The following is a 57,671-nucleotide window of genomic DNA, read 5'->3' as shown; positions in this document are numbered from 1 at the left end:
GTTGTGCCCACCACATAAATTATAATGGCTCAGTAGCTCAGCTGGTTAGAGTGCCGGCCTGTCACGCCGGAGGTCGTGGGTTCGATCCCCATCTGAGTCGCCAATTATATTTTATGTATTAAATATAGAATATTTAAAGTAATGGCCCCTTGGTCAAGTGGTTAAGACACCACCCTTTCACGGTGGTAACAGCAGTTCAAGTCTGCTAGGGGTCACCATTTATGTGGGCGCATAGCTCAGCTGGGAGAGCATCTGCCTTACAAGCAGAGGGTCACAGGTTCGAGCCCTGTTGTGCCCACCACATAGTATAATGGCTTAGTAGCTCAGCTGGTTAGAGTGCCGGCCTGTCACGCCGGAGGTCGTGGGTTCGATCCCCATCTAAGTCGCCAATTATGCTGGCATAGCTCAGCTGGTAGAGCAACTGACTTGTAATCAGTAGGTCGTGGGTTCGATGCCTACTGCCAGCACCAAAAATCACTTTATTCTAAAAAATGTTTTTTAGAATAAAGTGATTTTTTATATTTATTTAAAAATAAATATTGAAATAATTGAATTTATCATTTATAATTTAATAAAATATAGTCCCAATTATTAAAAATAAATCTATGATTGGAGGGAATAATTATTAAATTTTTAATTTAAATTTAATAAGACAATTATGAATAAAGAAATTGCAGTATTAGTAAATGACCATGGAGAAGTAACTTCATTTTTAGAACCTTCGGTAGTTAATATATATATAATGGAAAATAATCACTGGGAAATAAAAAATAGAATAGTTTTTCAGGTTGATGTTACAGCTGATATAAATTTAATTAGGCAAAGAATTAGCAAGATGGTTAAATTATTGGGAGAATGTAAGATCTTTGTAGCAACTGAAATTGTAGGAATACCTTATAATATTCTAGAAAGATTTGGTATTAATTCATGGGAAATAAATGGGAAACCTGACGAATTTTTAAATTATATAATTAAAAAGGAATCGGAAGAAGAGAAAAAATTAATAGAAGAGTCTTTTAAACATAAAAATGGTGATATGCAGTATATTGTTAAAAATGGTGAAGATGGGAAATATTTTATAGATTTTATTGAAATACAGAATAATAATCCTAATATTACCACCAAGAAGATATTGTTACCATTTTTTAAAGAAGTAGATTTTTTCGAATTAACTATTAGATGTAACCACATACCAGGATGGTTTCAAAGGGAACTTTATAAATTTAATCTAAGAGCAGATGTACAAAAAAATAATATGGATGAAATTGAAGTTATTGTAAAACATGAAAAATAAAATTTGAGGAGCAGGAAATAATTCTAAAATTTCTTGCCCTTTATATTTTGTTTTATTCGTATATCTTCACCGAAAAATTTGCATAAAGTAAAATTTCCCAGTAATCTTGAAGAAATTCTTTCAGAATACATCTTTAATATTTCTTCAAGATCACAATTTGTAGATATAAGTATTTTTTTCCCACTTAGTAGTCTCATATTTAGTATATTAAATAATTCAGTTTTGGAAAAATCGGTTATTTGTTCTGAACCGAGATCATCTATTATTAATAGATCACAGTTCAAAAGTAAATCTTTGAGATCTTTATTATTTGCAAATCGTATCTCCCTTAAATTTTGCATTAATATTTCTGCAGTTTTATATACAACTAAATAACCTATGTCTAGCAATTCTTTTGCTATGCAATTTGACATAAAGCTTTTTCCAGTTCCCGCAGTTCCATAAAAAAACAGATTTTCTTTTGAATTAGAAAAATTCTTAATAAAATTCCAGCATTTAGATGCAATATTTTCTATATTTTTTCTTGGGCTTATATGTTCACCTGAGCTTTTTTCAGAAGAAAACAATTCAGGATTATAATTTTCAAAGTTATTATTTTGCAGTATGTTTGTTAAATGAGAATTTTTATAGTACAGGTTTACTAATTTTTGATTGTAACAATTGCATTTTTGGGTACCTATAAAACCGGTATCCTTACACTTTGGGCATCTATAATGAATTTCAAGATAATCCATAGGATAATTGTTTGCAACCAATAGTTCTGATTTTTTTATTCTAAGTTCTGTAATTTTTTCTCTCATCTGATTTAAATATATTTTGTTCTCTTTTGAATTATTTACAAGCTGAATGGATAATTTGATTGAATATAAACCTATTTGCTTTTCTATATCTAAAATTTCAGGTAATTTTTTTTGTATTTCTTCTCTTCTATTGTTTAAAGATTTGTTTTCTTCATTTCGTATATTTTCATATATCTTCATAATAGCAGAATGATAGCCTTTAATCATTATTATCCCATCCTAATAATTTCTTTTCTAGATCTTTAAAATCATAATTTCTCTGTTTGAAGTTGTTAAAAGTACTATTTTTAGGAGTATTGGTAATATTACTCTGTGTATTTGAATAGTTCATTTTTTTAATTTTTTTTCTATCCTTTTTTTCTATATCCTCTAATGTTTTAATTTTTTCCTTATTCCAGCTACTTAATATTCCATCTATATATTTAAAATCAGCTTTATTGATTCTCTTAAAGCATATATCACAAGCCTTAAGTATAACTTCTACAGGAAAATTATATGTATTTAACCATTTAGTAAAAATTTCTTCCTGGGGTTTCATTATTTCGGCGTCTTTTATACCTAGATAATTAAGTATTTTACGAATATTTATCCATTTATCTTCATGTTTTTTAATAAAAGACTGCGCATCATTAATATTTTTGATTTTAGCATCAAACCAGGATATAGCAATTTTCTCAATATATCTGCTGTCAGATTTACCTTTTAATACACAATATTGGATTAGAAGTAGTATAATTTCAGGGGAAAAATTGAAATCTTTTAACCAACTTATATACATGGTAATTTCCTTTGAAGAAAGAGGTCTTCCCAATAATTTTTCTATATCATTAAGCATATCCTTGGTAGAGTTTCTATTTAGCTCTTCTACTATATCTATATTGTTAGACTTTTTATTATCAAATTCATTTAGATCTAGAAATTCTATACTGTAATTTCCCATTTTGTCTACAGGAATTATTTTAATTACGTTTTCTTCATCCCAATAATTCCAAGCATTTATTACATCTGTTTCTAAAAGGTGTAGTGCACTTGCTATAACTTCGGAACTTACCCCAACTTCACCACAATTACAATATTTTAGCCCTAGAAGATACACCTTTACAAATTCTCCACGGGCTTTTGGCATAAATTTATCTATGAAAATATTATTAACAGGAGTGTAATTTGAATCTTTACTGTTGAATATGAAAGTACTCATACATTAATACCTGCCTTTTATAGTTTTTATACTTTATGATATATCTTAATAATTAATTATATCAAAATATAAAAACTATAACAAATTATACTTGAACTAATTTTAATAGGTATTGAAAGTGTTTGACAGTTAATTTTTTTTAATATATACTTTGATTATCAAATTATTTGACAATCAAAAATTATGTTAAAAGGAGAGGATCAAATGGGATTACCTCCACTTATTATAGGAAATTTAAATGCTAATGTTCCAATTATACAGGGTGGCATGGGTGTTGGAATTTCAGGATATAGACTTTGTCAGGCTGTAGCAAATGAAGGTGGAATTGGAGTAATATCAGGAGTTCAGATAGGATATAGAGAACCAGATTTTGAGACAAATACGAAGGAAGCTAATATAAGAGCACTGAGGAAAGAGATAAGAAGAGCAAGAGAACTAAGCCCCAATGGTATAATTGGAGTGAATATAATGGTAGCTGTAAGTGATTATGATGAAATGGTGAGGACTTGTGTAGAGGAAAGTGCAGATATTGTAATATCAGGAGCAGGGATTCCTCTCAAATTGCCCATACTTGTAAAAGGAAGTAATATAAAAATAGCTCCTATTGTATCTTCTGGAAAAGCTGCATCAATTATTATCAGACACTGGATAAAGAAGTATTCAAGAATGCCCGATCTGGTAATTGTAGAGGGACCATTGGCCGGAGGACATCTTGGCTTTCATATGGAACAGCTAAAGTCGGGGAATGAAAACCTTGAGCAAATTGTGCTTGAGGTTATTAAAGTAGTGAAAGCATTTGAGAATAGCTATAATAGAAAAATTTCGGTGGTGGCAGCTGGAGGTATATACACGGGAGCGGATATTGCAAAGTTTTTAAAGTTGGGAGCATCAGGAGTTCAGATGGGGACACGTTTTGTAGCTACAGAAGAATGCGATGCAAGCATAGAATATAAAAAAATGTATATAAGTGCTAAAAAGAAAGATATAAAATTGATTAAAAGTCCTGTAGGCCTTCCTGGAAGAGCAGTGGAAAATAAATTTATAAAAATTGCTGAGCAGCATAGAATTGCTCCAGATAAGTGCTATAATTGTTTGAAGAAATGTAACCCTAAAGATACACCTTATTGTATATCTAGGGCTTTAATTAATGCTGTCGAAGGCAAGGTGGATGATGCACTTATTTTTGTAGGAAGCAATGCTTATAGAGTAAATAAAATAGTAAAAGTAAAAGATCTTATTGAGGAATTGGTCTGTAATGCAAGTAGGATATATAATGCCTGATTTTGAAATAGTATATTTGGAATAGTATATATAAATACTTAGGATATTTAAATCATATGCTTAGAAGGGTGATTTGGTGAATAGAGGTATAAATATTATAAATGAATTGTTAGTAGATATTTTTTATGACATATTACAGATAGAACAAAAGTCTCTTCGATATGCATCATTTAAAGATCTATCAATTTCAGAGATACATACTATAGCAGCTATAGGCATGTATAAACCTAGAAGAATGACGGAAGTTGCAGGTGATCTTGATATAACACTTGGAACTTTGACTACAGCTGTAAAACATCTTGTAAAAAAGGGGTATGTGGTTAGGGAGAGAAGTGAGGTAGATAGACGGATTGTGTACATAAGGCTTACAAAAAAAGGTAAACTTGCCTATAGAATCCACCAAAAATTCCATTCTGATATGGTTAAAGAATGTATACACGATTTAAGTGAAGAGGAGGAAAAAATCTTAACAAGATCGCTTGGGAAATTAAATGAATTTTTCAAGTCAAAATATGATATTGATGTTAAGGTAAAATAATCATAATTAATCTATATGTGAAGAAGGGGAAAAATGAATAGGGTAGAGATTATTGGTACAGGAAGTTATTTACCAGATAATATAATAACAAATGATGATTTAAGTGAAATTGTAGATACTAATAATGAATGGATAAAAAGTAGAACTGGTATAGAACAAAGAAGAATATCTAAAGGTGAAAATACATCTGACATAGCAACTAAAGCTGCTTTTAAAGCAATAGAAGATGCAAATATATCTGTGGATCAAATTGATTTTATAATAGTGGCTACGGCTACACCGGATAGTTTTTTACCATCGACAGCTTGCATAGTTCAAAAAAATATAAATGCAGTAAATGCAGCCTGTTTTGATGTATCAGCAGCTTGCTCCGGTTATATATATGCCATGGATATTGCAACCCAATTTATAAGATCTGGTAGGGCGGAAACTATTTTAATTATAGGTGCAGAAACTCTTTCAAAAATACTCGATTGGAAAGATAGAAGTACTTGTATTTTATTTGGTGATGGTGCATCAGCTGCTATATTAAAAAAGGGAAGAAGAGATAGTATACTTGCAATCAATACAGGAGCTGATGGACGATTGGGGCATTTTCTAACTTGTGCCGCAGTCCCAGTAGATAATCCGTATGTAGTGAATAAGCCACAGCTAATTAAATCTATAGTGAAAATGGATGGAAAAGAGATATTTAGGTTTGCGGTTAAGATTATGGAAAAGTCTTTAAATAAACTTCTTAGGGAGTCTGGAAGTTCTATAAATGAGATAGAATTCATAATACCGCACCAAGCAAATTACAGAATAATAGAGGCTGCCTCTAAAAGGTTAAATATACCATTAGATAAATTCTATGTAGACTTAGATAGATATGGGAATACATCTGCTGCTAGTATAGGAATAGCCTTTGACGAAGCAAGAAAAAATCGGCTGGTTAAGAGTGGCGATAGAATTGTACTTATAGGCTTCGGAGGGGGACTTACTTACGGTGGTATAGTTATTGAAATTTGATAGGAGGACAGAAATGGTATTTGAAAAGATACGAAATATAATTTCAGATCAGCTTGATATAGATAAAGAAAGTATAACTATGGATACTTCCTTTAAAGAATTGGGGATGGATTCACTGGAATTATTTCAGGTAATAATTGAAATAGAAGAAGAATTTGGAATTCAAATAGAAGATGCAGAATCGATAAGGACTGTAGGAGAAGCAGTAAATTTTGTAATAAAATTTAAAGAGGACAAAAATGGTTAATATAAAGGAGGTACTATATGATTGATTCTAAGTTTTGTAAGATGATAGAAATAAAATATCCTATTATACAGGGAGGAATGGCATGGATTGCAGATAGTTCACTTGCAGCAGCAGTATCGAATGCAGGAGGATTAGGAATAATTACAGGAAATGCCCCTCTTGATTGGGTAAGAGCTGAAATAAAAAAGGCAAAAGAACTCACGGATAAGCCTTTTGGAATAAATATAATGCTCCTTTCAGATACAGCTGATGAAGTGGCAAAAATGGCCTGTGAAGAAGGTGTTAAAGTAGTTACAACTGGAGCTGGAAATCCAGGTAAATATATAGATATGTGGAAGGAATATGATATAAAGGTAATACCTGTAGTGGCATCTGTAGCTCTGGCAAAAAGAGTTCAAAGATCAGGAGTTGATGCAGTTATTGCAGAAGGCTGTGAGTCAGGAGGACATGTAGGAGAGTTAACAACAATGGCATTGGTTCCACAGGTAGTGGATGCTGTAAGAATTCCAGTTATTGCAGCAGGAGGAATAGGAGATGGAAGAGGAATAGGAGCAGCTTTTATGCTTGGTGCTTCAGGAGCTCAGCTTGGTACTAGGTTTCTAGTTGCAAAAGAATGTACTGTAAGTCAGAATTATAAAGATAGAATTTTAAGGGCAAAGGATATAGATACACAGGTTACCGGTAGAGCTACAGGACATCCTGTGAGAGTAATTAGAAATAAACTCACTAGAAAACTTCAGCTTCTTGAAAAAAATTGTGCTCCAACTAGTGAATATGAAAAACTTGGCAAAGGGGCACTTTCGAGAGCTGCAAAGGAAGGTGATATAGAAAACGGATCGGTTATGGCAGGACAAATTGCTGGACTTGTAAATAAGGAGCAGAGTGCAAAAGAAATAATAGAAGAAATTTTTGCTGAATTTGAAAGCAATTTAGTTAAATTAGAAAATATATTTAAAGATTAATATAGGGAGGATATAATGGGGAAGATAGCATTTTTATTTTCAGGGCAAGGAGCTCAATATGTAGGTATGGGAAAAGAGCTTTATGATGACATAAAATCTGCAAGAAGGATATTTGAAATTGCAGATAAAGCTTTAGGTTTTTCTATAAGTAGTATTTGCTTTTCAGGACCTAAAGAGGATTTAGATAAAACTGAAAACACTCAACCGGCAATTTTAACTACAAGTATAGCTGCACTTAAAACTCTGGAGGATTATGGTATAAAACCTGACATTACAGCAGGCCTGAGCCTTGGAGAGTATTCTGCACTTGTTTTAGGTGGTGTATTGAAATTTGAGGATGCAGTTGTTCTAGTGAAGAAAAGAGGTAGATACATGCAGGAGGCAGTACCGGAAGGTAGAGGAGCTATGTCAGCTATTATGGGTTTAGATGTTGCTAAGGTTAAGGAGGTATGCAGACAATGTTCTAGTTCTGGAATTGTTGAAATAACAAATTTGAACTGTCCCGGGCAGGTGGTAATCTCAGGGGAGAAAAAATCGGTAAAAGAAGCTTCGAAATTGGCTTTGGAAAAGGGCGCAAGGAAAATTATAGAACTCTCTGTAAGTGGACCCTTCCATACATCTATGATGAAACCTGCTGCAGAAAAGCTTGAAAAACAATTGGCAAATATAACTATTTCTAATTTTAATATACCAATTATTACAAATGTGACAGGTGAGATAATAGAAGATATAATGGATGTTAAAAATTATCTAAAAAAGCAAGTAATGAGTACTGTTTATTTTGAGAAGACCATACGTAATATGATTAGTATGGGAGTGGATACTTTTATTGAAATAGGACCAGGTAGAGTATTAAGTGGTTTCGTAAGGAAAATTGATAGAAAGGTTAATACATTGAATGTTCAAGACATCAAATCTTTAAATTCAACTGTAGAAAAATTAAGGTTAAGATAGGAGTAAATCAAATGAAAGGTATAAAAGGAAAAGTTGCTGTAGTTACGGGGGCATCACGAGGTATAGGAAAGGCTATTGCACTTAAGCTTGCGGAAGAAGGAGCGGATATAGTATTAAATTATAGAAATGATTCAAATTCTTTAGATGAACTTGTAAAACAGATTGAGGAATTTGGGAGTAAGGTTATCACGGCTCGTGGAGATGTGAGTATATTTGATGATGCAAAAAAGATAGTTAAGGTAGCAGTTGAAAAATTTAAAACTGTGGATATACTTGTAAATAATGCAGGTATAACAAAAGACGGATTAATATTGAGAATGAAAGAAGAGGATTTTGATAGAGTAATAGAAGTCAATTTAAAAGGGGCATTCAACTGTATAAGGCATGTTAGCCCTATTATGGTAAAGAAAAGAAATGGAAAGATAATAAATATATCCTCTGTAGTTGGAATAGCAGGTAATGCCGGTCAGGTTAATTATTCTGCGGCAAAAGCAGGAATAATAGGTTTGACCAAATCCGCTGCGAAAGAACTTGCAGCTAGAGGTATAAATGTAAATGCCGTGGCTCCAGGATTTATAAAAACAAGTATGACAGAAGTGCTGTCAGATAAAGTTAAAGAAGGTATATTGTCAAGTATACCGCTCAATAGAATTGGAACTGCTGATGATGTAGCTGAAGTTGTAGCATTTTTAGCTTCTACAAGTTCAGATTATATTACAGGACAGGTAATAAATATAGATGGTGGAATGGTAATGTAATTTTAGTTGTTCAAAATTGGTTTAAGGTTGGTGAAATATATGAAGAATAGAGTTGTAATTACAGGACTTGGAGCAATTACACCTGTAGGAAATGATGCAGGTACTTTTTGGAATAATATAAAAAACGGGGTTTGTGGAATTGATTTTATTAAAGGTTTTGATACAGAAGGTTTCAAAGCAAAATTAGCAGCAGAAGTTAAAGACTTTGATCCAGCAGAAATTTTAGGAAGAAGAGAGGCTAGAAGATTAGATAGATTTTCTCAATTTGCTTTAGTTGCAGCTGATGAAGCTGTTAAGGACTCACAGCTTGAAATAGATTCCATGGATAAAACTAGAATTGGAGTTGTAGTCGGTTCAGGAATAGGTGGAATAGGAACTATAGAAAAAGAAAATGAAACACTTATAAGGAAAGGACCAAATAGAATTCATCCACTTTTTATACCTATGATTATAGGAAATATGGCGGCAGGAAATATAGCCATAAAATATGGTGCTAAAGGAATATGTACTACAGTGGTAACAGCCTGTGCTACAGGTACGAATTGCATTGGAGAAGCATATAGAATGATTCAAAATGGAATGGCAGATGTTATAATTGCAGGTGGAGCTGAAGCATCTATAACTCCTTTGTCTATAGCTGGATTTATATCTCTAACGGCACTTAGTAAAAGCAGTGATCCGCAAAGGGCATCCATTCCCTTTGATAAAGAAAGAAATGGTTTTGTTATGGGAGAAGGATCAGGAATTGTCATACTTGAGTCTTTGGAACATGCAAAAAAGAGAGAAGCAAAAATATATTCAGAAATAGTTGGATATGGTTCTACTTGTGATGCCTATCATATAACGGCTGTGGATCCTTCTGGAGAAGGAGCAGCATTGGCTATGGAAAGAGCGATTAAAGAGGCAGGAATAGATAAAAGAGAAATATCCTACATAAATGCACATGGAACAAGTACTGTATCCAACGATAAAGGGGAAACTCTTGCCATAAAGAGATTATTTGAGGATATCTCCAAAAATATACCTATAAGTTCAACAAAATCTATGACTGGACATTTGCTTGGAGCAGCAGGTGCCATTGAGGCAATAATATGTGTTAAGTCTCTTGAGGAAGATTTCATTCCACCTACTATTGGATATAGAGAAAAAGATGAAGAATGTGATCTGGATTATGTTCCCAATATAGGCAGAAAAGCAGATGTTGAATATGCAATGTCAAATTCTTTTGGGTTTGGTGGACATAATGCTGTAATTTTATTAAGAAAATGGAGTGAGTAGTATGGATTTTAAGGCAATTGAACAAATGATACATATTATGGACGATTCAAGCCTTGGATATTTGGAAGTTAAGTGGGATGAAATTTCAATAGTAATGAAAAAAAAAGGTGAGTCTGGAGTAGTCAAATCAAATACTATAGAAGAACCAAAATTAAAGAATAATTTAGTTGAGAATACAAATGAGGAGTTGAATTCAGCAGAAGATAGATGTAAGGTTGAAGATAGTGAAGAAACTGAAGAAGATGGAAATATACAAGAAATAAAAGCACCTATAGTGGGTACATTTTATAATAAATCGGCCCCTGATAAATCGGAGTATGTAAATATCGGGGATAAGGTAAAAAAAGGTGATATACTGTGTATAATAGAAGCTATGAAGATTATGAATGAAATACAAAGTGATGAAGATGGCGAAATTGTGGATATACTTGTAAAAAATGAAGAAATGGTAGAATACGGACAATGTTTGTTTAAAATAAAGCTAGATAGCTGAATATGCGCTTTTAATGATTTATATGATAAAACAAATAAATGGTAAAATTTATATTATATTGAAGTAGGCCTTTAGGAGGAAATTATGGAAAACACAGATTTCAATGTGAATTTAGGTATAGAAGAAATTAAAAAAATTATTCCTCATAGATATCCTTTTTTGCTTATAGACAGGGTAACTTATATGGAACCTGGAAAAAAGGTAATTGCTTATAAAAATGTAACAGCAAATGAATATTTTTTTCAGGGACATTTTCCGGGAAAGCCGGTAATGCCTGGAGTACTTATTATAGAAGCACTTGCCCAGGCAGGAGCTGTGGCTATATTGAACAAAGATGAATTTAAAAACAAAATAGCATTTTTTGGTGGTATAAATAAGGCGAAATTTAGACAGATGGTAATACCCGGAGATACATTAACTCTAGTTGTTGAAATAGTGAAAATAAAAGGACCTGCAGGTATAGGAAAAGCGATTGCCTATGTAAAAGATAAGAAGGTTGCTGAAGCAGAATTAATGTTTATGATAGGAAATAAAAACTAGAGTATTAGGAGTTGAATTTTAAAAGTGTTTAGTAAAATTTTGATTGCAAACAGGGGTGAAATAGCTGTAAGGATAATAAGGGCTTGTAGGGAATTGGGTATTCAAACTGTGGCTGTTTACTCAGAAGCTGATAGAGATGCCCTTCATGTTCAGATGGCAGATGAAGCAATTTGTATAGGTGCTGCTGCACCTAAAGATAGCTATTTAAATATCCAGAATATAATAAGTGCTACCGTTTTATCAGGAGCACAGGCAATTCACCCTGGATTTGGATTTCTATCTGAAAACAGTAAATTTGCTAGGATATGTGAAGAGTGTAATATTACATTCATAGGACCGAGTCCAGAGTGTATTGAGAATATGGGTAATAAGTCAAATGCAAGGGAAATAATGATGAAATCAGGTATACCTGTCATACCAGGTTCTGGTGGAGCTATTTTAAATGAAAAAGATCTTCTGGAAACAGCAAAAAATATTGGATATCCTGTTATGATAAAAGCTTCTGCAGGTGGTGGAGGAAGAGGTATAAGAATTGTATATAAAGAAGACGATATTATAAAAAACTATGAAAATGCAAAAGCAGAGGCAAAAGCTGCATTTGGTGATGACACTATATATCTAGAGAAATTTATTGAAAAGCCAAAGCATGTTGAGATTCAAATACTTGGTGATAATTATGGCAATATAGTATATTTAGGAGAACGAGATTGTTCTATGCAAAGAAGAAATCAAAAGTTAATGGAGGAAGCTCCCAGCCCAGTAATGACAGAAGAACTTAGGAAGTTAATGGGAGATACTGCGGTTAAAGCAGCAAAAGCAGTAAATTATAACAATGCAGGTACTATAGAATTTCTTTTGGATAAAAATAGAAATTATTATTTTATGGAAATGAATACTAGGATTCAGGTAGAGCATGCCATAACTGAGATGATAACACAAATAGACCTGATAAAGGAGCAGATTAAAATTTCATCAGGAGAACCATTAGGATTTTCTCAAGAAGAAATACACATAAATGGCCATTCAATAGAGTGTAGAATAAATGCAGAGAATGTCAAGAGGGATTTTATGCCCTGCCCTGGTAAGATAACAGATATATACGTTCCCGGAGGATTTAATGTCCGGGTAGACAGTGCAGTTTATGCAGGTTATGAAATACCTCCATATTATGATTCCATGATAGCTAAACTTATAGTATATGGAAAGAATAGACAGGATGCAATTGCAACTATGAGAAGGGCTCTAGGAGAATTTATAATAGAAGGGGTTAGTACCAATATAGATTTTCAATATGATCTGATTAATAGTAAGGAATTTATAACTGGAACTTATGATACAAGATATGTAGAAAAATTTATAAAAGATTTATCCTAAGAAGCTAATTTGCCTGGAAAGGAGTTGAGTAGGTTTTGTTAAATAAGTTTTTTAAAAGGACAAAGTATATCACTGTAAGCCAGGAAACTCTTAAAAATATTTCGGAGGACCAAGATAATAGACCATATATACCTAATGGTATGTGGGTAAAATGTAGTAGATGTAAGAGAGTTCTATATAAACCTGATCTGGATAGAAATAATAAAGTTTGCCAGTACTGTGGTCATCATTTTAGGATGAGTGCTAGAGAAAGAATAGAACTTATAATGGATAAAGATAGTTTTAAGGAATTTGATGTTGACTTGCAGTCAGATAATCCAATACAATTTGATGGTTATGAGGATAAATTAGATAATATGAAGAAAAAAACTGGACTTAATGAGGCTGTAATAACAGGCAGAGGCACAATAGGAAAAATGGCTGCAGTGGTTTGTTTCATGGACAGTAATTTTATGATGGGAAGTATGGGATCTGTAGTGGGAGAAAAAATAACAAGGGCAGTTGAAAGTGCGGTAAAGTTAAAACTACCTTTAATTATATTTACAACTTCTGGTGGAGCGAGAATGCAAGAGGGTATATTTTCTCTTATGCAGATGGCAAAAATAAGTGCTGCGCTTAACAGATTGGATAAAGAGAGGCTTCTTTATATAACTGTACTTACAGATCCTACTACGGGGGGAGTTACTGCAAGTTTTGCAATGCTTGGAGATATTATACTGGCAGAACCATACGCACTAGTTGGTTTTGCAGGTAAAAGAGTAATTGAACAAACCATAAGACAAAAACTTCCTGATGGATTTCAAAGTGCTGAATTTTTGCTCAAACATGGTTTTATAGATAGTATAGTTTCCAGAGATAATTTAAAAAATACTTTGAAAAATATATTGATTATTCATGATAACAATAGATAATGGAATTATTTTAATCGAAAGGGATGAATTTATATGGAGAAAATAGGAAAACTCCAAAAGATTTTAAATGAAAAACTAGATAATAAGACTGCATGGCAAAAAGTGACTCTTGCAAGGATGATTGAAAGGCCCACATCCCTTGACTATATAAACAGGATATGTAATTGTTTCATGGAATTTCACGGAGATAGATATTTTGGAGATGATCCATCTGTAGTAGGTGGTATTGGAATACTGGATGGTGATCCTATTACTGTAATAGGACAACAAAAAGGAAGAAATACTGCTGAAAATATAAAGAGAAATTTTGGTATGCCTGAGCCGGAAGGATATAGAAAAAGTCTAAGACTTATGAAGCAAGCTGAAAAGTTTGACAGACCAATTGTATGTTTTGTAGATACGCCAGGTGCATTTTGTGGAATGGAGGCAGAAGAAAGAGGTCAGGGCGAAGCAATAGCCAGTAATTTAATAGAAATGTTTAATTTAAAAGTTCCTATAATATCTATAGTTATAGGTGAAGGTGGAAGCGGTGGTGCGCTTGCCTTTGCTGTAGCAAATTCTGTGTGGATGCTTGAAAATTCAGTATACTCGATACTTTCACCTGAAGGTTTTGCAGGAATACTTTGGAGGGATGGTTCACGTGCAGAGGAAGCTGCTGAAGTCATGAAATGCACTGCCAGAGACTTAAATAAGTATGGAATAATAGATAAAGTTTTAAAGGAACCCCAGGGTGGGGCACATAAAGATGTAGACAAGATGGCAGATGACATAAAAAATGAACTTATAGAAACCATTGGAATATTTAAGAAATACTCTGAAGAAGAATTATTAAACCAAAGGTATGAAAAGTTTAGAAATATGGGCAAATATAAACAATAGCCATGGGTAAAATTATCCATAGCTATTGTTTATATTTTAATTTGCAGCATTTGGGGTATTAGTTGGTGGTACAAAAGTTCTTGATTGAAGTTCTGTATCCAGCATATAGAGGGCAGCTGAATTATCACCTATTCTCTGTAGCTTTTTAATCAACTTTGTGAAAGTATCTTCCTCTTCAACTTGTTCATCTATGAACCATTTAAGTAAACTTATTGTAGCATGTTCTTTTTCTTCGGTTGCTATGTTCATTAGATTATAAATTCTTGTAGTAACCTTTTTTTCATGTGCCAATGCTTTTTTAAAGGCATCTAAAATTGATTCATAATTATTGCTGGGTGCATCTATAGCTCCTATATTTATTCTTGCATCGGTTTGATTTAAGAAATTATAGAATTTTGTTGTATGATAATTTTCTTCCTGGATTTGAACTTTAAAAAAGTTGGAAAATCCATCTAAATCCAATGAATCGCAGTATGCCTGCATAGCAAAATATATGTTCGCTGAATACATTTCGAAATTTATCTGATCATTTATAGCATCTACAAGTCTATTGCTTAACATAAATAAAATCCTCCCTTTATAAGCTTTTGTGAAAGTAATAGTTTATTAATATAGATTATTTGTTATTTAATCCTATAATAACACATTTTATAGAAAATTTAAATAAATAAAGAATATTTTATTATTTACAATGCAAATTTTTCAAAATCAATCATTCCAGAACCCTGGCACCATTTGGGTAGATTTAAAAATTTACAAGATATTTTAAGAAGTGAAACAAGATCGTTGAAACTTAAATCAGGATTATTTTCATATAACAATGAACATACGCCGCTTATATAGGCAGCTGCACAAGATGTACCCGTGTAACAAGTATAAGGTTTTTCTAAAGTAGAAGGGTATAATTTTTTCCCGTTTTTCTCAGATATATAAATTGTATTTGAGTTTATGGAACAAATGTCTACACATGCAGCAACTAAGTCCGGTTTCTGGGTTTTGCAAAATGGACCACAAGATGAATATTCATATGATTTTATACTATGAGAAGTTGTATCTATTCCACCAACAGTTATGCAGTTATTTAAAGTCGAAATACCCTGAATGCTACCCTCGAAGTTACCATTATTTCCTGCAGCTGTAATTATTGCTATGTTATTTTTTACAGCTATATCAAATAACTTTTGAAACAATGATAGAATAAATTGACTTCTTGAATTCATTTCAAAGGGAAGACAGATTATTTTCAAATTCAAATTTTTTGATTCTTGTATTGCACATTGTATTCCGAATAGTATGTCGCCTATATAGGCATATCCGAGTGAGTTGAAGGCCTTTATGGAATATATAGAACTATTTTCAGCTATTCCACAATATATTCCATCAGATAGTTTCCCACTGCCTGATATTATTCCGCTCATGAAAGTACCGTGGCCGTTATCATCGTAGGGATATTTTAGATTATTTATTAAATCCAGAAACTTCTTTATTTTATTTTTACCGGTTATTAGATCTGGATGGGGATAAGTTCCTGAGTCTATAAGACATATGCAGATATTTTTACCTGTAAGTTTATATTTGTCAGAAAAACCTATTTTATTTGCCGAGAATACATTTTTACCGCATAAATTTGCTTTAATATCCCAGGTTATATATTTTACTTCAGGGAATTCTATTAATCTGTCTAAAATACGATCTGATACTATGGCACATACAGAGTTTATATAGGAGATAGAGCAAATCACATTGCATCCAGATCTTTTTATCTTTTTTTCTATATTCTCCAGCATGGAATTACATTGGATTATTACTCTGTAATTTTTATAGTGTTTTTTACTTAAAGCTAATTTTAAATTTTTGTCTAATTTATTTTTTATGGAAAACATTTTATTCTCCTAAAGATTGATCTCATTATATATTATATATATTTAATGGAAATGTGATATTTATCTATAGGAATTTAATTATATTAACTATTCCATTTTAATACAACTATTCCTGCAATTAGCATAAATATACCTACTAATTCATATGAATTAAATTTTATATTTTTAGAACCAAACAATCCAAAAAAATCTATTAAAAAAGCCATTATAAGCTGAGAAACCAATATTAAAGCTATAGAATGGGTGGCACCCATTGATTTTATACCATACATTACAGTGTAGGTTATGATTACACCAAGTACACCACCTAAAAGATATATTTTTTTGCACATTTTAATATTATGTATATTACCTTTTCCAAGGCAAAATGTTATTATTAAAGTTATTAGAAAAGCAGTACCTTGTACTATTGCATTTGTTTCTGAAAGTCCTATTTTTTCTCCCAATCTAGTATTGAATACACCTTGAATACTCATTGCCATTCCAGATATTATGGAGGATAAAATACCTAGCATGTATATCACCTTCCTCTTTATTGAATATAAAGTAGTTTAACCTGAATAGGTATATATTATGAGTAAAGTGTAAATACCCCTAAAATTTCAACTTTAGGGGTATTGAGAAAACTAATTATGAGTATTGCTTCTCATCTGTATAGTGTTTGTTCATATAGATTTTATTATAGCATTTTTTTATTTCTTTAGGGTGATATCCAAGACTTAAACCAAGGCTTAGAAAATCTTCAAATAAAGTTATGTAATGATCTTTTGAAGAACAGACTAGAAAATCATTTATATCTACATAGAGATTTAGAAATTGAGAATTTATACTACATCGACTTTCTTTAAGCTGAATATCCACTATGTCATTAAAATTTTTTTCTAAACCCAAAGATAATATAAAATACAGTGAATTGGCAAGTTCTTCTAGAATTATTTTGTTATTAGAAATTTTATTACTACTCCAGAACTTAAAACATCTTGTTTTATTAGCTAGTTCGCCGATTTCAACTTGAAGTGCCAGTGTTTTTTGTGAAAGAAGGGATTCCCCTTCAAGACTTTGCTCTTTTCTAATTGCTTCATCTAAATTTTCTTGTAATTCAAATAAATCTATAAGATTCATATATAGAGCCGCCTTTCTATATCTTATAATTAAATAATATTTATTACAGATCAAATCTGATAAATTACCCACACATATATTTTAACTAAATTCAACAAATATTGAAATAAGGTGCAATCCTTTACAGATAAATTTTTTTTAAAATTTTAAAAAAATTTATCTGTAAAGGATAATCAATAATAACAATTATTTTTTAGTTATAGCTGTTTTTACAGTTACTCCACTAATTTTACCAAGTTTTCCCGTCATGGAACTTATTTCATCCGAAGTTCCATCCACAATAACCGATATTATAGAAATATTTTTTTCTCTATAGGGTATTCCCATTCTTCCTACTATTATGTGAGCAAAAGAATGAAGTATCTGATTGACTACTTTTGAATTTTCAAGGTTTTTTACTACTATTCCAACTACACCAATTCTTGTTTCCATTGTTTCTTACCTCCATGCTATCTTAAATATTGGGGTTTATAATTATATTTTCAATTATATCTAATATACTTTAATATATAAAATAAAATTATATATAAATACAGAAATTTTGTTGATAAGATTTTTTTTCAACTATATATTTCATGTGATTTTAGCAGGTGAAACTAAAAGTAATGTAGAATTATTTATATATATATAAGTATTGGAAGTAAGGTGGTGTGAAAATTGGTTGATAAAGATATACGGTCCTTTTATAAAGGGAAAAATTATGAAAGTTATAATCTTATGGGATCCCATTTTACAAAGGAAAGAGGAAGACTTGGTGCAAGATTTACTGTATGGGCACCTAATTCTAAGAGAGTAAGAGTATTAGGCGACTTTAATAATTGGAAATCAGAAAGCAGCCTTGAGTTAAAAAAAATATTTGGAACCAGCCTCTGGAGTATATTTATAATAGGGATAAAAAAGGAGACGTTGTACAAATATGAGATTATGGACAGATCAGGAAAAATAGTTTTAAAAAGTGATCCGTATGCGAGATATTCTGAAAAAAGACCTGGTAATGCTTCCAAGATAGTGCGTGAAAAAATTTTTAAATGGAGTGATCACAAATGGATAGTTGCAGAAAAAAAGTCTAATATATATGAAAAGCCTATAAATATATATGAGATTCACCTGGGATCGTGGAAAAGAGGGAAAGATGGAGAATTTCTTAATTACAGGCAGATAGCAAGAAAGCTTGTAAAATATTTAAAAACTATGAATTATAATTATATAGAAATAATGCCTATAATGGAACATCCTCTGGATAATTCTTGGGGATACCAGATTACAGGCTATTATTCACTAACTAGCAGGTATGGAAACATACAGGACTTTAAATATTTTGTAAATATGCTTCACAACAATAATATAGGGGTTATACTGGATTGGGTTCCGGGTCACTTTTGTAAAGATGAGCATGGATTATATAAATTTGATGGTACTCCTACTTATGAATATTCAGATGAAAAGCAGTCGGAGAATAAAGGATGGGGAGCGGGAAATTTTGATCTGGGCAAACCAGAAGTAAGAAGTTTTCTTATATCAAACGCTCTTTTCTGGATTAAGAAGTTTCATATAGATGGCCTTAGAGTAGATGCTGTTGCAAATACGCTTTATCTTGATTATGATAAAGGTCCAGGAGAATGGACACCTAATGAAAATGGAGGCAATCAAAATACTAAAGCTGTGGAATTTTATCAAGAGTTGAATAAGGTACTCTTTAAAAAATTTCCTAATTTACTGATGATAGCAGAAGAGTCTACAGCATGGCCTCTTGTTTCAAGACCTGTATATTCAGGAGGACTTGGATTTAATTTTAAGTGGAATATGGGATGGATGAATGACGTATTGAAATATATTACAATGTCACCGGAAGAAAAGAGATGTAATCACAAATTGATTACTTTTTCTATCATGTATAATTACTCTGAGAATTTTATATTGCCTATATCTCATGATGAAGTTGTTCACGGGAAGAAGTCTCTGATAGATAAAATGTGGGGAGATTATTGGAATAAATTTGCCGGATATAGAGTATTTATTACCTATATGTACACTCATCCGGGAAAAAAGCTTATATTCATGGGAACAGAATTTGCACAATTCTCTGAATGGGATGATTCTAGAGAATTGGAGTGGAATCTTATAGACAAGTTTCCCATGCATAATGATATACTGAATTTTTCAAAGAGTATTAATGAATTTTATATTAATGAGAGAGCGCTTTGGGAACTTGATTACAACGAAGAGGGTTTTACGTGGATAGATGCAAATAATGCCTTCCAAAGTATACTTGTATTTATGAGAAATTCGAGGCAAAAAGAGGATACTCTTATAATACTTTGCAACTTTACCCCAAAGTTATATTATGATTACAATATAGGAGTACCATATTTTGGAGAATATAAAGAAGTATTCAATACAGATAAAAAAGAATTTGGAGGTTCGGGAGAAACAATTGAAGGCACTTTATGTTCTAAAAATAAGAACTATCACAATCAAAAGTATTGTCTTACTTTAAAGGTACCACCTATGGCAGCTATTATAATAAAACCTAAGAATATATTTGAAGATTTAGAGTAAAATTACCTAAAATAAGTTAGACCAATAATAAAATTGAGGAGGGGAATTTTATGAAAGTACTACTTGCCGCTTCTGAAGCAGAGCCGTTTGTAAAAACTGGGGGACTTGCTGATGTAATTGGTACACTGCCTAAATATCTCAAAAAGATTGGCTTGGATGCAAGGATAGTAATACCTAAATATAGGGATATTAAATCGGGTTTAATTAATAAGCTAAATTTTATTAAATATTTTTATGTTCCCGTTGGATGGAGAAATAAATACTGTGGTATATTTCAATATGAGTATCAGGGCATAATTTACTATTTCATAGATAATGAATACTATTTTTATAGAGATAGACTTTATGGATACTATGATGATGGTGAAAGATTTGCATTTTTCGATAGAGCAGTTCTCAATATGCTTTGGGAAATTAATTATAAACCAGACATAATACATTGTAATGATTGGCATACGGGGATGATACCAGTATTATATAAAATCGAATATGAACAGGATAAATTTTATAATGGAATTAAATTCTTATTTAATATTCACAATCTTCTCTTTCAAGGTAATTTTGATAAAAATATATTAGGTGAACTTTTCAATTTGGATAGTATTTACTATGAGAATGGTAGTGTTGAATTAAATGGAGCGGTAAGCTTTATGAAGAGTGGAATAAATTATAGTGATAAAATTTCAACGGTAAGTTGTTCCTATGCACAAGAGATACAGACACCTTACTATGGAGAGAATCTTGACGGACTTCTTAAAAGCAGAAACAATGATCTTTGGGGAATAGTGAATGGAATAGATTATACTATCTATAACCCGGAGAACGATAGTATGATATTTAGAAATTATAACAAAGAAAATTTAAGAAATAAGATGGTCAACAAATTAAAATTACAAAAGGATCTTAATCTAAATGTTGACCGGGAAATACCTATGCTTGCCATAATTTCACGATTCACGCCACAAAAAGGTATGGATATCATACAAAATATAGGGGAAAGACTTGTCTCAAAACATATTCAATTGGTGATACTGGGAACAGGATATAAGCAATATGAAGATTATTTCAGGTATCTAAGTTCAAAATATCCTGAAACAGTATCGACAAATATATACTTTGATGATGTATTGGCACACAGAATTTATGCTTCATCTGATATATTTTTAATGCCGTCGCTTTTTGAACCCTGCGGACTAGGACAGCTTATAGCTTTAAGGTATGGAACAATTCCAATAGTAAGGGAGACTGGAGGACTTAAAGACACTATACAACCATATAATAAATATACGGGTGAGGGTAATGGATTCAGTTTTACGAATTTTAATGCAGATGATTTTTTCCATGTTATAAATGATGCTTTAGATTATTTTAGTGAAAAAGAAATATGGAATAATATAATAAAACATGCTATGGAAAGTGATAATAGTTGGGACAATTCGGCAAAACTTTATAAATCACTATATGAAAGTTTGATATAGTCATTTAGGTAAAATGAGATAATATCATTTAGGAGGAGTTTTATGCTAAATATAGATAAAAAAACTTTCAAAAGAGATTATAGAGAAAAATTTATGGAAATTCATGGTAAGGAACTGGAGGAAGGAACGGATTATAATAAGTATGAAGCTTTGGGAAGCTTAGTTAGAGATTATGTAACGAAAATGTGGATAGAAACTAATAATACTTATAAGAAAACTAATAAAAAACAAGTATATTATTTTTCTATAGAATTTTTGCTTGGTAGGCTTCTTGGAAGTAACTTGCTCAATTTAGGCATAAGAAATATGTGCAAGGAAGCTTTGGGTGAGATGGGAATAAATTTAGAAAATTTAGAAGAACTTGAAGAGGATCAGGGACTTGGAAATGGTGGACTTGGAAGACTGGCGGCATGTTTTTTGGATTCAATGGCATCTCTTAGCATACCGGGACATGGATGTGGAATAAGGTACAAATATGGTTTTTTTGATCAAAAAATAATAAATAATTCCCAAGTAGAAGTTCCTGATGAGTGGCTCAAAAACGGGAATATATGGGAAATAAAGAAACCAGATAAATCTAGAGTTGTAAAGTTTGGTGGAGATGTAAAAGTAGAATATATAGATGGAAATTTAAAATTTCAACATGTCAATTATGAAACGGTATTGGCAGTGCCCTATGATATACCTATAGTGGGATATGACAACAATGTAGTGAATACATTGAGGCTCTGGAGTGCAGAACCACTGTCCAATGAGTTTGACTTTTCATCTTTTAACAGAGGGGATTTCAGAAAAGCTATGGAATATAAAGATTCTGTAGAATCCATTTCTCAAATTCTTTATCCTGATGATAGTTTTTACGAGGGAAAACTTCTAAGGCTAAAGCAGCAGTATTTCTTTGTATCAGCAGGGCTTCAAAGTATTATGCATCACTTTAAGAGTTCAGGTGGTAATTTGAAAGAACTGGATGAAAAAATAGCGGTTCATATAAATGATACTCATCCGACGCTTGCCATTCCTGAATTGATGAGAATACTTATAGATGAAGAAGGTTTTGGATGGGATGATTCATGGAGAATGACACATAACATTATGTCCTATACAAATCATACTATAATGGCAGAAGCACTTGAAAAATGGCCAGTAGATATGTTTAAGAAACTTCTTCCAAGGATTTTCATGATAGTACAGGAAATGGATAGAAGATTTTGTGAAGATTTAAAAATTAAATATCCAGGACAATGGGATAAAATAAGGCGGATGGCTATAATAGATGGAGGCCATGTAAAAATGGCTCATCTTGCAATAGTAGGTAGCCATAGTGTAAATGGAGTAGCTAAACTTCATACTGAGATATTGAAAAAACAGGAGATGGCAGATTTTTATTATTATTATCCAGATAGATTCAATAATAAGACAAATGGTATAACACACAGAAGGTGGCTTATGAATGCAAATCCCAAACTGACATCCCTTTTAAAAGAGAGTATAGGCGACAGCTTTGTGATGCACCCTACAGATATGGAAAAGTTTGAAAAGCTTGCAGAAGATGAAAATGTTCAAAGAAAACTTGCAGAAATAAAATTGTCAAATAAAAAAAATCTGGCAAACTATATATATGAGAACCAAGGGATAAAGATAGATATCAATTCCATGTTTGATATACAGATAAAGAGGATTCATGCTTATAAAAGGCAGATATTGAACTGTCTTAGGATAATGGATTTGTATAATAGGCTTATAGAAGATCCAGATCTGGATATCGTACCGAGAACCTTTATATTTGCTGGAAAATCGGCACCGGCATATCATCTGGCAAAAGATATAATTACGCTTATAAATGTTGTGGCAAATAAAATAAATAATGATGATAGGGTTAATAAAAAAATCAAGGTGGTGTTTATGGAAAATTATAGTGTATCACTTGCCGAGATTATAATACCTGCTGCTGATTTGAGTGAACAGATATCTACAACTACAAAAGAAGCCTCTGGGACTAGCAATATGAAGTTTATGATGAATGGAGCAGTTACTATAGCCACGTTAGACGGAGCTAATGTAGAAATAAGGGATGAAGTTGGAGATGATAATATAATTATATTCGGGCTTACGGAAAGAGAAGTATTGAATTATTATAAAAATGGAGGATATAGCTCACGGGAGATTATAAATGGAGATGCTAGGGTAAGGAGAATTGTTAATTCTTTAATAGATGCTACTTATTCTAGGGATGAATTTAGAAGTATATATGAAAATTTGGTAACTTATAATGATGAATTTTTTGTATTGAAAGATTTCTATTCTTACCTAGAAGCCCAGGAAAAAGTAGATAAATTATATAGGGATAGTTCAAAGTGGCAAAAAATGTGTATTATAAATATAGCTCATTCGGGTATATTTTCTAGTGATAGAACTATAAGAGAATATGCTACAGGTATATGGGGATCTAAATGTTTATATAAAAATTTACAGTAAAAATTCTGCTTTTCTTATTGAGAAGAGGTGTAAAATGGATTTTGAATTAAAGCATGATTCATGGGATATCCATTATAGAAAGCCTTTTGGTGCAGTAGAAAAAGGTAAAACGATTTATATTTCTATATTATCTGACAGATATTTAGAGATATATCTAGAGTTAATATATTTTGACTATAGTGAAAAAAGTGTAAAGATGGATATTTCAAAATATAATGATGCTGAATATCTATATTATTATTATATAAATTTGGAAAAGAATTATGAAGGACTTATAAATTACTATTTCAGAATATATGTTGGTAAAGGAAAACATATTTATTATGGTAATAATTATGATGGATTAGGAGGTAAGGGACAGATCTATTATGATAAACCTAAACCTTATCAGATAACTGTGTATGAGCCTTTCAAGGTTCCGGAATGGTTTAAGGAAGGTATTGTATATCAAATACTGGTAGATAGATTTAAAAATGGAAATGAAGATGGAAGAGTATTGAGACCTAAAAAGAATATTTTTATCCATGAAAATTGGGATGATGAACCAGTATATATAAAGGATTCTTCTGGAGATATATTGAAATGGGATTTCTTTGGAGGAAATTTACAGGGAGTAATTCAGAAACTCAAATATATAAAGAGTCTGGGAGTAAATGCCATATATCTAAATCCTATATTTGAATCTGCAAGCAACCATAAGTATGATACAGGAGATTACAAGGTTATAGATCAGATGTATGGAGATGAAAATATATTTAAAAAATTATGTAAAGAAGCTAAAAAGCTAGACATAAGAATTATTTTAGATGGGGTGTTTAGTCATACTGGAGATGATAGCAGGTATTTCAATAAATATGGTAATTATGATTCATTAGGTGCATATCAGTCAAAAGATTCTCCTTATTATAATTGGTATAGGTTTAATAAATATCCTGATGAATATGAATGTTGGTGGGGAATAGATAATATGCCAAACGTAGATGAAATGGAAAATACTTATATAGATTTTATTATTTCAGGAAAAAATTCAGTATTGAAAAAATGGATGGATACTGGAGTTTCTGGATGGAGGCTAGATGTTGCAGACGAGTTGCCTGATGAGTTTATAGAGAAGATAAGGACTAGAATAAAGGGTATCTCCCATGATTCTGTTCTTATAGGTGAAGTATGGGAAGATGCATCTAATAAAATAAGTTATTCAAAGAGAAGAAAATATGTATTTGGTCATGAGCTTGATTCTGTGATAAATTATCCTTTCAGAGATGCTTTAATAGACTTTTTAATAGGAATTACAGGATCAAGAGTTTTTCAGAGAAGGATATTGAGTTTGTATGAAAATTATCCTAAGGAAATATTTTATTCTAGTTTAAATGTTATAGGCACTCATGATACAGAAAGAATTTTGACTGTATTAAGTAAGAATGGGAAAAATGGAATAGCTCTTTTAAATATTGCAGTAGCAATTCAGATGACTTTGCCTGGTGTACCTGTAATATATTATGGAGACGAAGTAGGAGTACTAGGAGGAAGTGATCCAGAAAATAGAAAAACTTATCCGTGGAAAAAGCAAAACAAACACATATTAAGCTTTTATAAGAATATTGTTGAACTTAGAAATAAGTTAGATTCATTGAAAAAAGGCGATATAAAATTTTATAATGTAAATGAAAATATATTATGTTATGAAAGAACTTTCGAAGAAGAAAAGACTTTGATATTAGCAAATAGGAGCCAAAATGAGTCATTTGACGTAAAAATAAAAGAATTGTATGTAAAAATACTTCCTTATGAAATTAAAGTGTTGCAGGAATAAAGATATAATTTAAAAAATGCTGATTAAAAGAGGGGGATGGGTTATGAAAAAAAAAGAAATAGTGTCAATGATACTAGCTGGAGGACAAGGATCAAGGTTAGGAGTACTGACAAAAAGATTGGCAAAACCTGCAATACCTTTCGGTGGGAAGTATAGAATAATAGACTTTGCTTTAAGTAACTGTTCCAATTCTGGAATTTATACTGTAGGAGTGCTGACACAATACAAGCCATTAGAATTAAATTCCCATATAGGAATAGGTAGTCCTTGGGATTTAGATAGGAGGGATGGAGGTGTGTACATACTCCCACCCTATCAGGAAGAAGATGGAGGAAACTGGTATAAGGGAACTGCAGATGCTATATATCAGAACATGTCATTTATAGATAATTATAATCCTCAATACGTACTTGTACTTTCAGGAGACCATATATATAAAATGGACTATGCAAATATGATTGGCTTTCATAAGGAGAAAAAAGCAGATGTAACTATTGCAGTAATTAAAGTTCCAATAGAAGAAACACATAGATTTGGAATAATGAGCGCGAGAGATGATATGAGTATATATGAATTTGAGGAAAAGCCTAAGAGTGCAAAAAGTACGAATGCTTCTATGGGTATATATATTTTTAACTGGAAACTTCTAAAAAAATTTTTAAGATCAGATCATAATGACAAGAATTCTAATAATGACTTTGGAAAGAATATTATACCTAATATGCTTAATTCGGGTTTAAAAATATATGCATACCCATTTAAAGGATACTGGAAGGATGTAGGTACTGTGAAAAGTTTGTGGGAAGCAAATATGGACCTTCTGCGGGAAGATAATGAACTCAACTTGAGAGATCCGAAATGGAGAATATATTCGGTAAATTATGTGGAACCAGCTCAATATATAGGCCCTAATGCAGATATTAAATCGTCATTAGTAGTAGATGGATGTGAAATTTATGGAAAAGTGATTCATTCAATTATATTCTCAGGAAGTATAATAGGTAAAAATTCTAAAATAATAGATTCAGTTATAATGCCAAATGCTAAAATAGGGGACAATGTTATAATCAATAAAGCAATAATAGGAAGTAATGTAATAGCAAGAAGAGATAGTATAATAGGTAATGGCAACGAAATTACTGTAGTAGGGTCAAATGTAGATATAAAAGCGGGATCTATATTGATAAATTCATAAAATTATCAGATAAGCTATATTTTGATGGGAGAGGATATTTGTGTATGAAAATTTTATGGGTATAATAAATTTAGATGAAAATGAGGATAATATAAGGGAGCTGACGAGAAATAGACCTTTGGCGTCAGTACCAATAGGAGGAAGGTACAGAGTTATTGATTTTATACTATCAAATATGACTAATTCTGGTATAGAGAATATTGGCATATTTACTAAAATGGAATCCAGATCACTTATAGACCATATAAGTAATGGAAGACCATGGGATTTAAATAGAAAAATAGAAGGACTTAGGGTATTTAATTTTACCGATAGGAATCCAAATTTTGATGACATATATAATTTTTCTAAAAATATGTCATACTTTAGAAAAAGCAAAGAAGAATATGTGATTATTGCACCTTCTTATATGGTGTGTAATATAGATTTAGAAAAAGCAATGAAATTTCATATGGAATCCAAAAATGATATTACTATAATATATAAAGAGGTAACAAATGCAGATATAAACTTTATTCATTGTGAAACATTAAATATAAATGACAAAGCTGAAGTTGTAAGTGTGGGCCGGAATATAGGCATAAACAAGAAAGCAAATATATGTATGGAAATGTATATGATGAGTAAAAATATATTCATGGATATAGTAAATGAGTGCATATCAATAGGAAGCTATAGAAAATTGAAACAGCATATATATAGCTGTCTTGATAATTTAAATGTAGGTACTTTCAAATTTGAAGGATATTTAAGTTGTATAAATTCTATTAAGGCATATTATAGAACAAGCATGGAACTTCTGAAACATAATGTAATGAAAGAACTATTTTCAAATGATAGACCTATATATACTAAAACAAATGATGAGGTACCATCAAAATACTCACAATGGAGTGATGTAAAAAATTCTATAGTTGGAAATGGATGTTTTATAGAGGGAAAGGTAGAAAATAGCATAATATCAAGGCGAGTGACCATATCCAGAAATGCAGTGCTGGAAAATTGTATAGTACTGCAAAATTGTAGTATAGGTAAAAATGTTAAACTTGAATATGTAATTTTGGATAAAAACTCCTCTATAAAAGATGGAAGGCAGCTTAAAGGTGATGAGGATATGCCTATTGTAATAGAAAATCAAGATAAAATATATTGAGGAGATATTAAAGTATCTCCTTATTAATTTACAAAAGCTAGATGAAAGGGAATTGTATAATATGAAGAATAGAAAAGTTATAATCATGTTATTAACATTCATTATATTATTTATCTGTGTGATTATATATTTTCGGAGTCCACTTAGATCTAATGATAATTACCCAATACTGGCGGGATCTTTTATACAAGCGGATTTAACACAAAATTGGGATGAAGATAAATGGATGAAAGAGATGAATTATTTAAAGGAAAACAAAATGGAATACCTTATAGTATCTGGAATAATATCTACAAACGATAATATAACAAAAACAGTTTATAATAGTAATATACCCGGTACTAAAAAAATTTATGGAGATAAAGATGAAATAGAATTGTGTTTGAAATCTGCAGAAAAATTGGGGATAAAGGTATTTTTAGGTACCGACTTCAATAGTGAATGGTGGAATAAATCTGCAAATGATATAAATTGGTTAAGTGCTCAGATGAACCGCACAAATTTAACTTGTGATGAACTTTATAGGAAATATCATCTTAAATATAGACATTCTTTCTATGGTTGGTATTTTCCATATGAAATAGATAATGTTAAATTTAATAATAATGAAGAATTTGCTAAATTGGCTAATGCAATCAATATAAATTTAAATTATCTTGAGACAAAAAAAGAAAGATTGCCATTTTTGATGTCGCCTTTTATGAATTCTGCATTTGGTACGCCAGATCAATATGCGAGTAACTGGAAGTACTTCTTTTCAATAGCAAATTTAAAAAATGGAGATATATTGTGTCCCCAGGATTCAGTTGGAGCTGGTGGACTCGATATAAGTGAAGTAAATCAGTGGTTTACAGCTCTAAAGAAAGCTGTAGATAGTAAAAGTGGATTGAAACTCTGGGCAAACGTAGAAACATTTGATTATGTAAATAATTCTACTGTAACTTTAGACAGACTTGTAAAACAAATGGAAATGGAACAGCCTTGTGTAGATAAAATAATAAGTTTTTCCTATAGTCATTACTATAGCCCAAATAATATTGATTCAGGATTTAATGAGGCATATTCTGAATATGTTAATAATGGAAGGCTTCCTTATAATAAGATATCTGCTCCAAAAAATTTAAGGGTACAGACCATAAATAAATATGAGTTTAGATTAAGTTGGGATAAACCCAAAAATGACAAGGATATATGTGGATATAGGGTGTATAGAAATGGAGTTCTTATATATAATTCCATGATTCAAAGAAAATATGGTGGTGAGAAAAAAGAATTCTATTTAAGTGTAATAGACAAGCCTATATTAAAAAGTAATGTTAAATCATATACGTATGAAGTCAAAGCAGTGGATTTTTCCGGCAACATGTCAAATGCATCTAAATCGATAACTGTTAATGTAGATAGCATAAAAGTTTTACCTAAATTGCTTTCAAGAGGATGTAAATATAGTTTAAGTCCAAAGCCCGATTTCAATTATAATGATGATGGAATTAAACTTGCAGATGGTAAATATGCACAATATAATACAATAAAGGATAAAGCATTTTCAGCATGGTATAATAATTCTTTTAATTTAGAAATAGATCTTAAAAATATAAAAGAAGTTCGTCAATTTATGGTAGATTACTATAGAGAGCCAAGAGCCTGGGCAATGTTGCCTAAGTCAGCATCTGTTGCAGTATCTCAAGATGGAATTCATTTTATTCCTGTTGGACTTGTCAGGATACCGTCTGTTTCATTTTCAGATAGAAATGGATCTAGATATTCACTTTATCTTACATTGGATAAGCCAGTTACTGCAAGGTACATTAAACTTACGACTATACCTGAAATAAATTATTATGCTTTTATAGATGAATTTCAGGTGAGAAATTAAAAGTGGTAAATAAATTTAATAAATTAGATAATTATTGACATAGAATTATATAAATATTATAATCTTATGGTATAGTCCTATGAATGCAGCTCTTTTGTCCCCTTATGGATAGAAGGGCTTTTTTACGAAAAAATACTATGGAGGGGTTTATTTATGGAAATAACATTAGTTAGGTCTATTTATAAAGACATTGAAAAGTTTGCAGATAAAGATATAAAAATTTCAGGATGGATTAGAACCATAAGAGATTCAAAATCATTTGGATTTATAGAAATAAATGATGGAACTTTTTTTAAGAATGTTCAAGTAGTTTTTGATACAGATCTTGATAATTTTAAAGAAATATCAAAATTGCCTATAAGCACTTCTCTATCAATAGAAGGTAAATTAGTAGTTACACTTAATGCAAGACAGCCTTTTGAGATTAGGGCTAGTAAAATAGATGTAGAAGGTAAATCGTCTTCAGATTATCCACTTCAAAAGAAACGGCATACACTTGAATATTTAAGGACTATTGCTCACTTAAGGTCTAGAAGTAATACTTTCTCGGCAGTATTCAGAGTTCGTTCCTTGGCAGCTTATGCTGTACATAAGTTTTTTCAGGAGAGAAATTTTGTATATGTTCAGACGCCACTAATAACTGGTAGCGACTGTGAAGGTGCAGGTGAAATGTTTAAAGTTACTACTCTGGATTTATATAATGTTCCAAAAAAGGAAGATGGAAGTGTAGATTATTCAAAAGACTTTTTTGGGAAAGAAACGAATTTGACGGTAAGCGGTCAATTATCTGCAGAAACTATGGCACTAGCTTTTAGAAATGTATATACTTTTGGACCAACTTTTAGAGCTGAAGATTCAAATACTGCAAGACATGCTGCTGAGTTCTGGATGATAGAGCCTGAAATGGCATTTGCTGATTTAAATGATTATATGGATGTTGCTGAGGAATTGGTCAAATATATAATAAAATATGTTTTAGAAAATGCACCTGAAGAGATGAATTTCTTCAACTCATTTATACATAAGGGATTATTTGAAAGACTAAATAATGTGGCAAATTCAAGCTTTGGAAGGATAACTTATACTGAAGCAGTAGATATACTGAGAAAGAGCGGACAGAAGTTTGAATATCCAGTAGAGTGGGGAATCGATCTGCAGACAGAACATGAAAGATTTTTGACAGAAAAAATTTATGGTAGGCCTATATTTGTAACTGATTATCCGAAAGATATAAAAGCTTTTTATATGAGAGCAAATGACGATGGAAAAACTGTTGCAGCGGCTGATCTACTTGTACCTGGTGTGGGAGAAATAGTAGGTGGAAGTCAGAGAGAGGAAAGATATGGTGTCCTTGAGAAGAGAATAGAAGAACTAGGACTTAATAAGGAAGACTATTGGTGGTATTTAGAACTTAGAAAATATGGCGAAACTAAACATTCTGGATTTGGACTTGGTTTTGAAAGAATACTTATGTACATTACAGGTATGTCTAATATAAGAGATGTAATTCCTTTTCCTAGAACTACAGGTTCTGCTGAGTTCTGATATAATTATATAAAAGAGGTTTTACGGAAATAAAAATTTCTCTGTAAGACCCTCTTTTATATAGAATTTCAAATTAAAATTAAGCTGTTTTTCCGCAGCAATTTTTGTATTTTTTACCGCTTCCACAGGGACAAGGATCATTTCTTCCAATTTTAGTTTTATTTACTATTGTTTTTGAAGAAACCCACTTTTTATGGATATTCTTTCTTTTTTCCTTTGAGAAGATAGATTCCCACTGTGGGAGTTTGTAAAGGTAATCTGCTTTAGCATCAAGCATGTTAAAATACAGCTTTTCAAAATTGATTTTTATATCAATATTTGAATTCTGATCTAATTCTTTAAGTTCAATGGGATTTTCAAGACTGTCATTTATTCCATCTAAAAAACCTATAAAAAACACTGGTGAAATATTGAATTTTTCTGATAAACTTTTTATACTTCCATTTAAAGAATTTATATGATCAGCTAATATATTAGTGTATATATCTTTTTCAATGGAGCCATATTCTTTCCAAAATTCAGCTTCCCCCTTTGTTTTAACTAGATTTACAACTTTATCTGTCCAATCTTTGTATAAACTCATATTATGTTCTGTTTTTTAATAAAAAACAGTACCTCCCTTTCATTTTTAGTTTAATATTTAAAATATTAAATTTATCTAGCACTTGAATCATTATAATAAATATAATATTGGTTTGCAATACTATGGTTTTAATTTTAAAATATATAGTGCATTTTTAGAACAATAACTACACTTTGATTCACTAGATTTAAAATCTTGGTCATTTGCATAAAACATATATGGAAAAGTTTCATTTTCCACTAAAAAATCTTCAATAGCTATATCTATGTGATCACTACAACTGTATTTAGTTTGATTTAATATTTTTAAGATCCTCCCTTCCAATAGGCTTAGATAAATCAAAATTGTTTCCAAATAAATTGGTGTCGTTATTGTCTACAAATATTTTTACCCTATTGACGGATGATAACTGGGTCAATGATAAAACAATGCTTTTAATACAGGCTTCTTCCTTTTTAGCAGTCATTTTTTGATTTGTATCTTTGCTTAAGTTTACATAGGCTATATTGTCTTTTATGGATACGCTAATAAGCTTTGCATTTTTGTCAAATACAGGAGACAGATTACTTTTTACAGAAGGACCTTTTATTAGCTCATTTATTATAGTTTCTGCAAGAAGTTCATCTTTTTTTATGATTCGCTGTTCTTTTGATAGTTCTACGGTATCGTCCTTTTTAGTAGAATCAAAATATATATTTAGTTCTACTAAGTTATTTTTCTCCTGCGGAAATGCTATTTTTTTCTCTTTCTCACTGTTATTTATACTCAAGCTATCTCTTTTTTCACAGGAAATTAGTGATAAATTAAAGAACACAACTGCAGAACATAGCAGAATGCTAAAAATTTTTCTCATGACTTTATCACCTTTTCTATTAAAATTGTGTATAGTTACTTGGCATATTACGATCTGCCATTGATACACTTAGGTCGTTATCTAACTTTATCCCATTTTCGTTTAAAACATTTAGTACAGTTTTATAAGCTAATTTGGGGTAGTTGTTTATTTTACTTAAATGACCTAAAATTATTTTTTTGAATTTGTTAGTTGAAATATCCAATATAGCTTTTCCACAATCTTCATTTGACAGATGACCAGTTTTACCAAGTATCCGTTTTTTTAAAACATAGGGGTAAGGTCCGAATTTTAGCATTTCAACGTCATGATTGCTTTCAAGTAATATTATATCTGCTTGATTTAAATTCTCTTTTATTTCTTTCGAGAAAAATCCTAGATCTGTTGCTATACAGGCACATTTGTTTTTACTGAAAATTTTATATCCCCTAGGATCTGCTGCATCATGAGATATTTTATAACTAATTATATCCATATCTTTGATTCCTATATAATCATTAGAAATTATTTTTATATTATGTTCTTTAATTTTGCCTATAGACCTAGACATAGCATTCCATGTAGATTCATTGGTATATATAGGTATGTCATATCTTCTTGATAATATGCCAACACCTTTAATGTGATCATTATGCTCATGGGTAACTAGAATAGCATCTATGTCCACTGGATTTTGACCAATACTCAGTAAGGCTTTTTCTATACTTTTTCCAGTAAGTCCTGCATCTATTAAAATTTTTGTATTATCAGAAGCTATAAATGTACTATTTCCACTGCTTCCACTAAATAAAGGACAAAAAATCATAATAAATCTCCTTTGGGTTAAAATCAAAGAGTCAATCAGATACTTTAATTATATCGGCTCCCAGATTTTTAAATTTATCTTCTATATTTGGATAACCTCTGTATATGTGCTCAATGCTTAAAACTTCTGTAGTACCTTCGGCTATGAGGCCGGCTATAACTATTGCTGCACCTGCTCTTAAATCTGTAGCTTTTACTATTGCTCCTGTCAATTTATTTACTCCATCAATTATAGCAGTTCTGCCTTCTACTTTTATATTTGCACCCATCTTTTTTAATTCATCTACATGCTTAAATCTGCTTTCCCATATACTTTCATTTATTATGCTTCTTCCTTCTGCTACACTCAAAAGAGCACTCATGGGTTGCTGAACATCTGTAGGAAAACCAGGATAAGGCTGAGTTTTTATGTTAACTCCCTTTAAACGGCCACTAGATATTACTGTAACGCAGTCACCATCTTCTTTTATCTGTGTACCCATCTCTATCAATTTTGCGGATATGGATTCAAGATGTTTTGGTATGATATTTTTAATAGTAACTTCTCCACCGCAGGCAGCCGATGCAATCATGTATGTACCTGCTTCTATTTGATCCGGTATTACGCTGTAAGAACAGCCGTTTAAACTTTCTACACCGGCAATTCTTATGACATCTGTACCTGCACCTTTTATATTTGCACCCATGCTGTTAAGAAAATTTGCTACATCTACCACATGTGGTTCTTTTGCTACATTTTCAAGAGTAGTTATACCTTTAGCTAATGTTGCAGCTAACATTACGTTTATAGTTGCTCCTACACTTACTACGTCAAAAAATATATTTGTACCTATTAATTCCTTTGCTTCAACTGTAACACATCCATGAACAATTTTTACTTCTGCACCTAAAGCTTCAAAGCCTTTTATATGCTGATCTATAGGTCTGACACCTATAGGGCAGCCCCCTGGTAATTCAACTGTTGCTTTTTTGAATCTCCCAAGAAGTGCACCTATTAAATAATAAGATGCCCTCATTTTTCTAACATCATCTGTATTAGCATTTAGGTTAACTATATTGGTACTGTCAATTATTGCAGAATTTTTATTAGTTTTAATATCACAACCAAGGCTTTTAAGTATTCTTTCAATACAATGAACATCTTCTATATCAGGTATATTGTCTATTATACATTTATTTTTGCTAGCCATTATTGCTGCAGGTAAAATTGCGACAGCAGCATTTTTTGCACCATTTATTTCTATAGAACCAAACAGAGGTTTGCCTCCGTTAATTACTAATTTATTCATTTATGTACCATCCTTATCAATTTATATTTATATAAAGTTTAGAAAATATCAAATTAATTCATATTACACAAAATTTATTATATCATAAATCAATAAGTTTTTAACATAAAAATTTGTTAAAAATAAACTGTAAATGCCTAGTTCGATTAACTGATCTAGACTTTTACAGTTTATAAAATGCTATAATTATTGTTTTATAAAACTTCCACAGTCAGTACATTGTATATCTTTAGCTACAGCTTCATGTTTAGTCACTTGTATTTTATCCAGTGTACAATAATTTTCCTGATTTGAATGAAATTTACATTCATTTACTGCACATCCTATGCTTTGATTTTTTTTGTTGTTCATGTTTATATCTGCTGTTTATGCAATTATAGAAATTTATATAATTGTATCTCAGCAGAATTCACCCCTTTCATATTTGTTTATCATGAATATTATATGTAGTAAAGAAGGTAGTATACTGGAAAATTTTATAATAAGATTAAAATACTATGCATGGAAGTTATATGCTATAATTAATAATAAATGATATAGATGTAAGCTGAATTGGAGGATTAAGAAATGAAGTATTATTTAGTAGCATTATTCAATAGGAATTCCTATTCTTATATTGAACGTATTCAAAGAAATATGTGTAGAAAATATAAACTATACAGGCATATGCCTGTTTTACATATAACTCTTTCTGTGATAGAGAATCCAGATATAGATAAATTAGAAAAAATAGTTTTAAAATTACTAAATCCTTATAAAAATTTTAAAGTAGAAATTAATGGTGCTATATGTTTTGAACCACCATATAAATCTGTTAATTTAAAAATAGAAAAAAAAGGTTATATAATGAGGCTTGCTAGGCAGTTAAATGATCTTTTGATAATGCATAAATTTAATGTTTTGGAAAATATAGAAAATTGGGATCTTCATGTCTCACTTGCAAATACTAACTATGCAATACGGGAATGGAGCAATGCAGAATATACTGCAGCTTGTGAAACAGCTAAAAAGGAGAGCATATATAAAATGGCTACTGTTGATAGGATAGCTCTTTGGAAACCAATAAACAATAAAAGGGAAATGGTTGTAAAAAATTTTCAACTTAGAGATTATTAGTTAGAAAAGCTCCTGTAGAGATAAATCAATCTTCAGGAGCTTAAAAGTTTCTAATATTTATATGTCAAGTAGATTTTTTTTGTACTCTGAATAAAGTACTCTAAGTTCGGATATCTTTTCTTCTATTTCAATCTGAAGTTTTGATACTTCGGCATAATCCTCGCTGTCGGCAGCTTCCTTTATATGTGTAAACAGGCTCTTCTGTGAATATGAATCCTTCAAGAGGAGGTACCTCAAATCATTTATTCTCATCCATGTTGCCACGTCTATGTCAAGTGCCTTTCCTGCGCAGTGAAGCATCTTGAAGTTTCTTATTTCCTCGGTATACTGGTTTATTATCCTGTGGTTCAGTTCAATTATCCATTTCTCTAGGAATGCTTCTTTGAAACTTTCTATATATTTGTCCTTGAATACCCCGCTGTTTATAAGCACAGACTTTTTCTCAGGATATTTGTCAAATGCGGACAGATTGTCATATACTGTAGCAGGTGCTTTACCATAAAGCTTTTCCCTTTCTTCGTCTGTATAGGACTCAAATACGTCAATTTCACTTCTATAAGCTCTGTCCTTTTCAAGGTAGTCTGTTTCCTCACCCTGTTTCTTTGACAGTTCTGCAAGGAGGTCGTCTTCTGTTTTTCCGTTCTTTACTGCATATTTTATACCGTCAACTATTGCAGCATAGATTGCTCCTACTGCAAGATAAGTATTTGTGCCCGGATTTGGTGCCCTAAGCTCGAATCTTGTTGCAAGAGGAGTCGTAAGCTCCCTTACTACACCGATAAGTACGGATCTGTTCCTTGAAGGTATTTCTACGGAACGTCCTATTGAAGTTACTATGCACACCGGAGCCTCAAAACCTGGTTTTAGTCTTCTAAGTGCATCTGTTGTAGATGAAACAAATGGGTTTATAACCTCATAGTTTTTAAGTATTCCCATTATGGAAGCATATCCGAATATGCTTAGGAAACTGTTCTTTGAAGAGAATAGATTTACTCTCTTGCCGCTTTTGAGTTTCAATGCAATTCCGATGTGGGTATGTTCTCCGTTCCCTGCTATACCTTCTACAGGCTTAGCCTTGAATGTTACATTGAGCCCGTTTTCCTTGAAAGTCTCTTCTATTATGTTCTTTATAAATGCTTCATTATCGATTGCCTGTACGGCAGTTGAATACTTCCAGTCAACTTCGAGCTGCTCCATTATCTGATAATTTCCATTTTCATCTACCTTTGCCTGTATGCCTCCGACTTCCTTGTGACCCATCTCCGGCTCAAGTCCATACAGGTCCATTGTAACCAGGGACTGTTCAAGTGCTGTTTTTACGGAACCCTTTGTCCTAGCCCAGTACTGCTCCTTGAGTACCTGGGAAGTTGAAAGAGCTTCAACCTCGGTTTTGTTGTTCGGTGTGTTTACCCAGAACTCAAGCTCTGTTGCACAGGTTCCGATTATGTCCTCTATGTCATCATATTTTATTCCATAGGAAGATAAGGATTCAGGATATTCTTTGAACAGCTCTAAAAGACTTGATTTGAGGTATTCTATGGAATGCTTTAATACATATCTGGAATCCACTGCTGTATTGCTGTGATATAGGAAACAAGGTATTCTAAGTGTACCGACAGGCTTTCCGGTTTCACAGTCTGTATTGTCTTTGTTGTAATCAACATACCAGCTGACGTCAGTATCAGGGAACATGTCTACCTTAGCATCGTCCAGGGTGGCTATTCCTGGAAGAACTATGGATGAACCGTCTGTCTGTACTGATCCCTTGAGGAAACCATCTATATCATCCAGAAATATTTTGATAGGAATCTTTTCATCGGTATTGTTGCCGGACAGATCGACACCTACAGCCGAAACAAATTTTATTTCAGGATGGGAAGTTAAAATTTCCTTCAGGTCTTTTTCAGAATGTTTATTATTTGGTATTGTGTAAATTAAATTTTTTGACATATTGTTACCTCCTAGTAATATATAATAAAAAAATAGTAATTACTCAATATTTATAATTTTGATTTTATAATTTCTATTTGTATATGTCAATAAAAATAAATTTAAGTTTGTATAGTCTATTTACATATTATATAATAGGAATAAAGCGTTATGTTATAGTTTAACGAGGTGGTAGAATGGGCTTTGAGGACAGACCTATTGGATTTTTTGATTCTGGAGTTGGGGGCATAAGTGTTCTAAAACAGGCAATAAAGGTACTTCCAAAAGAAAACTTTGTATATTTTGGAGATTCTCTTAGAGCACCTTATGGAATAAGGCCTTCGGATGAAGTTGAAAGACTTACTTTTGATGCTGTAAAATTCTTACTTAAAAAGAACGTAAAAGCTTTAGTAATTGCGTGTAATACAGCTACTAGTGTATCTATAGAAGATCTAAGAAAAAAATATGCTGATTTTATGCCTGTGGTTGGCATAGAACCAGCTTTGAAGCCAGCAGTTCAATATGGGGAAAGTGGAAAAGTCATAATAATGGCAACTCCTGTAACACTTTCCGAGAACAAGTTCGGCAATTTAATGAAAAAATATGATTTTAATGACGATGTAGAACCTATGCCCTGTCCTGGATTGGTTGAACTTATAGAAAGTGGTGTTATAGGAGGAGAAAAGGTCGAAAGGTATTTAAAGGAAAAATTTTTACCTTTTAAGAATATCAAAATAGCAGCAGTAGTTTTAGGGTGTACTCATTATCCTTTTATAAAAGGTACACTGAATAAGGTACTATGTGAAATGAACGAAAATCCTGTAATAATAGATGGAAGCATTGGCACTGTAAATCAGCTTAAAAGGCAACTTTTAAAATATAATATGATATCAAATTCTACGGATAAAACAGGAAGGGTGGAAGTATTTAATTCTTTAAATACTAATAAAATAATTGATTTGAGCTATAGACTTTTGCATACAAATGAAGGAGATGTTAACTGTGTCTTTAAGAGCCAATAAGTGCATAATAACTTATGGATTGGATGATGAAGAAAATAAATTTATAGATTTTATTAAGGTTAATGATATTTCGTTTAGCCATATAGTGGTTCGGAAATCCATGGTTAATATGAAGATAAAAAGCATAATAAATAAAAATAATAGTAATTATAATTCAAATGATTCATCAGATGAAAAGGTAATTTTATTTAATGAAATAGCTGAAGTGGAATTGAGTGCTTTAATGAATCTTATAAAAGGCAAATTTGATGAGATTCCTATATTTGCTGTAGTTACAGAAACATCTTCAGAATGGACATTTGATTATTTGATTGATCATCTTATTCAAGAAAGAGAATGGTTTAAAAAGCAGCAGAAGAGTAAAAAATAATGTATTTAAGAAAAGGATGATTAAAATGAGCAGGGTAGGAGAAAAAATAAAGGCTGCACGACAGGGAAAGGGTATGAGTCAAAAGCAGCTTGCAAAAAAACTTGGAGTTTCAGAGAGCTTTATAAATGATGTTGAGATAGGTCGAAAGATAGCAAATCAAAGTATAATTGATAGATTATCTAAGGTTTTGGGTAAAGAAATGAACGATATAACTATGTCCTTTGAAGAAGAGATTTATAAAAAGGAAGATAATAAAATCAAATATTCTGTTCTAGCTGATAAGAAAAAGGTAAATGAGGTCTGGAGTGATGCGTTTTCTGATGTACTTAAAAATGTCCCTGTATATAATTATAGCTTAAATGGACCGATAGGTTTTAAAAAATTGCCTGTAATCGGCAATAAAATAGAAGGATATCCCAAAGATAAGGTGATATATATAAATATAGAGGAAGATGATATGATTGGATTTAGAATACAAAAAGGAGATATAGCCCTAGGTCATCTGACACAGCAAATTGACAATAATGGAATATTTCTTTTAGAATATAAAGATAAAAGAGCCATAAGACAAATTAAAAAATTGGATAATAGTAAGGTACTACTTGTAAGTAACAAAGGTAGTTTGAGAACCGAAACTGCTGAAATAAAAAATTTGAAGACTATTTTGAAGTTGGATAGACTTGAAATACGTTTATGATTTCAATTTTTAATATACCTCAAGGAGTGTGATGGTTATGAAAGGTACTGTTGTTTCTACATGGATGAAAACCTGCAGAAAGTTGTATGGGGATGAAACTGTAGATAAAGCTATGAATTCTATTGGATGGGATTCGTCAAAAATATTTTTACCGGGAGAGGATGTAGATGATCGGAAAGTTAAAGATGTGATTGAGTGTATATCCAATATAACTAAGGACCCGATAAATACATTATGGAGAAAAATAGGGCTCGATAATATAAATGCATTTCATAATGATTATCCGGCATTTTTTAAACACGATAATCTTTATTCATTTTTTAAATCAATGTTTGATGTACATGTAGTTATGACTAAAAAATTTCCTGGAGCTAAACCACCCATCGTAAGTATAGTGCCTATATCTAATAGAGAAGCTGTATTCGAGTATAGATCCAAGAGAGGTATGTTTGATTATCTTATGGGAATGATAGAGGGAAGTGCTAAATTTTTTAACGAAAAATTGGGCGTAGAACAGATTGAAAAAACTGATATGTCTTTAAAGTTAAAATTTATATTTGAAAAAGATATATATTATAAGAAGGTATATAAGTTTAATAAATTTCTCTCTTTTGGCTTCATAAAGAATATAGGAATAAAGCTTGGTATTTTTAACTTCGTTTGTTGTCTAATAATATCTATTTTACTGTTTGGAGTAGGAAATATAGTAAATAACATAATTATTTCGGTTGTGATTTTTATTGGTTCCTACATATCAGCATCTCTGCTTATGAGACCAAAATCAATTATAATAGATAGTATTTCAAAAATAAATAAAAATAGCTATTTGGAAGATGGTAATATTGAGACAAATGACTTTTTTGAAGATATATATAAATTGCTGGATTCACATAAGAAAATAGTAAGAGCTGATTTCGTAGGATTTAAAGGTATTACTGATGAAATGAGTACATTCGTAAAAAATATAAATAAAATAAGTACTTCTATGAGCAATACTTCAAATGACATATCGGGAGTTGTAGAACAGGTAGCAGATTGTGCTGTAAATCAGGCGGAAAATACAGAAAGTGTGGCATCAGTTTTAAATGAAAATATAAGTGATCTTAAAAATATAGTTGATAATGAAAATAATAATAAGGAAGAACTTGAAAAAGCAATAGATAAAATAAATAATAGTTATGAGAATGTAAATAGTACAAGCAAGAATATACTTGATACATTGCAAAAATTTCAAGAAGTTAAAGATAAGGGAGTCAATCTTCAGTCAAAGGCCAAGAATATTACAAGTATAGTTTCTATAGTGTCAGGTATTTCAGAACAAACAAATCTGTTAGCGCTAAATGCATCTATAGAAGCAGCACGTGCAGGAGAACATGGTAAAGGTTTTGCTGTAGTTGCGGAAGAAATAAGAAAATTGGCGGAGCAATCTCAGAGCTCAGTGGAAGAAATAAATTCTAACCTTGAAAAATTTGTTGAGGAAATAAAAGAACTTGTAGATAAAATAGAATCACAATTTAATGTACTTCAGGGTGAAACTAAAAATTTAGAGGGAGTTAGAAAGATAAGTTATGAAGCAACTACTTCAGTTGGAACTGTAGCATCGTCCATGATAGAAACAATAAATAAACTTAATAGTGAGGCAGAGTCAATTTCTGGCATTTATAATAATGTAGAATCTCTGGCAGCTATTGCAGAAGAAAATTCTGCTTCTTCTGAAGAAGTGAGTGCAAATGTAGCCAATTATACAAATCAGATTAAAAAGTTGGTAAAAGGGATAGGCGAATTTAAGGAAATAACGGAATTGTTTAAAAGTGATCTGGAGAAATACAAGATTTAATAATGAGTATGTGAGTAAGAGAAGGGCAGAAATATTTCTGCTTTTCTTTTATATACCATCCAGGTTAAAATCAGGTATAAAGTTTTTAGAAGAAGTACCTGAATCTTGTATAAATCCATTATTAAGGCCTATTGAAAGGCAATAATCTATCATGGAACTATAATGTTTTGGATCTAAAGCCCTGTTTAATTCAGGAAATTTACAAACTTTATACATTGGAGTATATTGATTCATAAGACTTATATAAACTGAATCTGAAAAATTACTGCTTATATAATCCATTATTTTTTTTGAATCGAATAGAAGCCCTGGAAGCATTAGATGACGTATTATAACACCTCGAATTATAATACCATTGTTATCTAAAGTTACTTTTCCTACCTGTTTTACCATTTCGGCTATATTTCTAGATGCATATTTGAAATAATTTGGTGCATTGGAGTATTTTATAGCATATTTGTTGTCGAAATACTTAAGGTCTGGAAGGTATACATCTATATATCCATCTAAAGATTTTATTGACTGTAAATTAGCATAACTATTTGTATTAAATAATATAGGCAGGTTTAATCCTTTGCACTTTGCAATATATAATGCACTTCTTATTTGTGGTATATAATGAATTGGGCTTACCAAATTTATATTATGAGCCCCTCTTTTTTGCTGTTCCAAAAATATGTCACTTAATCTTTCTATTGTAATTTCTTTTCCAAAGTTTTCTGAACTTATAATATGATTTTGACAAAATATACATTTTAAATTGCAGTTTGAGAAAAACACTGTACCGGAACCTTTAGTACCAGATATACAAGGTTCCTCCCATTTATGGAGAGATACTTTTGCTATTTTTATATTTTTATTCGCCATGCAAAATCCAAGTTCGTTATTCAACCTATTTATACCACAATTTTTTGGACATAGCTTGCAGCTCCTTAATTCCTCCAACATGTAAAAACACCCCGATTGATATTTGATAGTTATTAATTATATACTGTATGTTCTAAATTATCAATTATGATTTTTTATATAAAATATAAGACAGTTGAATATAAATATCAGGCTAATTATACCAAAAGCGGGATATAGAAAGGAAATTAATTTTGTAAATCCTATCTGTGATATTGGAATAGTTATAATTACTATTAAAATTACAGATTGCTTATAGGATAAGTGAAATACTTCTTCAAAATTTTTACCTATACTATATATGTTTGACACTTCAGTTGAAAACATTTCAAGCCATATAATGCCTAGAAGAAGTATTTGAATAAATTTACCGAATCTATTGGCTATATATAAAAGGGGTACTTCATATTCAAATATATAAGGTATATTTAAAATCAATAGAAAGTTTATGATTAATGCCAGTAGAGTTAATATACATGCTCCAAGTAATACTCCACCTAGAAGACACCTTTTTTCTTTTATTTCTTTACATAAAGGTACTAATACACCACTGCAGCAGAGTATATTGAAGCTACCATATATGAGAGAGGAAAAAAGCCAGTTGCTTTTGAGGGCTGAAATGTTTTTTATTTCCGATATATTGATTTCTCTATAGAAAAAAATATACAAAATGAATATTGTAAAAATAATTATTATAAGGCATGGAACTATAAAAGAGTTTATCTTTATAAGACCCTTAGTATCTTTAAACAGTATGAATAGGGATAAGCATATCATAGTGCTTATACCAACCCATTTAGATATATTGAAATACTGATGTATTAAAGCTCCACTTCCAGCTAATATTATTGAGGAACTGCCGATTAAAAAAAAGGTAGTTAAAGAATTTATCATGATTCCTAAAATCCCAGGGTTTACAAGAGAGATTAGGCCATCATATGAATTAAGTCTATATTTTAAGCTTATATTTATTATAAAAAATGATACTAATATGTATATAAGTAAACAAACCAATATACCAAAAAAACTCTTATAGCCATACGTAGTAAAGAAATAACTTATTTCCTGGCCCGATGCTAAACCTGCTCCTACTATCGTTCCTATAAATACTGCAGCTATTTGGAAAGATGTTAATAATTTTTTCTTCAAAAGATTTCCCCCTGTAAATTACTGTATTATTAAAAAATATTTCTTAATAATAAATATATAAATTTAATTTGAAATTAATGTATTATAAATTAAATTTTTATTTAGGGGAAAAATAAAATTAGTATCAACCTAGTTTTAATAATGTTATGTAAAAGAGGTGAAAGTTGAGTGAATAGAAGAAATGTATTCCTATATGTAATTATTATATTACTAATCTGTGGAACTTTAACAGGATGTAAATCTAGTGCCCAAAATAATTCTAATTTGGAAGAAACATTTGATATGAAGGCAGCCTCCAATGTAGTTGAAACCTACATGAATTATATGATAAAGGGACAGACAGAGAATGCTAAAAAGTTATATTCAAAAGATCTTTTTAAATCTCCGGCAAAAAAGGATGATAAGGATTTGAAAATTTTCGGGTATAATTTAGCTGATAGTAATCAAGTAGGTAGATCTGGAATATTTACACTTAATGTTTCAAGGACGCATACAAATAAGCCATTTGCAAGTCTGGATCAATATTCTATGAAAGTAACAAAAGAAGGACAGGAGTATAAAATATCAGAAATTAAAACTATAGTTCAAGAAGAGGTGTTTATATATAAAAATAAAATAAGGATGAAAAGTAAGGAGAAAGCCAATACAAATTTGGTAATTTCTTTTAAGTCATTTCCGGGTTATGTATTTTCAAAGGATGACAAGGCGAGCATAAATAAGCTCTCCGTTCCTAAAAGTAATGTAGATATAATGAATTTGTCCTATGAGGGAGATATGCTTGCAGTTACAACTTATAATGGAAATTGCTATATTGGAGTAATAAATATAGATCAATCTTTGGCAGTTCAAGCTGGTGAAAGTGGTCAAGATCAGGGACAAAATAGTACTGATAATGAAAATATGGAGGATAGCAATGAATCAAATGGCATTGTGGAAGTCCCTATTGGTCAGGAAATAATTACCTTGGATCTTTTGAAAGACTCTAAGGTAAACTTTGTAGAATTTTCAAAAGACGAAAAGTTCTTGGCAGTTCAATATTCAAGTGCTCAAGTAGGTAATTGTATTAGAATGTATAGAGTGGACGGAGGAGATATGATAGATTATAAATTTGAAGAAAAATTTCCACTAGATAAAGTAAATGTAGTATTTTCTTCTTTTGATGAAGATATAGTAAATTTTGATGTTGTTGCAAAAAAAAATCAAGACCCATCACTTTCAAATATTATAGGAAAATGGCAACTAGATCTAAAAAGTTTTGAAGCGGTAAGAATGTGATATAATATATAATTGTAATTAAAATGGATATTTTATTGAACTTGAAAGGACTGATATTATTGTTTTGGGGGGACAAAAGATATTACAGCCTAAACTACTATTTAAGGCATAAATTTGGATGTAAGGTATTCAAAATATCACTGGATGCTGGTTTTTCATGTCCGAATAGAGATGGTACTATAGGAAGAGGAGGATGTATATTTTGCAGCAAAAGAGGCTCAGGAGATTTTGCAGGTGATAGAAAATTTTCTATTCATAATCAGTTCCAACATATAAAACAGGTAATGAATAAAAAATGGAAAACAGGTAAATATATCGCTTATTTTCAGGCATATACAAATACGTATGCGCCTGTTTCAACATTAGATAGGAAATACAGTGAAGCAGTAAAAGAAGATGGTGTTGTAGGCTTGGCAATAGCTACAAGGCCAGATTGTCTGGGTGATGATGTACTTGATTTGATTTCAAAATTCAATGAAAAGTTATATACATGGGTAGAGCTCGGACTTCAGACTTCAAATGAGAATACTGCATTTAAAATAAATAGAGGATATAAATTGAAAACTTTTGAAAGTGCAGTAAAGAATTTAAAGGATAGAAACATTGATGTAGTTGTTCATATAATATTTGGGCTTCCTGGAGAAAAATATGAAGACATGATAAATACGGTAAAGTATATATCGAATATTAAAGTCCAAGGTGTAAAGTTTCATCTGCTTCATCTTATAGAAAATACCCCAATGGTAGAATTTTATGAATCAGGGAAGCTAAAATTTATGACGGAAAAAGAGTATATAAATATAATATGCAGGGCGATTTCATATACTGATCCAAACATTGTTATACACAGGCTTACAGGAGATCCTCCTAGGGACAGTCTAATTGGACCCAAATGGAGTTTAAGAAAATGGGAAATATTAAATGAAATAGATAGATCTCTTTCAGATAGTAATATTTATCAGGGAGTTAATTGTGGCACCAATAAATTTAAAAATTAGGGGGAAAATATGAACTTAGATATAATTATATCCGCAGATGATGTAAAAAAGGAAAAAGTATATGATAAATCAGTTGCGGTAGTAGATATTCTAAGAGCAACTTCCGTAATAGTTACAGCTATTTATAATGGATGTAAAGCTGTCATACCGGTTTTGACTGTTGCAGAAGCTTTTAAGAAGGTTGATGGTAAAGGTGGATATATACTTGGGGGGGAAAGAAATGCTGTTAAAATAGATAAGTTTGATCTTTCAAATTCTCCACTTGAATATATAAGGAGTATTATTGAAGATAAAATATTGGTTATGACTACTACAAATGGTACTAGAGCCATAAAAAGATGTAGTGAAGCCAGAACTATAGTTATAGCGGCTATGATAAATGCAGAGGCAGTTGCAAAAAGGCTTATAGAATTGAAAAATAATATTGTAATAGTTAACTCAGGTACTAATGGTCAATTTTCTATGGATGATTTTATTTGCAGCGGTTATATAGTGGAGAATATTTTAAAAAATACAGATGGCGAAGTTGAACTTACAGATATAGCAAAAACTGCTAGATATATATATGAAAAAAATAAGGATATAATAAGTTTTATAAGACGGTCAGATCATTATAAGGTAATAAAAAAATTAAAATTTGAGGAAGATTTAAGTTATTGCTGCAATAAAGATATAATTGATATAGTTCCTGAATATAGAGATGGTATAATTAAGTAAAGAAATTATTGAAATTTTATTCTTGTACTTATTATACCATCATATTGCATAACTAAAAACTTAATGGCGATGTACGTTTTTTAGTTTATCTTTTAATTTACCATTTTCATATTTTAAAAGCATAATTTGTTTCCTTTGAGATGCAATCTCGTTCTTAAGTCGATAAAAGGTTGCAAGGGATGTAGCTATAATTGCAAATAATAGAAAAGCTATCATTGGCATACTCCTAAAAAATTTTACCATTATATTATAATATTATATTCATGGCACATAAAAATGTGAATAGTTAATCTATATAGATTAACTATTCACAAATAATCTTAGAAAAATCAATAATACCTGCATTGGAGTATTTGAGTATATACTGCCAATCATAAGGACAATATTTGTCGTGTACTGCTACTACATACATATTTGCCTGTCTGGCTGCTTTTATAGCTGGGAGAGAATCTTCAAATACCACGCATTTTTCAGGTGGTATATTGATTTTTGTAGATGCCACAATATATATGTCAGGAAAGTTCTTTCCACGTGTAATGTCCTGGGTTGTAATAATAGCATCAAATAATTCATATATATGGTTCCTTTTTAAAGCGGCAATTGAAGTTGTTCTATAGTTGCTTGTAGCTAAAGCAATTTTTATATTTTTAGATTTCAATAATCTTAAAAACTGTTTTGCGTAGGGCTTTATCATCGCATTTTTTGCGTATTTGCTGAAAGCCATATTATACCAGTCCTTCTCTATAATTTCTATACAGTCGGATATATTAAATCGTGATTTAAAATATTCTGCAGTTTCTCTGAAACTTAGATGTTCTATTTCCATTTTTAAATTTGCAGGCATTGGTATATTCCTATTTCCCAAATATTCCTTATCAATATTTTCCCACATTCCCATGGAGTCAAGTAGAGTTCCGTCTAGATCAAAAATTGCACCTTCTATATTTTTCAATATCTTGTCTAAAATATTTTCCATAATAACTTCGTCCCCAATACATATAATGGATTATGTATATTTTGTCAATAGATACTAAAGAGCTCCTCAACAGACATACTGTGAAGAGCCTAATTTATGTATATTAAAATTTTCTTTCAAATATACCTATTTTATTTTTATCTTTAAAATCTTCTATAGAATTTATACCTATTTTATTTAATATACTGTTCATACAAGTACTGTCTACAGCTACTTCAATATCTGAATCACCAGCAAATTTATTTACATGTTCCCTACCATCTTCTTTCGGAATTATGGCTTTAGGACCTCCTACACATCCACCAATACATCCCATGCCCTCTATAAAGTTAGCATTTATTTCGCCATTTTGGGCTTTTGTAAGCATAGATTTACATTCTTTTATTCCATTTGCTTGGATTGCTTTTAAAAGGCTGTATTTTTCAGGGAAGATTTTTTCTACTGCATCGCTTACCGCAATAGATACGCCACCTGTGCGCGCATAAAGTCTTCCACCTTTTGAAGCGTATTCAGATGCCTCATCATCCTGAAGTTCCGAAGGTTTTATATTTAATGATTCAAATATATCTTCTACTTCTTGAAATGTTAAAACAAAATCTATACTCCCTTGTATATCTTTGTTTTTTGCCTCAGCTTTTTTTGCTATGCAAGGTCCTACGAATACTACCTTGCAATCAGGATTCAACTTTTTAAGTACTCTTCCTGCTGCTATCATTGGAGAAACTGATGGTGAAACATATTTTACCAGATCATTGTAGACTCTTTTTAACATTCCCACCCACATAGGGCAGCAACAGGAAGTTATCATTAGATCATTTTCATTTTTTACATAATGATCAAATTCTGTAGCTTCTTTCAAGGTAAGCATATCTGCAAAAAATGCGACTTCTATCATATCTGTAAAACCCAACTTTTTAAATGAGGATCTCAGTTGACCCATTTTTACATTTGAACCAAATTGTCCTATTATGGCAGGTGCAACTACAGCTACCACGGGATAGTTGTCTTTTAAAATATTTGTCAAAGGTAAGAATTGTACTGAGTCCATTATTCCGCCAACCGGACATGAATCTACACATACCCCACAGCCTGCGCATTTATCTGTGTCCAAAACAGTAGTATTCTTTTTTCTGTCAATAAATATTGCGTCAAAAGGACAGGATCTTTGACAAATAGTTTTACCATTTTCATCCATGCAATCCAGTGAACAGTTTTTAACTTTATTGACTATATTATTATCTAGATTGTATGATTTTATAGAATTCTTTAATTCAGATATGAAATTACTACTGCTATAATCTATGTTAACTCCGCAGAGTGAAGAAACAATTGAGCATAATTCTTTTTTATCAATAGAACTTTCAGATAGAATCTCATTTATCTTTTTATCAAAGTTACCATCATAATATGATCTTACGATTGTTTTAAATAATTCTCTGTATTTTTCCTTCATTCTCATCAGCTCCTTGAAAATTTATTTTTATGATATTATTATATCATAAGTAATTGTCAAATAACCTACAAGGATCATAGATAACTTCTATTAAGGAATATTTTATAAATTATATTTTCCCTGCTGAATCACCAGCGCCTTTGGTAGGAACTGTGGACATGAGAAAACCTACTAAAATTGAAACTATGGCAGGAGCTATTATATTTATGTAGGCAATATATGAAGTCCTATATAATAATATGGCTATAACAGCATTTATAACAATTGTTATTATAAATACATAGATTACAAATTTAGCAAAAGAACTAAATAATTTTTCATAAATTTTATGTCTTGTGGGTCCGCCTAATATATTTTTAAATAGAAAATAGGATATAAAAATCAGTACAACATCTACTGAAGCTGACATTAAAAAATTCTTCAAACTAAAAACACCTCCAAATATAGTAATTACTTATAGTATTTACTATATTGGAGGATTTTACACATTCATGTATGATTATTTTTGGAGATACATTTCCCCTACTTTAAATATATCTCCTGCACCTATTGTAAGAAGTAAATCGCCATTTTTTAAGGTATTATCTAAATAAGATACAATATCGTTGAAATCATGAATGTTTTTGCAGGATATACCTCTAGAGGAGATACTTTTTGAAAGCATGTCTGAACTTACTTTATGTGTGTCTTTTTCTCTTGCAGGATATATATCAGCCAATATTAATTCATCTACATTGTCAAATGCCTTTACAAATTCATCATATAAATTCAATGTTCTTGAAAAGGTATGGGGTTGAAATACACAATATATTTTTTTGTGGGGGTAGTTTTGAGCCGCACTTAAGGTGGCTTTGATTTCAGTTGGATGATGGGCATAATCATCTATTACTGTAATCCCATTCTTTTTACCTTTAAGTTCAAATCGCCTATGGGCTCCTTTAAAATTACTTAGACCTTCTATGATATATTTATCAGGTATATCTAGAATTAGAGCGGAAGCTATACTCGCTAGGGAATTCAATATATTGTGTTTTCCAGGAATGTTTAAATTTATTGAAAACAGGAACTGATCATATTTATAGACATCAAAACTTGCGCAGCCCTTTTCATCATAATTGATATTTTTAGCTGTAATATCTCCAGTTTTAAGCCCATAAGTAATTATGTTGCATTTTACACTGGATATTACTTTATTCATTTTTTCATCATCACTGCAGCATATGAGATATCCATCTTTCGGAATTAACTTAGCAAATTTTATAAAGGCATTCTGTATATCATAAATATCTTTATAATAATCAAGATGATCTGCATCTATATTTAGAATTACACCGATATAAGGGAAAAATTTCAAGAAAGATCCTTTATATTCGCATGCCTCGGTGATAAAATACTGGCTGTGTCCAACTCGAACATTTCCATCTATTATATCTAATTCACCACCTACCAATATGGTAGGATCTAAGTTGGCTTTTAAAGATATACTTGATAGCATAGAAGTTGTAGTAGTCTTACCATGAGTTCCAGAAATAGCTATATTATATTTATGTCCTTTCATGATTTTACCTAAAAATTCAGCCCTTACCATAACTGGAATATTCAACTCTTTTGCTCTAATAAATTCAGGATTGCTTTCTGAAATGGCAGCAGTATATACAATTAGATCTATATCTGAATCTATATTTTCTTTAATTTGTCCTATAAATATTTCTGCCCCGAGAGATTTTAACTTGTCAGTTATAGGGGAAGCTTTTATATCTGATCCTGAGACATGAAAGCCTTTTTTTATTAAAATTTCTGCAAGACCACTCATACTTATTCCACCTATACCTATGAAATGTACTTTTCTATTTTTATCTTTTATAAAATCAAATGACAACAAACTCACTCCTCATAAATTGCATTAGACTATTACCTAATAATTATATACAAAAATGGAGCAAAAAAACACATTCTAAACTATATTCTTAAAAATTTTTCATTAATTTAATTGTTGATTAACTCCTTTTTTTAGAATACAATATGAATAATAGAATAAAATTTTAAAGAATTATTCGTAAATTTTTAATATAGATAGGTGATAAAATGCAGAAACTCAGTAGAAATCATAGGATATCAGCTATAACAAAGATATTGCTTGAAAATCCTAATAAAATAATAAGTCTAAATAGATTTACAGAATTGTTTAATACTGCAAAATCAACTGTAAGTGAAGATATAGTTATGGTAAAAGATACACTAACTAAACTTGATATGGGAAGAGTAGAAACTGTATCAGGTGCGGCAGGTGGCGTTAAATATATATGTGGTATATCGGCAGAGAAAACTAGGGAGTTTGCTGAAAGATTATGTATTATTTTAAAAAATAGAGAGAGAATAATACCAGGTAATTTTCTTTATATGACTGATATAATGTTTAATCCTAAAATAATAAATACTGCTGGAGTGATTCTCGCATCTCAATTCATATCTAGTAATGCTGATTATGTAGTTACAGTTGAAACAAAAGGAATACCTCTTGCTTATGAGGTAGCAAAGATGCTTGGAATACAGATGGTAGTCGTAAGAAGGGAAACAAAATTTACTGAAGGTTCAACTATTACAATAAATTATGTTTCTGGATCTACGGGAAGAATTCAGAATATGTCCTTATCTAAAAGAGCCATGGAGCCTGGCAGTAGGTGTATATTTATTGATGATTTTATGAAAGCCGGCGGTACAGCTAAAGGTATAATGAATCTCTTGAAAGAATTTGAAAGCGAACTTTTAGGAATTGGAGTACTTATAGATAATGTAGAGACGCCAAAAAAATTAGTACAGAATTATATATCTATAGTTGATTTTAAGGGTATTGATGGAGAGAAAAGAGCCCAATTATTTCCTTCTAAGAGATTTAACTAATAAAATTTTCAAAAAATTTATTGATTTTTTTGAAAATAAGAAGGAAAAAAATAAATTTTAGAGAATAGTATATACATAAGCATCTTGGAGGTGGATTATATGCAAATTACAGACGTTAGGGTTAGAAAAATTGCTGCTGAGGGTAAAATGAAGGCTATTGTTTCCGTAACTTTTGATAACGAATTCGTTGTTCACGATATAAAAGTTATAGAAGGTCAAAATGGGCTTTTTATTGCAATGCCTAGTAGAAAAACTCCTGATGGAGAATTTAAGGACATTGCACATCCAATCAATACTCAAACAAGGGAAAAAATTCAAAAGGCTATTCTTGATGAGTATGAAAAAGTAAAGAGTGAAGAAACTGTTACTAAAGATAAAGTACAGGAATGATAAAAGGGAGTAGGAATACTCCTTTTTATTATTTACTATGGTTGCAAATACTCAACATATAAAATATAATAATAGTGGACATTTTGTGTAATATAAGTTATAAAAATGTGGTTAATGCTATAAAGAGGTGTTAAAATGTATAATTGTGCTATAATATTAGCGGCCGGTGAAGGAAAAAGGATGAAATCTTCTACACCAAAAGTACTTCATAAAATATGTGGAAAAGAAATGCTTAATATAGTAATAGATGAAATTGAAAAAGCACAAATAAAAGATATAGATGTAGTTATAGGAACAGGAGCAGATAAAGTAAAAGAGGCTGTTAAATCAGAAAATGTTGAATTTTCGATTCAGCGTGAACAATTGGGCACAGGGCATGCAGTTATCTGTGCTAAAAATTTTTTGAAAGATAAAAAGGGCACTGTAGCAATATTTACAGGAGATGCACCTTTGATAAGAGAGAGTACTGTAAGAAAACTTGTAAACTTTCAAAATGATGGAAGCTATAGCGCAGTTGTATTGACTTCCTTGGTTAATGATCCATATGGATATGGAAGGATTGTGAGAGAGGCAAACGGTGATGTTTTAAAGATAGTAGAGCATAAGGATTGCTCAGAAGAAGAGCTAATGGTGAATGAAGTAAATTCATCCATGTACTGCTTTGATATAGAAAGTCTTCTTGAAAGTCTTGATAAGATAAACAATAACAATGCACAGGGTGAGTACTATCTGACGGATGTAATAGAAATATTGAAAAAATCTGGTAAAAAAATAGGAGCACTTCCAGTTCCCTTTGATGAAACTTTAGGAGTTAATTCAAGAAAGCAGCTCTCCCAAGCGGATAGTATTATGAGAAATAGGATAAATGAGAAACATATGGAAAATGGAGTTACAATAATTGACCCGGATTCCACTTATATAGATATTGATGTAGAAATAGGAAATGATACTATAATATTTCCTCAAAACGTAATTCAAGGTAATACTATAGTAAGCAAAAATTGTATATTATATCCTGGATCTAGAATAGAAAACAGTATTATAGGAGAAGGTGTTACTATTCAGAGTTCTGTGATATTAGAAAGTAGTGTAGGAAAGGATACCACTGTAGGACCCTTTGCATATATAAGGCCTCAAAGTAGAATTGGTAATTCGGTAAAAATAGGTGATTTTGTAGAAGTTAAAAAGTCTGCAATTGGGAATGGAACTAAAGTATCGCACCTTACTTATATAGGAGATGCAGAGGTGGGTGAGAAATGCAATTTTGGTTGTGGTACAGTTGTAGTGAACTATGATGGTAAAAAAAAGAATAAAACTTTAATTGGAAATAATTCTTTTATAGGATGTAATACGAATCTAGTATCTCCAGTTAAGGTTGAAGATAATACATATATAGCTGCAGGCTCTACTATAACAGATGAAGTCCCGGAGGGGTCACTGGCAATAGCAAGAGCAAGGCAGGTAAACAAGGAAGGTTGGGTATATAAAAAAGAACTGAATAGAAAAGACTGAGAAAATAAAAATTAGGAGGGCTTAGGAAAATGATAACCCATGGAAAAAGTATTAAAATCTTTACGGGTAATTCTCATCCGGATTTAGCTAAAGAAATAGGAGATATTTTAGGAATGAAGGTAGGAGATTCCAGAGTATCTACTTTTAGTGATGGAGAAATATCTGTAGATATTAATGAGACAGTGAGAGGAAGAGACGTATTTATAATTCAATCAACAAATAATCCTGTAAATGATAATTTAATGGAACTTCTGATTATGATAGATGCTTTTAAAAGGGCATCTGCAGGGAGAATTACAGCTGTAATTCCATATTATGGATATGCAAGACAGGACAGAAAAGCAAAGGCAAGAGATCCTATTACTGCAAAGCTTGTTGCAGATATATTGACTGCAGCTGGTGCAGATAGGGTTCTTACTATGGATTTGCATGCATCCCAAATTCAAGGATATTTTAATATTCCACTTGATAATCTACTTGGGGCACCTATACTGGCAAAGTATTTTATTGATAAAGGGTTTGACAGTAGAGAAGATGTGGTTGTAGTATCACCAGATCTTGGAAGTGTAACAAGAGCTAGGAATTTTGCAGATAAACTACATACTCAGATTGCCATTATAGATAAAAGAAGACCAAAACCTAATGTATCAGAAGTAATGAATATAATTGGAGATATAAAAGATAAGAAGGTTATACTTATAGATGATATGATAGATACAGCAGGAACTATAACAAATGGTGCGGATGCATTGCTAAAAAGAGGGGCAAAAGAAGTGTATGCTTGCTGTACTCATGCTGTTTTATCAGGGCCGGCAATTGAAAGAATAAAAGATTGTGCTATAAAGGAATTAGTTATGTTGAATACAATAAGGCTTCCAGAGGAAAAGATACTAGATAAATTTACTATATTATCTGTAGCACCTGTATTTGCAGAAGCTATAAGAAGAATATATGAAGATATATCAGTTAGTAAATTATTTGAAAACTAATTGAAATTTATATTTGGGCATGTAGAAAATATTCTATGTGCCTTTTAATTATTTGTAACTTATTTGTTACATTTTAGATATATACTATTATGTGATATTAAGTATGTGGTAAATTATTATTATATGATGTTTATGTAATTAAGTTTGAGTATTTATTGTTATTAATTATACAGAGGAGAGGTATCGTATGGAAGGCTCAATTGGAAAGATATTGATTGTAGATGATGATGAGAATATATGTGAAGTAATAAAAATGTATGTGGAAAGTGCAGGATATGATGTAAGAATAGCTAATGACGGAAAATCTGCCGAAGAAGTTTTTTTAGAATACAAACCTGATTTGGTATTACTTGATATAATGCTTCCGAATATAGATGGAATAGATGTACTAAAGTGGATAAGAAAAGATTTTGAAACACCTGTAATTATGCTTACAGCAAAAGGAGAGACTTTTGACAAAGTACTTGGACTTGAACTTGGTGCTGATGATTACATAGTTAAACCCTTTGAAGCAAAAGAGATGCTTGCTAGAATTAAAGCAGTACTTAGAAGATATAATGTTGATAATGAAAATAAAGAAGTACTTAAGTTTGAAGATTTAACAATAGACATAAATTCCTATACGGTTGTATATAAAGGCAATGAAGTAAAGATGCCACCAAAGGAATTTGAATTGCTGTATTACTTATCCAGCAATAAGAATAGAGTTTTTACAAGGGAGCAGCTTTTATGTGAAGTATGGGGATATGATTACCCTGGAGATTCTAGAACAGTGGATGTACACGTAAAGAGACTGAGAGAGAAGCTTCAAGGAGGACCTAATTGGCAGATAGAGACTGTGTGGGGTGTAGGATATAAATTTGAGGTGAAATAATGTGAGAAGAAGTCTGTTTTCAAAACTTGTAACAGCGTTTACAGCAATTATTGTATTGAGTTTTGTTATGACATTCGCTTTTTTATCCTATTGGTTTGAGAGTTATTATTTTAATCAACGAAAAGAAGAATTGCTGCGTGAATCCGAATTTATAAAAGAAAGAGCTATTCAATATTTGAACGGTAATATAACTTCTGATGATATAAATGATACTATAACTTATATAGGAAACTATCTATCGGCAGATATATGGCTTGTAGATAATTATGGTTATGTTTATTCTGTATCTGAAAGCAAACATAAAAAATTAATAGCAACTTCTAAGCAAATAGTAACGGGTGATCTTGAAGAACTTAGAGAAAATAAAACAGTGGATAAAAGGGAGAATTATTCAGATGTATTTACTTCGCCGGTACATACTTTTGAAATTCCTATTTTTTCAAATGGAGTATTTAGAGGGGCTATAATGATGCATACATCTATAAATGAATTAAAGGGCCCTTTAAAGAAGGTGTATCAAATAATCTGGATGTCTGCTGTGCTTGCAATTATAATTTCGTGTGTAGTTATATATTATTTGTCCCAAAAGATAATTATAAAACCACTTGAAAAAATAAACTATGTGGCTGATAAAATATCTAAAGGGGAAGTGCAAAAAAGAGTTCATATAAATTCTAAAGATGAAATTGGTGTACTTGCAAAGTCATTTAATAGTATGGCAGATTCTATAGAAGAAGTTGAAAAAAATAGAAGACAGTTTATATCAAATGTATCTCATGAAATAAGATCTCCTATAACATCCATAAAAGGTTTTATAGGTGGAATGCTAGATGGAGTGATTCCAGAACAAAAGCAAAATTATTATCTTTCTTTAACATATTCAGAAATACAAAGACTTACCAGACTTGTAAATGATCTTTTGGATTTATCTGCAATAGAGGCAGGACAGTTTAAATTAAGAATTGAAGAAGTAGATATAAATGAAATTGTAAGATTGTGTGTGATAAAATTTGAACAAAAAATCGGCAACAAAAAATTGAAAGTCGATGTAAATATGGAAGATGATAAATTATATGTAGCTGCAGATAAAGATAGAATAACGCAGGTAGTTGTAAATTTAGTAGATAATGCGGTAAAGTATGTAAATGCAGGAGGAAACATAAAAATTGGAACCAAGACTAAAGCAGATAAAGCTTTTATATCTGTATTTAATGATGGACCAGGAATAAATGATGAAGATTTAAATCATATATGGGATAGATTTTACAAGGGTGATAAGTCAAGAACTTCGAAAATAAGTACAGGATTAGGGTTGCCTATAGTGAGAAGCATATTGACACAGCTTGGAGAAGATATATGGGCTAGGAATAAGGAGGGTGGTGGAGTAGAATTTACTTTTACTCTCAAGAGGATTTAA

At 31.2% G+C, this 57,671-nt stretch carries 56 protein-coding genes and 6 tRNA genes (1 of these 62 running past the window's edge); 42 read left to right on the top strand and 20 right to left on the bottom strand.

The features are described from left to right. The 7 genes from ACSVC9_RS14350 to anfO all read left to right on the top strand — a co-directional run. Positions 1-13, top strand: a tRNA-Val gene (locus ACSVC9_RS14350); it begins 63 nt to the left of the window's first position. 13 nt (positions 14-26) lie between these two features. Next, positions 27-103, top strand: a tRNA-Asp gene (locus ACSVC9_RS14345). A gap of 40 nt (positions 104-143) precedes the next feature. Continuing rightward, a tRNA-Glu gene (locus tag ACSVC9_RS14340) sits at positions 144-218 on the top strand. A 7-nt stretch (positions 219-225) separates the two neighbouring features. Beyond that, positions 226-301, top strand: a tRNA-Val gene (locus ACSVC9_RS14335). Positions 302-312: 11 nt separating this feature from the next. Then, positions 313-389, top strand: a tRNA-Asp gene (locus tag ACSVC9_RS14330). Positions 390-394: 5 nt separating this feature from the next. Then, positions 395-470, top strand: a tRNA-Thr gene (locus ACSVC9_RS14325). Between the two features lie 188 nt (positions 471-658). Further along, positions 659-1,294 (top strand): Fe-only nitrogenase accessory protein AnfO, encoded by a 636-nt coding sequence (gene anfO, locus ACSVC9_RS14320; protein ID WP_446898114.1) that lies wholly within the window; start codon positions 659-661, stop codon positions 1,292-1,294. Positions 1,295-1,317: 23 nt separating this feature from the next. On the opposite strand, the gene ACSVC9_RS14315 is transcribed toward anfO, so the two are convergent. Both ACSVC9_RS14315 and ACSVC9_RS14310 read right to left on the bottom strand, forming a co-directional pair. Further along, positions 1,318-2,301: an ATP-binding protein gene (locus ACSVC9_RS14315; RefSeq protein WP_446898113.1), complete on the bottom strand. Its 984-nt coding sequence runs from the start codon at positions 2,299-2,301 to the stop codon at positions 1,318-1,320. Beyond that, positions 2,294-3,292 carry a DnaD domain protein gene (locus tag ACSVC9_RS14310; protein ID WP_446898112.1) on the bottom strand — a complete coding sequence of 333 codons (999 nt, stop codon included), beginning with the start codon at positions 3,290-3,292 and terminating at the stop codon, positions 2,294-2,296. Before ACSVC9_RS14310 ends, ACSVC9_RS14315 begins: the two co-directional genes overlap by 8 nt. Before the next feature lie 204 nt (positions 3,293-3,496). Here ACSVC9_RS14310 and ACSVC9_RS14305 point away from each other — a divergent pair, with 204 nt between their 5' ends. From ACSVC9_RS14305 to ACSVC9_RS14245, 13 genes are all read left to right on the top strand, one after another. Continuing rightward, the gene (locus tag ACSVC9_RS14305; RefSeq protein WP_446898111.1) at positions 3,497-4,573 is read left to right on the top strand and encodes an NAD(P)H-dependent flavin oxidoreductase; all 1,077 of its coding nucleotides are present in this window, start codon (positions 3,497-3,499) and stop codon (positions 4,571-4,573) included. A gap of 76 nt (positions 4,574-4,649) precedes the next feature. Next, a complete protein-coding gene (locus tag ACSVC9_RS14300) occupies positions 4,650-5,111 on the top strand; it encodes a MarR family winged helix-turn-helix transcriptional regulator (protein ID WP_446898110.1) in 462 nt (153 codons plus the stop codon). A gap of 33 nt (positions 5,112-5,144) precedes the next feature. After that, positions 5,145-6,119 carry a beta-ketoacyl-ACP synthase III gene (locus ACSVC9_RS14295; RefSeq protein WP_446898109.1) on the top strand — a complete coding sequence of 325 codons (975 nt, stop codon included), beginning with the start codon at positions 5,145-5,147 and terminating at the stop codon, positions 6,117-6,119. 13 nt (positions 6,120-6,132) lie between these two features. Beyond that, on the top strand, positions 6,133-6,366 hold the full coding sequence (locus tag ACSVC9_RS14290; RefSeq protein ID WP_446898108.1) for an acyl carrier protein: 234 nt from the start codon (positions 6,133-6,135) through the stop codon (positions 6,364-6,366). Between the two features lie 17 nt (positions 6,367-6,383). Continuing rightward, positions 6,384-7,328 (top strand): enoyl-[acyl-carrier-protein] reductase FabK, encoded by a 945-nt coding sequence (fabK, locus tag ACSVC9_RS14285; RefSeq protein ID WP_446898107.1) that lies wholly within the window; start codon positions 6,384-6,386, stop codon positions 7,326-7,328. Between the two features lie 15 nt (positions 7,329-7,343). Further along, positions 7,344-8,282 carry an ACP S-malonyltransferase gene (fabD, locus tag ACSVC9_RS14280; protein ID WP_446898106.1) on the top strand — a complete coding sequence of 313 codons (939 nt, stop codon included), beginning with the start codon at positions 7,344-7,346 and terminating at the stop codon, positions 8,280-8,282. Between the two features lie 11 nt (positions 8,283-8,293). Then, on the top strand, positions 8,294-9,040 hold the full coding sequence (fabG, locus tag ACSVC9_RS14275; RefSeq protein WP_446898105.1) for a 3-oxoacyl-[acyl-carrier-protein] reductase: 747 nt from the start codon (positions 8,294-8,296) through the stop codon (positions 9,038-9,040). Between the two features lie 39 nt (positions 9,041-9,079). Beyond that, positions 9,080-10,318, top strand: a complete 1,239-nt coding sequence (gene fabF, locus ACSVC9_RS14270) for a beta-ketoacyl-ACP synthase II (protein ID WP_446898104.1) — start codon at positions 9,080-9,082, stop codon at positions 10,316-10,318. Position 10,319: 1 nt separating this feature from the next. Beyond that, complete coding sequence (gene accB / locus ACSVC9_RS14265) at positions 10,320-10,811, top strand: acetyl-CoA carboxylase biotin carboxyl carrier protein (RefSeq protein WP_446898103.1); 492 nt, start codon at positions 10,320-10,322, stop codon at positions 10,809-10,811. Positions 10,812-10,895: 84 nt separating this feature from the next. Then, positions 10,896-11,351, top strand: coding sequence for a 3-hydroxyacyl-ACP dehydratase FabZ (gene fabZ / locus ACSVC9_RS14260; protein ID WP_446898102.1), 456 nt, complete (start codon positions 10,896-10,898; stop codon positions 11,349-11,351). 24 nt (positions 11,352-11,375) lie between these two features. Further along, the gene (locus tag ACSVC9_RS14255; protein ID WP_446898101.1) at positions 11,376-12,725 is read left to right on the top strand and encodes an acetyl-CoA carboxylase biotin carboxylase subunit; all 1,350 of its coding nucleotides are present in this window, start codon (positions 11,376-11,378) and stop codon (positions 12,723-12,725) included. 35 nt (positions 12,726-12,760) lie between these two features. Then, positions 12,761-13,636, top strand: coding sequence for an acetyl-CoA carboxylase, carboxyltransferase subunit beta (accD, locus tag ACSVC9_RS14250; RefSeq protein WP_446898100.1), 876 nt, complete (start codon positions 12,761-12,763; stop codon positions 13,634-13,636). A 33-nt stretch (positions 13,637-13,669) separates the two neighbouring features. Next, positions 13,670-14,515, top strand: coding sequence for an acetyl-CoA carboxylase carboxyltransferase subunit alpha (locus ACSVC9_RS14245; protein WP_446898099.1), 846 nt, complete (start codon positions 13,670-13,672; stop codon positions 14,513-14,515). Positions 14,516-14,551: 36 nt separating this feature from the next. Here the strand turns inward: ACSVC9_RS14245 and ACSVC9_RS14240 are convergent, their stop codons facing one another. From ACSVC9_RS14240 to ACSVC9_RS14220, 5 genes are all read right to left on the bottom strand, one after another. Then, the gene (locus ACSVC9_RS14240; RefSeq protein WP_446898098.1) at positions 14,552-15,076 is read right to left on the bottom strand and encodes a ferritin; all 525 of its coding nucleotides are present in this window, start codon (positions 15,074-15,076) and stop codon (positions 14,552-14,554) included. A gap of 125 nt (positions 15,077-15,201) precedes the next feature. Continuing rightward, the gene (locus tag ACSVC9_RS14235; RefSeq protein ID WP_446898097.1) at positions 15,202-16,398 is read right to left on the bottom strand and encodes a S8 family serine peptidase; all 1,197 of its coding nucleotides are present in this window, start codon (positions 16,396-16,398) and stop codon (positions 15,202-15,204) included. An 83-nt stretch (positions 16,399-16,481) separates the two neighbouring features. Continuing rightward, complete coding sequence (locus ACSVC9_RS14230; protein WP_446898096.1) at positions 16,482-16,913, bottom strand: DMT family transporter; 432 nt, start codon at positions 16,911-16,913, stop codon at positions 16,482-16,484. 115 nt (positions 16,914-17,028) lie between these two features. Next, entirely contained in the window at positions 17,029-17,520 is a 492-nt protein-coding gene (locus ACSVC9_RS14225) for a dUTP diphosphatase (protein ID WP_446898095.1), read from the bottom strand. 186 nt (positions 17,521-17,706) lie between these two features. Further along, the gene (locus ACSVC9_RS14220; RefSeq protein WP_446898094.1) at positions 17,707-17,952 is read right to left on the bottom strand and encodes a TM1266 family iron-only hydrogenase system putative regulator; all 246 of its coding nucleotides are present in this window, start codon (positions 17,950-17,952) and stop codon (positions 17,707-17,709) included. A gap of 285 nt (positions 17,953-18,237) precedes the next feature. On the opposite strand from ACSVC9_RS14220, the gene glgB reads away from it, so the two are divergent. The 8 genes from glgB to asnS all read left to right on the top strand — a co-directional run bounded on the left by glgB (position 18,238) and on the right by asnS (position 31,614). After that, positions 18,238-20,079, top strand: a complete 1,842-nt coding sequence (glgB, locus tag ACSVC9_RS14215; protein ID WP_446899869.1) for a 1,4-alpha-glucan branching protein GlgB — start codon at positions 18,238-18,240, stop codon at positions 20,077-20,079. Between the two features lie 50 nt (positions 20,080-20,129). Next, positions 20,130-21,557: a glycogen synthase GlgA gene (glgA, locus tag ACSVC9_RS14210; protein ID WP_446898093.1), complete on the top strand. Its 1,428-nt coding sequence runs from the start codon at positions 20,130-20,132 to the stop codon at positions 21,555-21,557. A 42-nt stretch (positions 21,558-21,599) separates the two neighbouring features. Further along, positions 21,600-24,032: a glycogen/starch/alpha-glucan phosphorylase gene (locus tag ACSVC9_RS14205; protein ID WP_446898092.1), complete on the top strand. Its 2,433-nt coding sequence runs from the start codon at positions 21,600-21,602 to the stop codon at positions 24,030-24,032. Positions 24,033-24,066: 34 nt separating this feature from the next. Then, on the top strand, positions 24,067-25,845 hold the full coding sequence (locus tag ACSVC9_RS14200) for an alpha-amylase family glycosyl hydrolase (RefSeq protein ID WP_446898091.1): 1,779 nt from the start codon (positions 24,067-24,069) through the stop codon (positions 25,843-25,845). A 43-nt stretch (positions 25,846-25,888) separates the two neighbouring features. Further along, entirely contained in the window at positions 25,889-27,040 is a 1,152-nt protein-coding gene (locus tag ACSVC9_RS14195; RefSeq protein ID WP_446898090.1) for a glucose-1-phosphate adenylyltransferase, read from the top strand. A 40-nt stretch (positions 27,041-27,080) separates the two neighbouring features. Next, positions 27,081-28,193 (top strand): glucose-1-phosphate adenylyltransferase subunit GlgD, encoded by a 1,113-nt coding sequence (gene glgD, locus ACSVC9_RS14190; protein WP_446898089.1) that lies wholly within the window; start codon positions 27,081-27,083, stop codon positions 28,191-28,193. Between the two features lie 226 nt (positions 28,194-28,419). Continuing rightward, a complete protein-coding gene (locus ACSVC9_RS14185; protein ID WP_446898088.1) occupies positions 28,420-30,069 on the top strand; it encodes a DUF4434 domain-containing protein in 1,650 nt (549 codons plus the stop codon). A gap of 153 nt (positions 30,070-30,222) precedes the next feature. Continuing rightward, on the top strand, positions 30,223-31,614 hold the full coding sequence (gene asnS / locus ACSVC9_RS14180) for an asparagine--tRNA ligase (RefSeq protein ID WP_446898087.1): 1,392 nt from the start codon (positions 30,223-30,225) through the stop codon (positions 31,612-31,614). Between the two features lie 79 nt (positions 31,615-31,693). Here the strand turns inward: asnS and ACSVC9_RS14175 are convergent, their stop codons facing one another. The 6 genes from ACSVC9_RS14175 to ACSVC9_RS14150 form a co-directional block, all read right to left on the bottom strand. Beyond that, a complete protein-coding gene (locus ACSVC9_RS14175; protein ID WP_446898086.1) occupies positions 31,694-32,197 on the bottom strand; it encodes an SEC-C metal-binding domain-containing protein in 504 nt (167 codons plus the stop codon). 120 nt (positions 32,198-32,317) lie between these two features. Beyond that, complete coding sequence (locus ACSVC9_RS14170; protein ID WP_446898085.1) at positions 32,318-32,437, bottom strand: hypothetical protein; 120 nt, start codon at positions 32,435-32,437, stop codon at positions 32,318-32,320. Positions 32,438-32,483: 46 nt separating this feature from the next. Continuing rightward, entirely contained in the window at positions 32,484-33,050 is a 567-nt protein-coding gene (locus ACSVC9_RS14165) for a GerMN domain-containing protein (RefSeq protein ID WP_446898084.1), read from the bottom strand. Positions 33,051-33,069: 19 nt separating this feature from the next. After that, complete coding sequence (locus ACSVC9_RS14160; protein WP_446898083.1) at positions 33,070-33,855, bottom strand: MBL fold metallo-hydrolase; 786 nt, start codon at positions 33,853-33,855, stop codon at positions 33,070-33,072. A gap of 31 nt (positions 33,856-33,886) precedes the next feature. Next, on the bottom strand, positions 33,887-35,143 hold the full coding sequence (locus tag ACSVC9_RS14155) for a UDP-N-acetylglucosamine 1-carboxyvinyltransferase (protein WP_446898082.1): 1,257 nt from the start codon (positions 35,141-35,143) through the stop codon (positions 33,887-33,889). A gap of 186 nt (positions 35,144-35,329) precedes the next feature. Then, entirely contained in the window at positions 35,330-35,494 is a 165-nt protein-coding gene (locus tag ACSVC9_RS14150) for a DUF1540 domain-containing protein (RefSeq protein WP_446898081.1), read from the bottom strand. Positions 35,495-35,710: 216 nt separating this feature from the next. Here ACSVC9_RS14150 and ACSVC9_RS14145 point away from each other — a divergent pair, with 216 nt between their 5' ends. Then, a complete protein-coding gene (locus ACSVC9_RS14145; RefSeq protein WP_446898080.1) occupies positions 35,711-36,259 on the top strand; it encodes a 2'-5' RNA ligase family protein in 549 nt (182 codons plus the stop codon). A 57-nt stretch (positions 36,260-36,316) separates the two neighbouring features. On the opposite strand, the gene ACSVC9_RS14140 is transcribed toward ACSVC9_RS14145, so the two are convergent. Beyond that, on the bottom strand, positions 36,317-38,209 hold the full coding sequence (locus ACSVC9_RS14140; RefSeq protein WP_446898079.1) for a glutamine synthetase: 1,893 nt from the start codon (positions 38,207-38,209) through the stop codon (positions 36,317-36,319). A gap of 176 nt (positions 38,210-38,385) precedes the next feature. Here ACSVC9_RS14140 and murI point away from each other — a divergent pair, with 176 nt between their 5' ends. Genes murI through ACSVC9_RS14120 form a run of 4 tightly spaced genes read left to right on the top strand, consistent with a single transcriptional unit; the run spans position 38,386 to position 42,114 of the window. Continuing rightward, complete coding sequence (gene murI, locus ACSVC9_RS14135; protein ID WP_446898078.1) at positions 38,386-39,210, top strand: glutamate racemase; 825 nt, start codon at positions 38,386-38,388, stop codon at positions 39,208-39,210. Then, on the top strand, positions 39,182-39,580 hold the full coding sequence (locus ACSVC9_RS14130) for a DUF3783 domain-containing protein (RefSeq protein WP_446899868.1): 399 nt from the start codon (positions 39,182-39,184) through the stop codon (positions 39,578-39,580). The genes murI and ACSVC9_RS14130 overlap by 29 nt, the downstream gene beginning before the upstream one ends. A 25-nt stretch (positions 39,581-39,605) precedes the next feature. Beyond that, entirely contained in the window at positions 39,606-40,277 is a 672-nt protein-coding gene (locus tag ACSVC9_RS14125; protein ID WP_446898077.1) for a helix-turn-helix domain-containing protein, read from the top strand. 37 nt (positions 40,278-40,314) lie between these two features. After that, positions 40,315-42,114: a heme NO-binding domain-containing protein gene (locus ACSVC9_RS14120; RefSeq protein WP_446898076.1), complete on the top strand. Its 1,800-nt coding sequence runs from the start codon at positions 40,315-40,317 to the stop codon at positions 42,112-42,114. Between the two features lie 48 nt (positions 42,115-42,162). Here ACSVC9_RS14120 and ACSVC9_RS14115 read toward each other — a convergent pair whose 3' ends face one another. Both ACSVC9_RS14115 and ACSVC9_RS14110 read right to left on the bottom strand, forming a co-directional pair. Next, positions 42,163-43,062, bottom strand: coding sequence for a radical SAM protein (locus ACSVC9_RS14115; protein WP_446898075.1), 900 nt, complete (start codon positions 43,060-43,062; stop codon positions 42,163-42,165). A 60-nt stretch (positions 43,063-43,122) separates the two neighbouring features. Next, on the bottom strand, positions 43,123-44,169 hold the full coding sequence (locus ACSVC9_RS14110; protein ID WP_446898074.1) for a YkvI family membrane protein: 1,047 nt from the start codon (positions 44,167-44,169) through the stop codon (positions 43,123-43,125). A gap of 168 nt (positions 44,170-44,337) precedes the next feature. Here ACSVC9_RS14110 and ACSVC9_RS14105 point away from each other — a divergent pair, with 168 nt between their 5' ends. Genes ACSVC9_RS14105 through ACSVC9_RS14095 form a run of 3 tightly spaced genes read left to right on the top strand, consistent with a single transcriptional unit; the run spans position 44,338 to position 47,159 of the window. Next, positions 44,338-45,444 (top strand): hypothetical protein, encoded by a 1,107-nt coding sequence (locus ACSVC9_RS14105; protein ID WP_446898073.1) that lies wholly within the window; start codon positions 44,338-44,340, stop codon positions 45,442-45,444. 59 nt (positions 45,445-45,503) lie between these two features. Then, on the top strand, positions 45,504-46,442 hold the full coding sequence (locus tag ACSVC9_RS14100; RefSeq protein WP_446899867.1) for a TIGR01212 family radical SAM protein: 939 nt from the start codon (positions 45,504-45,506) through the stop codon (positions 46,440-46,442). Positions 46,443-46,451: 9 nt separating this feature from the next. Then, on the top strand, positions 46,452-47,159 hold the full coding sequence (locus ACSVC9_RS14095; protein WP_446898072.1) for a 2-phosphosulfolactate phosphatase family protein: 708 nt from the start codon (positions 46,452-46,454) through the stop codon (positions 47,157-47,159). A gap of 304 nt (positions 47,160-47,463) precedes the next feature. Here ACSVC9_RS14095 and ACSVC9_RS14090 read toward each other — a convergent pair whose 3' ends face one another. The 4 genes from ACSVC9_RS14090 to murC form a co-directional block, all read right to left on the bottom strand. Further along, complete coding sequence (locus ACSVC9_RS14090; protein WP_446898071.1) at positions 47,464-48,135, bottom strand: HAD family hydrolase; 672 nt, start codon at positions 48,133-48,135, stop codon at positions 47,464-47,466. 103 nt (positions 48,136-48,238) lie between these two features. Next, positions 48,239-49,588: a [Fe-Fe] hydrogenase large subunit C-terminal domain-containing protein gene (locus ACSVC9_RS14085; RefSeq protein WP_446898070.1), complete on the bottom strand. Its 1,350-nt coding sequence runs from the start codon at positions 49,586-49,588 to the stop codon at positions 48,239-48,241. A gap of 109 nt (positions 49,589-49,697) precedes the next feature. Next, a complete protein-coding gene (locus tag ACSVC9_RS14080; protein WP_446898069.1) occupies positions 49,698-50,012 on the bottom strand; it encodes a hypothetical protein in 315 nt (104 codons plus the stop codon). A gap of 75 nt (positions 50,013-50,087) precedes the next feature. After that, positions 50,088-51,467, bottom strand: coding sequence for a UDP-N-acetylmuramate--L-alanine ligase (gene murC / locus ACSVC9_RS14075; protein ID WP_446898068.1), 1,380 nt, complete (start codon positions 51,465-51,467; stop codon positions 50,088-50,090). A 206-nt stretch (positions 51,468-51,673) separates the two neighbouring features. Between murC and purR the strand changes: the two genes are divergently transcribed. From purR to ACSVC9_RS14045, 6 genes are all read left to right on the top strand, one after another. Then, on the top strand, positions 51,674-52,489 hold the full coding sequence (gene purR, locus ACSVC9_RS14070; protein ID WP_446898067.1) for a pur operon repressor: 816 nt from the start codon (positions 51,674-51,676) through the stop codon (positions 52,487-52,489). A gap of 99 nt (positions 52,490-52,588) precedes the next feature. Next, positions 52,589-52,879, top strand: a complete 291-nt coding sequence (gene spoVG, locus ACSVC9_RS14065) for a septation regulator SpoVG (RefSeq protein ID WP_446898066.1) — start codon at positions 52,589-52,591, stop codon at positions 52,877-52,879. 135 nt (positions 52,880-53,014) lie between these two features. After that, the gene (gene glmU / locus ACSVC9_RS14060; protein WP_446898065.1) at positions 53,015-54,391 is read left to right on the top strand and encodes a bifunctional UDP-N-acetylglucosamine diphosphorylase/glucosamine-1-phosphate N-acetyltransferase GlmU; all 1,377 of its coding nucleotides are present in this window, start codon (positions 53,015-53,017) and stop codon (positions 54,389-54,391) included. 29 nt (positions 54,392-54,420) lie between these two features. Beyond that, positions 54,421-55,380 carry a ribose-phosphate pyrophosphokinase gene (locus tag ACSVC9_RS14055; protein ID WP_446898064.1) on the top strand — a complete coding sequence of 320 codons (960 nt, stop codon included), beginning with the start codon at positions 54,421-54,423 and terminating at the stop codon, positions 55,378-55,380. 187 nt (positions 55,381-55,567) lie between these two features. Beyond that, positions 55,568-56,254 carry a response regulator gene (locus ACSVC9_RS14050; protein WP_446898063.1) on the top strand — a complete coding sequence of 229 codons (687 nt, stop codon included), beginning with the start codon at positions 55,568-55,570 and terminating at the stop codon, positions 56,252-56,254. Position 56,255: 1 nt separating this feature from the next. Next, positions 56,256-57,671 (top strand): ATP-binding protein, encoded by a 1,416-nt coding sequence (locus ACSVC9_RS14045; RefSeq protein ID WP_446898062.1) that lies wholly within the window; start codon positions 56,256-56,258, stop codon positions 57,669-57,671.

It is taken from the genome of Clostridium sp. LBM24168, assembly GCF_052953915.1.
Note: the sequence above shows the minus strand (reverse complement) of the source record. Positions and strands in the feature narration are given on the sequence as shown.

Coding starts and splice junctions, on each gene's coding strand:
- glgB (WP_446899869.1), top strand. CDS start 18,238: ATGGGATCCCATTTTACAAAGGAAAGAGGAAGACTTGGTGCAAGATTT.
- fabF (WP_446898104.1), top strand. CDS start 9,080: ATGAAGAATAGAGTTGTAATTACAGGACTTGGAGCAATTACACCTGTA.
- ACSVC9_RS14305 (WP_446898111.1), top strand. CDS start 3,497: ATGGGATTACCTCCACTTATTATAGGAAATTTAAATGCTAATGTTCCA.
- ACSVC9_RS14245 (WP_446898099.1), top strand. CDS start 13,670: ATGGAGAAAATAGGAAAACTCCAAAAGATTTTAAATGAAAAACTAGAT.
- ACSVC9_RS14195 (WP_446898090.1), top strand. CDS start 25,889: ATGAAAAAAAAAGAAATAGTGTCAATGATACTAGCTGGAGGACAAGGA.
- fabZ (WP_446898102.1), top strand. CDS start 10,896: ATGGAAAACACAGATTTCAATGTGAATTTAGGTATAGAAGAAATTAAA.
- spoVG (WP_446898066.1), top strand. CDS start 52,589: ATGCAAATTACAGACGTTAGGGTTAGAAAAATTGCTGCTGAGGGTAAA.
- fabK (WP_446898107.1), top strand. CDS start 6,384: ATGATTGATTCTAAGTTTTGTAAGATGATAGAAATAAAATATCCTATT.
- ACSVC9_RS14120 (WP_446898076.1), top strand. CDS start 40,315: ATGAAAGGTACTGTTGTTTCTACATGGATGAAAACCTGCAGAAAGTTG.
- ACSVC9_RS14085 (WP_446898070.1), bottom strand. CDS start 49,588: ATGAAGGAAAAATACAGAGAATTATTTAAAACAATCGTAAGATCATAT.
- ACSVC9_RS14240 (WP_446898098.1), bottom strand. CDS start 15,076: ATGTTAAGCAATAGACTTGTAGATGCTATAAATGATCAGATAAATTTC.
- ACSVC9_RS14165 (WP_446898084.1), bottom strand. CDS start 33,050: ATGAGAAAAATTTTTAGCATTCTGCTATGTTCTGCAGTTGTGTTCTTT.
- accB (WP_446898103.1), top strand. CDS start 10,320: ATGGATTTTAAGGCAATTGAACAAATGATACATATTATGGACGATTCA.
- fabD (WP_446898106.1), top strand. CDS start 7,344: ATGGGGAAGATAGCATTTTTATTTTCAGGGCAAGGAGCTCAATATGTA.
- ACSVC9_RS14115 (WP_446898075.1), bottom strand. CDS start 43,062: ATGTTGGAGGAATTAAGGAGCTGCAAGCTATGTCCAAAAAATTGTGGT.
- fabG (WP_446898105.1), top strand. CDS start 8,294: ATGAAAGGTATAAAAGGAAAAGTTGCTGTAGTTACGGGGGCATCACGA.
- ACSVC9_RS14185 (WP_446898088.1), top strand. CDS start 28,420: ATGAAAGAGATGAATTATTTAAAGGAAAACAAAATGGAATACCTTATA.
- ACSVC9_RS14130 (WP_446899868.1), top strand. CDS start 39,182: ATGTTAACTGTGTCTTTAAGAGCCAATAAGTGCATAATAACTTATGGA.
- ACSVC9_RS14295 (WP_446898109.1), top strand. CDS start 5,145: ATGAATAGGGTAGAGATTATTGGTACAGGAAGTTATTTACCAGATAAT.
- glmU (WP_446898065.1), top strand. CDS start 53,015: ATGTATAATTGTGCTATAATATTAGCGGCCGGTGAAGGAAAAAGGATG.
- ACSVC9_RS14310 (WP_446898112.1), bottom strand. CDS start 3,292: ATGAGTACTTTCATATTCAACAGTAAAGATTCAAATTACACTCCTGTT.
- ACSVC9_RS14055 (WP_446898064.1), top strand. CDS start 54,421: ATGATAACCCATGGAAAAAGTATTAAAATCTTTACGGGTAATTCTCAT.
- ACSVC9_RS14160 (WP_446898083.1), bottom strand. CDS start 33,855: ATGATTTTTTGTCCTTTATTTAGTGGAAGCAGTGGAAATAGTACATTT.
- glgA (WP_446898093.1), top strand. CDS start 20,130: ATGAAAGTACTACTTGCCGCTTCTGAAGCAGAGCCGTTTGTAAAAACT.
- murI (WP_446898078.1), top strand. CDS start 38,386: ATGGGCTTTGAGGACAGACCTATTGGATTTTTTGATTCTGGAGTTGGG.
- ACSVC9_RS14175 (WP_446898086.1), bottom strand. CDS start 32,197: ATGAGTTTATACAAAGATTGGACAGATAAAGTTGTAAATCTAGTTAAA.
- ACSVC9_RS14235 (WP_446898097.1), bottom strand. CDS start 16,398: ATGTTTTCCATAAAAAATAAATTAGACAAAAATTTAAAATTAGCTTTA.
- ACSVC9_RS14050 (WP_446898063.1), top strand. CDS start 55,568: ATGGAAGGCTCAATTGGAAAGATATTGATTGTAGATGATGATGAGAAT.
- ACSVC9_RS14150 (WP_446898081.1), bottom strand. CDS start 35,494: ATGAACAACAAAAAAAATCAAAGCATAGGATGTGCAGTAAATGAATGT.
- ACSVC9_RS14220 (WP_446898094.1), bottom strand. CDS start 17,952: ATGGAAACAAGAATTGGTGTAGTTGGAATAGTAGTAAAAAACCTTGAA.
- ACSVC9_RS14145 (WP_446898080.1), top strand. CDS start 35,711: ATGAAGTATTATTTAGTAGCATTATTCAATAGGAATTCCTATTCTTAT.
- ACSVC9_RS14125 (WP_446898077.1), top strand. CDS start 39,606: ATGAGCAGGGTAGGAGAAAAAATAAAGGCTGCACGACAGGGAAAGGGT.
- ACSVC9_RS14230 (WP_446898096.1), bottom strand. CDS start 16,913: ATGCTAGGTATTTTATCCTCCATAATATCTGGAATGGCAATGAGTATT.
- ACSVC9_RS14315 (WP_446898113.1), bottom strand. CDS start 2,301: ATGATTAAAGGCTATCATTCTGCTATTATGAAGATATATGAAAATATA.
- ACSVC9_RS14090 (WP_446898071.1), bottom strand. CDS start 48,135: ATGGAAAATATTTTAGACAAGATATTGAAAAATATAGAAGGTGCAATT.
- ACSVC9_RS14155 (WP_446898082.1), bottom strand. CDS start 35,143: ATGAATAAATTAGTAATTAACGGAGGCAAACCTCTGTTTGGTTCTATA.
- ACSVC9_RS14290 (WP_446898108.1), top strand. CDS start 6,133: ATGGTATTTGAAAAGATACGAAATATAATTTCAGATCAGCTTGATATA.
- ACSVC9_RS14140 (WP_446898079.1), bottom strand. CDS start 38,209: ATGTCAAAAAATTTAATTTACACAATACCAAATAATAAACATTCTGAA.
- ACSVC9_RS14200 (WP_446898091.1), top strand. CDS start 24,067: ATGGATTTTGAATTAAAGCATGATTCATGGGATATCCATTATAGAAAG.
- asnS (WP_446898087.1), top strand. CDS start 30,223: ATGGAAATAACATTAGTTAGGTCTATTTATAAAGACATTGAAAAGTTT.
- anfO (WP_446898114.1), top strand. CDS start 659: ATGAATAAAGAAATTGCAGTATTAGTAAATGACCATGGAGAAGTAACT.
- ACSVC9_RS14225 (WP_446898095.1), bottom strand. CDS start 17,520: ATGAATCTTATAGATTTATTTGAATTACAAGAAAATTTAGATGAAGCA.
- ACSVC9_RS14095 (WP_446898072.1), top strand. CDS start 46,452: ATGAACTTAGATATAATTATATCCGCAGATGATGTAAAAAAGGAAAAA.
- ACSVC9_RS14205 (WP_446898092.1), top strand. CDS start 21,600: ATGCTAAATATAGATAAAAAAACTTTCAAAAGAGATTATAGAGAAAAA.
- purR (WP_446898067.1), top strand. CDS start 51,674: ATGCAGAAACTCAGTAGAAATCATAGGATATCAGCTATAACAAAGATA.